Annotated in this window: 56 protein-coding genes (1 of these 56 running past the window's edge); 36 read left to right on the top strand and 20 right to left on the bottom strand. The window is 47.3% G+C overall.

The features are described from left to right. The 3 genes from HKN88_03545 to HKN88_03535 all read left to right on the top strand — a co-directional run. On the top strand, nucleotides 1-1,054 hold the 3' portion of the coding sequence (locus HKN88_03545) for a PDZ domain-containing protein (protein NNC97128.1). 1,763 nt of this gene lie to the left of the window's left edge; the window shows 1,054 of its 2,817 coding nt (coding positions 1,764-2,817); its start codon lies off the left edge, out of view; the stop codon is at nucleotides 1,052-1,054. Nucleotides 1,055-1,061: 7 nt separating this feature from the next. Next, complete coding sequence (locus HKN88_03540) at nucleotides 1,062-1,514, top strand: hypothetical protein (GenBank protein ID NNC97127.1); 453 nt, start codon at nucleotides 1,062-1,064, stop codon at nucleotides 1,512-1,514. Between the two features lie 222 nt (nucleotides 1,515-1,736). After that, entirely contained in the window at nucleotides 1,737-2,063 is a 327-nt protein-coding gene (locus HKN88_03535; GenBank protein ID NNC97126.1) for a hypothetical protein, read from the top strand. A gap of 148 nt (nucleotides 2,064-2,211) precedes the next feature. On the opposite strand, the gene HKN88_03530 is transcribed toward HKN88_03535, so the two are convergent. Next, nucleotides 2,212-2,835: a DUF805 domain-containing protein gene (locus HKN88_03530; GenBank protein NNC97125.1), complete on the bottom strand. Its 624-nt coding sequence runs from the start codon at nucleotides 2,833-2,835 to the stop codon at nucleotides 2,212-2,214. A gap of 15 nt (nucleotides 2,836-2,850) precedes the next feature. Continuing rightward, nucleotides 2,851-4,908, bottom strand: coding sequence for a thioredoxin domain-containing protein (locus HKN88_03525; GenBank protein ID NNC97124.1), 2,058 nt, complete (start codon nucleotides 4,906-4,908; stop codon nucleotides 2,851-2,853). A 64-nt stretch (nucleotides 4,909-4,972) separates the two neighbouring features. Between HKN88_03525 and HKN88_03520 the strand changes: the two genes are divergently transcribed. Genes HKN88_03520 through HKN88_03510 form a run of 3 tightly spaced genes read left to right on the top strand, consistent with a single transcriptional unit; the run spans nucleotide 4,973 to nucleotide 7,147 of the window. Beyond that, nucleotides 4,973-5,761, top strand: a complete 789-nt coding sequence (locus tag HKN88_03520; GenBank protein NNC97123.1) for a prolipoprotein diacylglyceryl transferase — start codon at nucleotides 4,973-4,975, stop codon at nucleotides 5,759-5,761. A gap of 32 nt (nucleotides 5,762-5,793) precedes the next feature. Next, nucleotides 5,794-6,588 carry a thymidylate synthase gene (gene thyA / locus HKN88_03515; GenBank protein ID NNC97122.1) on the top strand — a complete coding sequence of 265 codons (795 nt, stop codon included), beginning with the start codon at nucleotides 5,794-5,796 and terminating at the stop codon, nucleotides 6,586-6,588. Then, the gene (locus tag HKN88_03510; GenBank protein ID NNC97121.1) at nucleotides 6,548-7,147 is read left to right on the top strand and encodes a dihydrofolate reductase; all 600 of its coding nucleotides are present in this window, start codon (nucleotides 6,548-6,550) and stop codon (nucleotides 7,145-7,147) included. The genes thyA and HKN88_03510 overlap by 41 nt, the downstream gene beginning before the upstream one ends. 213 nt (nucleotides 7,148-7,360) lie before the next feature. Here the strand turns inward: HKN88_03510 and HKN88_03505 are convergent, their stop codons facing one another. After that, nucleotides 7,361-8,737, bottom strand: a complete 1,377-nt coding sequence (locus HKN88_03505) for an FAD-dependent monooxygenase (GenBank protein ID NNC97120.1) — start codon at nucleotides 8,735-8,737, stop codon at nucleotides 7,361-7,363. 129 nt (nucleotides 8,738-8,866) lie between these two features. Here HKN88_03505 and ggt point away from each other — a divergent pair, with 129 nt between their 5' ends. From ggt to HKN88_03485, 4 genes are all read left to right on the top strand, one after another. Continuing rightward, nucleotides 8,867-10,534, top strand: a complete 1,668-nt coding sequence (gene ggt / locus HKN88_03500) for a gamma-glutamyltransferase (protein NNC97119.1) — start codon at nucleotides 8,867-8,869, stop codon at nucleotides 10,532-10,534. A gap of 21 nt (nucleotides 10,535-10,555) precedes the next feature. Beyond that, nucleotides 10,556-10,864, top strand: a complete 309-nt coding sequence (locus HKN88_03495; GenBank protein ID NNC97118.1) for a hypothetical protein — start codon at nucleotides 10,556-10,558, stop codon at nucleotides 10,862-10,864. After that, nucleotides 10,861-11,421, top strand: coding sequence for a rhomboid family intramembrane serine protease (locus tag HKN88_03490; GenBank protein NNC97117.1), 561 nt, complete (start codon nucleotides 10,861-10,863; stop codon nucleotides 11,419-11,421). Before HKN88_03495 ends, HKN88_03490 begins: the two co-directional genes overlap by 4 nt. 88 nt (nucleotides 11,422-11,509) lie before the next feature. Beyond that, on the top strand, nucleotides 11,510-12,121 hold the full coding sequence (locus HKN88_03485) for a hypothetical protein (GenBank protein NNC97116.1): 612 nt from the start codon (nucleotides 11,510-11,512) through the stop codon (nucleotides 12,119-12,121). A gap of 33 nt (nucleotides 12,122-12,154) precedes the next feature. Here HKN88_03485 and HKN88_03480 read toward each other — a convergent pair whose 3' ends face one another. Both HKN88_03480 and rimO read right to left on the bottom strand, forming a co-directional pair. After that, nucleotides 12,155-12,691: a hypothetical protein gene (locus HKN88_03480; GenBank protein ID NNC97115.1), complete on the bottom strand. Its 537-nt coding sequence runs from the start codon at nucleotides 12,689-12,691 to the stop codon at nucleotides 12,155-12,157. A 65-nt stretch (nucleotides 12,692-12,756) separates the two neighbouring features. Further along, entirely contained in the window at nucleotides 12,757-14,088 is a 1,332-nt protein-coding gene (gene rimO, locus HKN88_03475; protein NNC97114.1) for a 30S ribosomal protein S12 methylthiotransferase RimO, read from the bottom strand. 86 nt (nucleotides 14,089-14,174) lie between these two features. Between rimO and cmoA the strand changes: the two genes are divergently transcribed. The 6 genes from cmoA to HKN88_03445 all read left to right on the top strand — a co-directional run bounded on the left by cmoA (nucleotide 14,175) and on the right by HKN88_03445 (nucleotide 18,628). Further along, the gene (gene cmoA / locus HKN88_03470; GenBank protein ID NNC97113.1) at nucleotides 14,175-14,921 is read left to right on the top strand and encodes a carboxy-S-adenosyl-L-methionine synthase CmoA; all 747 of its coding nucleotides are present in this window, start codon (nucleotides 14,175-14,177) and stop codon (nucleotides 14,919-14,921) included. A gap of 24 nt (nucleotides 14,922-14,945) precedes the next feature. Further along, the gene (cmoB, locus tag HKN88_03465) at nucleotides 14,946-15,914 is read left to right on the top strand and encodes a tRNA 5-methoxyuridine(34)/uridine 5-oxyacetic acid(34) synthase CmoB (GenBank protein NNC97112.1); all 969 of its coding nucleotides are present in this window, start codon (nucleotides 14,946-14,948) and stop codon (nucleotides 15,912-15,914) included. A gap of 81 nt (nucleotides 15,915-15,995) precedes the next feature. Then, nucleotides 15,996-16,352 carry a DUF1428 domain-containing protein gene (locus HKN88_03460; GenBank protein ID NNC97111.1) on the top strand — a complete coding sequence of 119 codons (357 nt, stop codon included), beginning with the start codon at nucleotides 15,996-15,998 and terminating at the stop codon, nucleotides 16,350-16,352. A gap of 142 nt (nucleotides 16,353-16,494) precedes the next feature. Beyond that, nucleotides 16,495-16,683, top strand: a complete 189-nt coding sequence (locus tag HKN88_03455; protein ID NNC97110.1) for a hypothetical protein — start codon at nucleotides 16,495-16,497, stop codon at nucleotides 16,681-16,683. Nucleotides 16,684-16,816: 133 nt separating this feature from the next. Next, nucleotides 16,817-17,449: a hypothetical protein gene (locus tag HKN88_03450; protein ID NNC97109.1), complete on the top strand. Its 633-nt coding sequence runs from the start codon at nucleotides 16,817-16,819 to the stop codon at nucleotides 17,447-17,449. 216 nt (nucleotides 17,450-17,665) lie between these two features. Next, nucleotides 17,666-18,628, top strand: coding sequence for a calcium/sodium antiporter (locus HKN88_03445; GenBank protein ID NNC97108.1), 963 nt, complete (start codon nucleotides 17,666-17,668; stop codon nucleotides 18,626-18,628). On the opposite strand, the gene HKN88_03440 is transcribed toward HKN88_03445, so the two are convergent. The 3 genes from HKN88_03440 to xseA all read right to left on the bottom strand — a co-directional run bounded on the left by HKN88_03440 (nucleotide 18,621) and on the right by xseA (nucleotide 21,739). Continuing rightward, nucleotides 18,621-19,334 carry a 2OG-Fe(II) oxygenase gene (locus tag HKN88_03440; protein ID NNC97107.1) on the bottom strand — a complete coding sequence of 238 codons (714 nt, stop codon included), beginning with the start codon at nucleotides 19,332-19,334 and terminating at the stop codon, nucleotides 18,621-18,623. The two genes, HKN88_03445 and HKN88_03440, sit on opposite strands and share 8 nt — an antisense overlap. Before the next feature lie 63 nt (nucleotides 19,335-19,397). After that, nucleotides 19,398-20,264 (bottom strand): peptidoglycan DD-metalloendopeptidase family protein, encoded by an 867-nt coding sequence (locus HKN88_03435; protein ID NNC97106.1) that lies wholly within the window; start codon nucleotides 20,262-20,264, stop codon nucleotides 19,398-19,400. Nucleotides 20,265-20,362: 98 nt separating this feature from the next. Continuing rightward, the gene (xseA, locus tag HKN88_03430) at nucleotides 20,363-21,739 is read right to left on the bottom strand and encodes an exodeoxyribonuclease VII large subunit (GenBank protein NNC97105.1); all 1,377 of its coding nucleotides are present in this window, start codon (nucleotides 21,737-21,739) and stop codon (nucleotides 20,363-20,365) included. Between the two features lie 196 nt (nucleotides 21,740-21,935). On the opposite strand from xseA, the gene guaB reads away from it, so the two are divergent. The 4 genes from guaB (at nucleotide 21,936) to HKN88_03410 (ending at nucleotide 26,397) form a co-directional block, all read left to right on the top strand. After that, complete coding sequence (gene guaB / locus HKN88_03425) at nucleotides 21,936-23,399, top strand: IMP dehydrogenase (protein ID NNC97104.1); 1,464 nt, start codon at nucleotides 21,936-21,938, stop codon at nucleotides 23,397-23,399. A 220-nt stretch (nucleotides 23,400-23,619) separates the two neighbouring features. Next, nucleotides 23,620-25,194 (top strand): glutamine-hydrolyzing GMP synthase, encoded by a 1,575-nt coding sequence (gene guaA / locus HKN88_03420; protein ID NNC97103.1) that lies wholly within the window; start codon nucleotides 23,620-23,622, stop codon nucleotides 25,192-25,194. Between the two features lie 136 nt (nucleotides 25,195-25,330). After that, nucleotides 25,331-25,801, top strand: a complete 471-nt coding sequence (gene tadA, locus HKN88_03415; protein ID NNC97102.1) for a tRNA adenosine(34) deaminase TadA — start codon at nucleotides 25,331-25,333, stop codon at nucleotides 25,799-25,801. After that, on the top strand, nucleotides 25,798-26,397 hold the full coding sequence (locus HKN88_03410) for a hypothetical protein (GenBank protein ID NNC97101.1): 600 nt from the start codon (nucleotides 25,798-25,800) through the stop codon (nucleotides 26,395-26,397). The genes tadA and HKN88_03410 overlap by 4 nt, the downstream gene beginning before the upstream one ends. Here the strand turns inward: HKN88_03410 and HKN88_03405 are convergent. Continuing rightward, nucleotides 26,377-27,507, bottom strand: coding sequence for a cupin domain-containing protein (locus HKN88_03405; protein ID NNC97100.1), 1,131 nt, complete (start codon nucleotides 27,505-27,507; stop codon nucleotides 26,377-26,379). The two genes, HKN88_03410 and HKN88_03405, sit on opposite strands and share 21 nt — an antisense overlap. A 291-nt stretch (nucleotides 27,508-27,798) precedes the next feature. Here HKN88_03405 and HKN88_03400 point away from each other — a divergent pair, with 291 nt between their 5' ends. Together HKN88_03400 and HKN88_03395 are read left to right on the top strand one after the other, a co-directional pair. Then, nucleotides 27,799-29,202, top strand: coding sequence for a sigma-54-dependent Fis family transcriptional regulator (locus tag HKN88_03400; GenBank protein ID NNC97099.1), 1,404 nt, complete (start codon nucleotides 27,799-27,801; stop codon nucleotides 29,200-29,202). 91 nt (nucleotides 29,203-29,293) lie between these two features. Next, nucleotides 29,294-29,575 (top strand): GIY-YIG nuclease family protein, encoded by a 282-nt coding sequence (locus HKN88_03395; protein NNC97098.1) that lies wholly within the window; start codon nucleotides 29,294-29,296, stop codon nucleotides 29,573-29,575. Here HKN88_03395 and HKN88_03390 read toward each other — a convergent pair. Both HKN88_03390 and mltF read right to left on the bottom strand, forming a co-directional pair. After that, a complete protein-coding gene (locus HKN88_03390; protein ID NNC97097.1) occupies nucleotides 29,572-30,159 on the bottom strand; it encodes a hypothetical protein in 588 nt (195 codons plus the stop codon). The genes HKN88_03395 and HKN88_03390 overlap by 4 nt on opposite strands. A 251-nt stretch (nucleotides 30,160-30,410) precedes the next feature. After that, nucleotides 30,411-31,937 carry a membrane-bound lytic murein transglycosylase MltF gene (gene mltF, locus HKN88_03385; GenBank protein NNC97096.1) on the bottom strand — a complete coding sequence of 509 codons (1,527 nt, stop codon included), beginning with the start codon at nucleotides 31,935-31,937 and terminating at the stop codon, nucleotides 30,411-30,413. Between the two features lie 92 nt (nucleotides 31,938-32,029). On the opposite strand from mltF, the gene HKN88_03380 reads away from it, so the two are divergent. From HKN88_03380 to HKN88_03370, 3 genes are all read left to right on the top strand, one after another. Continuing rightward, complete coding sequence (locus tag HKN88_03380) at nucleotides 32,030-32,368, top strand: DUF1820 family protein (protein NNC97095.1); 339 nt, start codon at nucleotides 32,030-32,032, stop codon at nucleotides 32,366-32,368. Between the two features lie 35 nt (nucleotides 32,369-32,403). Continuing rightward, nucleotides 32,404-36,303, top strand: a complete 3,900-nt coding sequence (gene purL, locus HKN88_03375; protein NNC97094.1) for a phosphoribosylformylglycinamidine synthase — start codon at nucleotides 32,404-32,406, stop codon at nucleotides 36,301-36,303. A 166-nt stretch (nucleotides 36,304-36,469) separates the two neighbouring features. After that, nucleotides 36,470-38,470, top strand: a complete 2,001-nt coding sequence (locus HKN88_03370; GenBank protein NNC97093.1) for a urocanate hydratase — start codon at nucleotides 36,470-36,472, stop codon at nucleotides 38,468-38,470. Here the strand turns inward: HKN88_03370 and HKN88_03365 are convergent. The 7 genes from HKN88_03365 to hutI all read right to left on the bottom strand — a co-directional run bounded on the left by HKN88_03365 (nucleotide 38,467) and on the right by hutI (nucleotide 45,500). Next, nucleotides 38,467-40,056 carry an ABC-F family ATPase gene (locus HKN88_03365; GenBank protein NNC97092.1) on the bottom strand — a complete coding sequence of 530 codons (1,590 nt, stop codon included), beginning with the start codon at nucleotides 40,054-40,056 and terminating at the stop codon, nucleotides 38,467-38,469. The two genes, HKN88_03370 and HKN88_03365, sit on opposite strands and share 4 nt — an antisense overlap. 96 nt (nucleotides 40,057-40,152) lie before the next feature. Next, a complete protein-coding gene (locus HKN88_03360) occupies nucleotides 40,153-40,635 on the bottom strand; it encodes a GNAT family N-acetyltransferase (protein NNC97091.1) in 483 nt (160 codons plus the stop codon). Further along, nucleotides 40,632-41,240 carry an FMN-binding negative transcriptional regulator gene (locus tag HKN88_03355; GenBank protein NNC97090.1) on the bottom strand — a complete coding sequence of 203 codons (609 nt, stop codon included), beginning with the start codon at nucleotides 41,238-41,240 and terminating at the stop codon, nucleotides 40,632-40,634. The genes HKN88_03360 and HKN88_03355 overlap by 4 nt, the downstream gene beginning before the upstream one ends. Then, nucleotides 41,237-41,692, bottom strand: coding sequence for a hypothetical protein (locus HKN88_03350; protein NNC97089.1), 456 nt, complete (start codon nucleotides 41,690-41,692; stop codon nucleotides 41,237-41,239). The genes HKN88_03355 and HKN88_03350 overlap by 4 nt, the downstream gene beginning before the upstream one ends. A 33-nt stretch (nucleotides 41,693-41,725) precedes the next feature. Further along, nucleotides 41,726-42,658, bottom strand: a complete 933-nt coding sequence (locus tag HKN88_03345; GenBank protein NNC97088.1) for a diguanylate cyclase — start codon at nucleotides 42,656-42,658, stop codon at nucleotides 41,726-41,728. A gap of 11 nt (nucleotides 42,659-42,669) precedes the next feature. Continuing rightward, a complete protein-coding gene (gene hutH / locus HKN88_03340; protein ID NNC97087.1) occupies nucleotides 42,670-44,193 on the bottom strand; it encodes a histidine ammonia-lyase in 1,524 nt (507 codons plus the stop codon). A gap of 50 nt (nucleotides 44,194-44,243) precedes the next feature. Further along, nucleotides 44,244-45,500: an imidazolonepropionase gene (gene hutI / locus HKN88_03335; GenBank protein NNC97086.1), complete on the bottom strand. Its 1,257-nt coding sequence runs from the start codon at nucleotides 45,498-45,500 to the stop codon at nucleotides 44,244-44,246. A 39-nt stretch (nucleotides 45,501-45,539) separates the two neighbouring features. Here hutI and hutF point away from each other — a divergent pair, with 39 nt between their 5' ends. From hutF to HKN88_03305, 6 genes are all read left to right on the top strand, one after another. Continuing rightward, nucleotides 45,540-46,886: a formimidoylglutamate deiminase gene (hutF, locus tag HKN88_03330; GenBank protein NNC97085.1), complete on the top strand. Its 1,347-nt coding sequence runs from the start codon at nucleotides 45,540-45,542 to the stop codon at nucleotides 46,884-46,886. Nucleotides 46,887-46,894: 8 nt separating this feature from the next. Then, the gene (locus HKN88_03325; GenBank protein ID NNC97084.1) at nucleotides 46,895-47,698 is read left to right on the top strand and encodes a hypothetical protein; all 804 of its coding nucleotides are present in this window, start codon (nucleotides 46,895-46,897) and stop codon (nucleotides 47,696-47,698) included. Next, nucleotides 47,699-49,042 carry a hypothetical protein gene (locus HKN88_03320; GenBank protein NNC97083.1) on the top strand — a complete coding sequence of 448 codons (1,344 nt, stop codon included), beginning with the start codon at nucleotides 47,699-47,701 and terminating at the stop codon, nucleotides 49,040-49,042. Between the two features lie 75 nt (nucleotides 49,043-49,117). After that, nucleotides 49,118-49,531, top strand: a complete 414-nt coding sequence (locus HKN88_03315; protein ID NNC97082.1) for a RidA family protein — start codon at nucleotides 49,118-49,120, stop codon at nucleotides 49,529-49,531. 82 nt (nucleotides 49,532-49,613) lie between these two features. Continuing rightward, nucleotides 49,614-51,353, top strand: coding sequence for an amidohydrolase (locus HKN88_03310; protein ID NNC97081.1), 1,740 nt, complete (start codon nucleotides 49,614-49,616; stop codon nucleotides 51,351-51,353). Nucleotides 51,354-51,359: 6 nt separating this feature from the next. Next, the gene (locus HKN88_03305) at nucleotides 51,360-52,142 is read left to right on the top strand and encodes a 2OG-Fe(II) oxygenase (protein NNC97080.1); all 783 of its coding nucleotides are present in this window, start codon (nucleotides 51,360-51,362) and stop codon (nucleotides 52,140-52,142) included. Nucleotides 52,143-52,163: 21 nt separating this feature from the next. On the opposite strand, the gene HKN88_03300 is transcribed toward HKN88_03305, so the two are convergent. Continuing rightward, nucleotides 52,164-53,024 (bottom strand): class I SAM-dependent methyltransferase, encoded by an 861-nt coding sequence (locus HKN88_03300; GenBank protein ID NNC97079.1) that lies wholly within the window; start codon nucleotides 53,022-53,024, stop codon nucleotides 52,164-52,166. A gap of 125 nt (nucleotides 53,025-53,149) precedes the next feature. Here HKN88_03300 and HKN88_03295 point away from each other — a divergent pair, with 125 nt between their 5' ends. From HKN88_03295 to HKN88_03280, 4 genes are read left to right on the top strand one after another with little or no spacing between them, the layout of a single operon-like run. Beyond that, the gene (locus HKN88_03295; protein ID NNC97078.1) at nucleotides 53,150-53,692 is read left to right on the top strand and encodes a zf-TFIIB domain-containing protein; all 543 of its coding nucleotides are present in this window, start codon (nucleotides 53,150-53,152) and stop codon (nucleotides 53,690-53,692) included. Beyond that, nucleotides 53,689-54,567, top strand: a complete 879-nt coding sequence (locus HKN88_03290) for an alpha/beta hydrolase (GenBank protein ID NNC97077.1) — start codon at nucleotides 53,689-53,691, stop codon at nucleotides 54,565-54,567. The genes HKN88_03295 and HKN88_03290 overlap by 4 nt, the downstream gene beginning before the upstream one ends. 52 nt (nucleotides 54,568-54,619) lie before the next feature. Further along, entirely contained in the window at nucleotides 54,620-54,994 is a 375-nt protein-coding gene (locus HKN88_03285) for an energy transducer TonB (protein ID NNC97076.1), read from the top strand. Nucleotides 54,995-55,009: 15 nt separating this feature from the next. Further along, nucleotides 55,010-56,011, top strand: a complete 1,002-nt coding sequence (locus HKN88_03280; GenBank protein NNC97075.1) for an NAD(P)-dependent alcohol dehydrogenase — start codon at nucleotides 55,010-55,012, stop codon at nucleotides 56,009-56,011. An 8-nt stretch (nucleotides 56,012-56,019) separates the two neighbouring features. Here HKN88_03280 and HKN88_03275 read toward each other — a convergent pair whose 3' ends face one another. After that, entirely contained in the window at nucleotides 56,020-56,988 is a 969-nt protein-coding gene (locus HKN88_03275) for an AEC family transporter (protein NNC97074.1), read from the bottom strand. Between the two features lie 286 nt (nucleotides 56,989-57,274). Here HKN88_03275 and HKN88_03270 point away from each other — a divergent pair. After that, on the top strand, nucleotides 57,275-57,671 hold a 397-nt coding region (locus HKN88_03270), incomplete at its 3' end, for a hypothetical protein (protein ID NNC97073.1).

Here is a 57,671-nt window from a genome sequence, read left to right as displayed (position 1 = left end):
ATTAATTGGAACTACACCAGTCAAGGCCGTGCAGTTTGACACCCGACCCTTGCAGTCTGGCGAGGAAGTGAGCGTGATCGGTTTGCAGCCGGATCAAAAGCTTCTCAGCCAGCGTACCCAGGTCTCATCCGTGGATGAATGGTACGCGCCATTGTCTTCTTACTTTGGTTACCGCGACACCAATATTGAAGTAGTCTCCCTGGTGAATGCGCCGGACAATATTGATGGCGTGATCGTGGATAGCAAAGGTCGGGTACGGGCCAAATGGGCGAGTTTTGCGTATTCGGCCGGACGCAGCGGAGGCCAGGTTGCCCGTGGCATTCCCAGTGTGTATCTGATCGATGCCGCCGAGCAAGTAGAAAAACGCAATTACCGTTCGGCCGAGATCGAGTTGTCGACGATCTCACTGGCCGGGGCGCGCAAACGTGGCTTGCCGAATGAGTGGGCCAAACGCCTGGAAAAACACAATCCGCAACGGCGCAAAGTTCTGGAAGTGGAGCGTACCGTGAGTGGTGCGCCTTCCGAAGATATGGTCAAACCCGGAGACTTGTTACTGGCGATTGATGATCGTGCGGTCAGCAGTTTCCGCGATGTGGAACTGGCCATGCAAAAAGACCGGATCAAACTCAGTTTGTGGCGCAATAATGAATTGATCACGCTCGAAATTCCGACTGTGGTCTTGAGTCACGAGAGCGTGGAACGTGTGGTGGTGTGGTCCGGGGCTTATTTACACAAACCGCATCGCGCTTTATTGGCACAACGCAAAATGGATACTGACGGGGTTTATGTCTCGTATTACGCCTTTGGTTCACCCGCCACACGCTACGGACTCTGGGCCGGGCAACGCATTGTCGAGATCGATGGTCAGGTAATAGCCGATCTCGACGACCTTATCAATGCGGTCAAGAACAAACAACATCGCGAGTCTTTACGCATTAAAACGTTGGCTTGGAATAATCAGGCTCGCGTTATCACCTTAAAACTAGATACCCAGTTCTGGCCGTTCTATCAATTGGTCAAAACCACTAAAGGCTGGGAACGGCAAGTATTGTAGTTTAAGCATGTCGTACATCCCGAACCAGGAAGAGTTGGATCTTGTTGAGCAAATATCACAAGGCACTTATCCGGGTGAGCAATTCACGCATCGCAAGCATTTGCATTTAGCCTGGTTGCACGCCCATAGTCATGAACCACACCAAGCTGTTCTACGTATGTGTGCGGATATTCAAAGCTATGTAAAGGTTTTAGGCGCGGCGGATAAATTTAATTTGACGGTTACAGCCGTGTTGGCGGCCGAGGTAGTAACGCGAGTAATTGCGCAAAAAAATCTGCAAAATTTTGCCGACTGGTTATCCCGACATCCGGATCTTGAATATCATGCTTTGGATTTGCTTAAGGGGCTTTATACGCCCGAGCAACTGCAATCGGCACAGGCCAAAGAAACAATGCTATGGCCAGACCTGGCCGGGTTTTCATATGAAGTGCAAGAAATACTTGAACAAGCATTTTCATAAAGACGGCCGTCCATCATAGCAAAGACTGGCGAAATCCCGAAATTTTAGACCTATTCCAATTATAAAAATTTGCCCAAGCTTGCTCATTGACCGTCTAAATCCTTTTTAAATCAATGAATTATGCTACATTACCGCTAATTGGGACAGTGCTTTTGGCGCTTAACCCAAGAACAAAAGCAAATAATATTTTCATAACGACACACATTCCTGGGGAGGAGTCAGATGTCAAATCTTGGTAAGTTAGGTGGTATAGCGGTCATTATTGGCCTTGGTCTTTCAGTAGTCGGTGCATTCGCCGCCATGCCCGAGTGGTTCACCTGGGTGCTGGTTGTAGCAGGTTTGCTCACAGGCTTTTTTAATGTCAGTGATGCCGAATCTAGAAGGTTCTTGTTGGCCGCGATTGGCTTGATCGTTGCAGCCGATGCTGTGGACTCGATTCCAATGGTCGGAGATGTTGTCACCACGATCATGAACAATCTGGTGGTGTTCTTGTCGCCTGCGGTTTTACTGGTTGCACTGAAGAGCTTATTCGCAACCGTAAAAGATTAAATCTCGGATAGATCAATCGGAAGAAATCAAATCTTCAGTAAAGAATTAAAGGTGTAAGTGAAGAATCTAAAACTATAAAAACCCACAAGCAAACCCTTCAAGCCCACTTCATGTGGGCTTTTTTATTTGTATGGCTAGTTCAAATTACTTACTGAACATTAAGTATGTTCTGAATTATCGGGTCAATGACCGGTTTGGCTTCCTGGAAGTGACTGCTGTACAACATGAAGGTAACGATCAGTACTGCGATAAATATCAGGAGCTTGTTTTTTTTGTGTCCGGCCGGAGGCGGCCCGTATTTATTGGGCTGAGCGACACCACGGGCAAACAACAGGATCAAACCAATGATCATGCTCACTGGTACCGCCAGTAAAGAAATAACCGGAATACCCAGAGCTGGAATAAAAAAGATAGTGGCGGTCCAGGCCGAGTAGCCCAGGTCATGCAATCGCTGAATGGCAAATGACAACACCGCAAGCATACCGATCAAGTTGATCCACAACCCCAGATTTGCGGATCTATCCATACTGTCGGGATCAAAAGCTGCCGTAAAAGCAATAATGATCGGATTTATTCCAAATAACTTGTGCGCCAGTAATTCAAACAAGTAAACCGTAAATATCAGAATAGCAAAATCCAGACGGTTCAAGCGTTTTCCAATGCCGGTCAGATTTTTCATGACATAGGGATGAGCGCTCAATTCAGGACTTGCATGATAATCGTTATTTGTTTCGATCTCGTTATCGTGCTGTTCGGGTTCCGGGTTTTGCATATACATTCCTGTGGGTTAATTGACAAGTTGAGCGATCAGGGATTCTAGATCATGAATAGCCGCACTGCACATTGTACCTTCACACACATACGCAACGGAAATTTCACGGAATACTTTACTGCTTAAGGCATCGGGTAAATTTTCAGCATGGTTTGGAATGGCAAAAACCAGGGTTTTGGGGCTATAGAGTTTTTGTAAACTGTTTTTCCAGTTGTCGATGTCGGCACTTTCGCCTCGAATAATGAACTGTTTTCCAGGTTCCAGATACTCATCCAGTACTGTGAGCAAACTGGCGTGCGCCTGGGGCGATTTATCCATTTCCAGGTAACTGCAATTCAAGGCTTTTTCAGCCGCTTGTAAATAATCCGGGTTACCGAGTAAATAACCCAGGCGTAACAAACACTTTATGGCAACTGCATTGCCCGATGGCAAGGCATCGTCACTGAAGGTCAGCGGGCGATAAAGTAAAGTCTCTTCATCACTGTGCGCGGTGTAATAAAAACCCCCATTCTCGGCCTGGTATTCCTTAATGATCACATCGGCCAGATCACACGCCCAAAGCAATAGATCTGTGTCCCAGTTATTTTGCAGTGCTTCGAGTATGGCGTCCAAGGTGAAAGCGTATTCATCAATAAAGGCGTGTTTGGGGTGGGAATGTTCGCCCATTTGTACGCGCAGATTGCCATGCTGGTCTAATTCCGACTTGATGGAGTGTAAGAGTGCGAAGGCTTGGTGTTTGATGTTTTCCGATTCCAGAATGCGTCCACTGATACTCAAGCCTCGGGCGAGTAGGGCATTCCAGGCGGTTAAGAGTTTATTATCTCGTTGTGGGCGAACACGCCGATTCCTGACCTCAAGTAATTGTTGCTTGCTGAGATTGATTCTGTTTTGAATTTGTTCGCGTGGCGTGTTGGTGTTTTCGGCGAGTGCCGCGACATCGGCGATCTGGTGTAAATGATAGTGGCCCTCAAAATTTGCTGAGCCAGCAATATTGTAATGTTGCTCAAGCAGGTGCAAGTCATCGAAATCCAGCACACTCTCCAGTTCCTCACGTGACCAGACATAGAATTTTCCTTCAACGCCCTCCGAATCCGCATCGAGGGTTGCATAAAAGGCCCGGTTTGGATGCTGCATATCGGCCACCAGCCATTCAATACTGTTACTGACGATCTCACGGTAAAAGGGTTCCCCGCTGATCTGGAAAAGTTGAGCGTACAAGGGAATCAGTTGGGCGTTGTCGTACAACATTTTTTCAAAATGCGGGATCATCCAGGCTTGATCCACACTGTAGCGATAAAAACCTCCGCGGATCTGGTCATACAGGCCACCACGCGCCATGTGTTGCAGGGTTTGACTGACCATAAACAGCAATTGCCGATCCGGTTCCTCGTCGTATGCGGTAAGTGCCCACTGCTGTAATAAGAATTCCAGACTGGAGGGGAAAGGAAATTTCGGAGCCCCGCCAAAACCACCAAACTGTTGATCAAATTGACCCCGCAACACCGTCAAGGCCTTAATGATCGGGGTCTTGTCGAGTTTGTTGCTCGGAGTCAGTTCGCGTTGGTCGAAGGAATTGAAAAAATTCTTGATCTGTTCGCCCTGGGTCTGAATGCTTTCGCCTTCGTTTTGAAAATATTGGGCAATTCGCTGGATCAATTCCGGAAAGCCCGGCATGCCATGGCGAGGTTCGGGCGGAAAGTAGGTGCCGGCAAAAAAGGGGATGTGTTGATCGGGGGTTAAAAACACCGTTAACGGCCAACCGCCAGGACGTTGTAACAAAAGTTGATGCGTGAGTTGATAGATCTTGTCGAGGTCGGGGCGTTCTTCACGATCAAGTTTAATGTTCACAAAATGTTCATTCATGATGGCCGCGGTGTTTTTGTCCGAAAACGATTCATGCGCCATCACATGACACCAGTGACAGGCCGAGTACCCGATGGACAACAAAATGGGTTTGTTTTGCGCACGCGCCTGAGCCAGTGCTTCAGTGTCCCACGGTTGCCAGTGCACAGGGTCATTGGCGTGTTGCAGGAGATAGGGGCTGGTGGAGTCTTGCAGGCGATTTATGGGCATATGCAGCGATCTTGTGTGCTTTTGAAACAACTGGTAACAAATGCTCATGCTACACTATTCCGCGATGTTCACCTATCCTGAAATCAATCCTTATATCTTCAAGCTCGGCCCCATTGGACCTACCTGGTACGGTTTGATGTATGTGCTCGGCTTTGTATTTGCGATCGTGTTTTTGAAACGCCGGGCAAAATTACAAGCCTGGCGTGGCTGGACCTCCGAACAAGCCGAGGACATGATCTTTTATGGCATCTGGGGTGTGATCCTGGGTGGACGCCTGGGTTATGTGCTGTTTTACAACACCAACATGTTATGGACCGATCCGATCGGTATTTTCAAGTTCTGGGAAGGCGGAATGTCATTTCACGGGGGCTTGTTGGGCGTTTTGGCTATGATGTGGTTGTACGCCAAACGCACGCAACGAACCTTTTTTCAGGTTACGGATTTTCTTGCACCTGGCGTTGCACCGGGTTTACTGTTTGGTCGAATGGGTAATTTTATTAATGGCGAACTCTGGGGCAAGCCGACCGATTCGGTTCTCGGGGTGAATTATCGTGGCCAAGTCCTGCATCCTTCGCAACTCTACGAAGCCTTGCTCGAAGGACTGGTCTTGTTCATCATCCTGTGGTGGGTTTCTAGAAAACCGACCAGAACCCGTTTAATATCGGGTCTGTTCCTGTTCTTTTACGGCCTGTTCCGTTTTATGATTGAATTCGTCAGAGTGCCTGACAGTCATTTGGGGTATCAAATGTTTGGCTGGGTTACTCGCGGACAACAATTGTGTTTTTTGATGGTCGTGTTTGGTTTGTATCTGATCTATACCTCTCGAAATCAGCCACTCAATCAAGTGACTTAAATTTTAACCTTTAGTAATACCTTCAATAAGCAATGAAACAATATCTCGACATGATGCGCCACGTTCTTGAGAACGGGGTGAAAAAAGAAGACCGCACCGGCACCGGCACGCTCAGTGTGTTTGCCCACCAAATGCGTTTTGATCTGCAACAGGGTTTTCCGCTGGTGACTACCAAGCGCCTGCATTTACGTTCAATCATTCATGAACTGTTGTGGTTTTTAAAAGGCGACACCAATATCGCTTATCTTAAAGACAACAAAGTCAGTATCTGGGACGAGTGGGCCGATGAGAATGGTGATCTTGGCCCGGTGTATGGCAAACAATGGCGGTCCTGGACCAGTCCGACGGGTGAGGTCATTGATCAGATCAGTCGGGCTGTTGAATTGATCAAAACCAATCCGGATTCACGCCGCATAATCGTAAACGCCTGGAACGTGGGTGAATTGTCACAAATGGCGCTAACCCCGTGTCATGCCTTGTTCCAGTTCTATGTGGCCGAAGGCAAACTGTCTTGCCAGCTCTACCAGCGCAGTGCCGATATTTTCCTGGGTGTACCGTTCAACATCGCTTCTTATGCCTTGCTCACCCATATGATGGCGCAGCAATGTGATCTGGACGTGGGCGATTTCATTTGGACTGGTGGTGATTGCCATTTATACTCCAATCATCTGGAGCAAACCCGTTTACAATTATCGCGCGAGCCATACGGACTGGCCAAACTAAATATCAAGCGCAAACCGGAAAGTATTTTCGATTACCAGTACACAGACTTCGAGATCACAGATTATGAGTATCATAAGTCGATTAAAGCGCCTATTGCCGTCTGATAAAAAAGCAGCATCTGACGACACGGCTGAAGAACAAAAACAAACCGAAGAAAAGTCCACCGGGCGGCCGGACTTGATCTGTCATGTGGTGGCCTTCTCCAATAATCGCGTGATCGGGGTGGATGGTGGCTTGCCGTGGCGCTTGCCCAATGACCTCAAACATTTCAAAAAACTCACCCTGAACAAACCCATTTTAATGGGGCGTAAAACCTACGATTCCATCGGTAAGCCCTTACCCAAAAGACGCAATATCGTTTTAAGCCGTAACCCGGATCTCAAACTTGATGGGTGTGAGGTCGTTACCTCAGTTGCACAGGCTTATGCCTTGTGTAAGGACGACCCCGAGTTAATGATCATCGGCGGCGGTAATTTGTATGAACAAACTTTGGAAGACGCCAAGCGCCTATTCGTCACTTTGGTTGATGTTGATCTGGACGGCGATGCTTTTTATCCCAAGATCGATCTCAAAAAATGGAAAATGGATCATCACCAGCAAAACCCGAAAGACGAAAAGCATAAGTATGCGTACAATTTTATGCAATTGGACCGGGTAGAGTAGTTTTTGAATTCGTAGGATGGGCAAAATGTAATGTGCCCATCAATTTGTTTCATTGGCGATGGGCACGCAAGCTTTGCCCATCCTACAACTGAGGTTCTTAAAAATCCCGTTTAACTTTGTGAGATCCCGGATCAGGTCCGGGAATTCGAGTTATGTTTGGTCATGACAAATATCCGTAGGATGGGCAAAACACCGTGTGCCCATCGTGATATCTCAGCTAGATAAATACGCTTTATCTATTTCACTCAAGCTGTTTTTAACCAGCTTTTCCGCTGTTCCAAGATCCAGTTCCGAAACATCATTTAATTCTTCACACAATACGTCCAGGATCTTGTTTTGTGTATCACCCCGGCGTAATGCTTCGGCGTACGGAATGTGATGAAACATGACCATGGAATAGCGGGGAATAAAATAATCCGGAAAATTCGATTCCAGCTCCCATTCAATTGCTTTGCGTAAATGAAATTTCGGATGCCGAACGCTGTCACGCATGGTGATGTAATTTTCCAGTGCCATTTGGGCAATGGCGTCGGCATTTTGTTTGCGGCGAATAGAAAATTGACTAAACACCGCGCCCCAATCCTGATTGAAAGTTTCGATTAATTCGTCAATCAAAATGCAATCCTCAAACCCGCTATTCATGCCCTGACCATGAAATGGAACAATCGCGTGGGATGAATCGCCAGCCAGCAATACCTTGTTTTGCCAATGTAAGGGGTTGCAATATACAGTTCCAAGCACGCCTTGCGGGTTGTTTTTAAAATCTTTCAAGAGGTCGGGAATCAGATCCAGGGTGTCGGGGAATTGTTGCCGGAAGAATTTTAAAATAGAGTCGTCATCTCTTAATTCAGAAAAACTATTCTCTCCGTGTTTTGGCATAAACAAGGTTAAAGTGAAGCTGCCGTCATCGTTAGGCAGGGCAATTAACATGTATTGACCACGCGGCCAAATGTGCAAGGCTTCGCGGATGATCTGGTATTCACCATTAACTCCAGCCGGAATAGTTAATTCCTTGTAAGCGTGGTCGAGTAACTCGTCGCGATTAGACAAGATGTTTGCCGCGACCAGATCACGACGAATGCGTGAGCCGGCGCCGTCACAGGCAAATACATGTTCAGCGGGAATATCAATGACCTCTTGATTAGCTTGATCGCGAATGTTTATACACAATGCTTCCAGATTCACACCCAGACATGCGTGTCTGAAATGAAATGTCACCTGACCGGTTTCTTCGGCCTCGGTCATCAAGGCTTTATTCAAACCGGCGCGCGACAATGAGTAATTCACTTCATGACGTTTGCTGCCATAGGCCTGAAACTGTTGCGTGCCATCCGCCGCATGCAGTTGTCTTCCGGCCATGGGCACCAGCATGGGTTTGATCTTGTCGAAAACCCCGGCTTTTTTTAATGCTCGAATCCCGCGGTGCGCCAGGGCGAGATTGATCGAGCGTCCGGCGTCAACTTCCTGTAAACGCATGTCCATGCTGCGTTCGTAGACATTGACGTGATAGCCACGGCGGGCGAGAAATATAGCCAGCAGTGAACCCGTAAGACCGGCACCGATGATGGTTAATGGCTGATGTTCTGACATGCAGTGATTATAAGCGAGAGATTAAAGTTTTATGCTATATTTAATTTTCAACTTGAACGGAGTTACACGGTGAAACATGTTTCCATTGGCCTTTTATTTTTCTCATTTGTTTTTACAACTACCGCGCTAATGGCCGGTCCCGACCGGGTCACCGGAATTCCCGGAACCACACGTTCTGAAGTGATCGCGCAAAACGGCATGGTGGCAACCAGCCAGCCGCTCGCTACCCAGGTTGGTCTGGATATTCTCAAAGCCGGGGGTAATGCCATTGATGCAGCCATTGCTGCGAATGCGGCTTTAGGTCTGATGGAGCCCACCGGCAACGGTATCGGGGGCGATCTGTTTGCGATCGTCTGGAGTGCCAAAGATAAAAAACTTTATGGCTTGAATGCATCCGGTCGTTCACCGCAAGGCATGAGTTACGTCGATCTTCAATCCGAACTGGAAAAACGCGGCACCCACAAGATTCCGGCTTATGGTGTGTTGCCGATCAGTGTGCCCGGTACGGTGGATGGCTGGTTTGAGTTGCATAATAAATTTGGCAGTATGCAAATGTCCGACATCCTCCAGCCAACAATTGACTATGCCAACAAGGGCTTTCCAGTCTCGGAGCTTATTGCTTTTTACTGGGAACGCAGCCAATCGCGTTTCAAGGATCAGCCGGGTGCCTGGCAAGAAACTTATTATCCGAGTGGTAAGGCACCTAAAAAAGGCGAGGTGTTTAAAAATCCGGACTTGGCCAAGACGTTAGCTTTATTGGCAAGCAAGGGTCGCGAGGCTTTTTACCAGGGCGAGATCGCCGACAAAATGGATGCGTTTATGCGAGCTAATGGTGGCTATATGCGTAAAGTAGATTTCACTTCGCACAAATCCGAATGGGTAGAGCCTTTGAGTGTGAATTACCGTGGATACGATGTGTGGGAGTTACCTCCGAACGGTCAGGGGATTGCGGCTTTGCAAATGCTATCGATCCTGAAAAATTTTGATATTAAGTCCATGGGGTATAACTCGGTCGAATCACTGCATCATTTGATCGAGGCCAAAAAACTGGCCTTTGAAGATCGGGCAAAATTTTATGCCGATCCGGATTTTAGCCAACAACCCATCGCTGCATTGTTATCCGACAAGTACGGAAAGCAACGCGCCAGCTTGATAGGTGAACGTTCAGCACGTACAGTTGACGCGGGTCATCCGGGCTTACGCAAGGGTGACACCATTTACATGACCACGGCGGATAAAGACGGCAACATGGTGTCGTTAATTCAAAGCAACTATCGAGGCATGGGGTCGGGTATTGTGATCCCGGATACCGGTTTTATGCTGCAAGACCGCGGTGAGTTATTCTCTATGGATCCGGGACACGCGAATGTGTATGCCCCGAATAAAAGACCTTTTCACACTATCATTCCTGCCTTTGTCACTAAAAATGACAAGCCTTACATCAGTTTTGGTTTAATGGGTGGCGGTATGCAACCGCAGGGACATGTGCAGATCATTGTGAATCACATCGATTTCGGCATGAATTTGCAGGAAGCCGGAGATGCCGCCCGTTGGCAACACTTTGGTTCCACCGAACCAACCGAGTCGAATTCCAAATATTTAAGCGATGGCGGTTATGTGGAAGTGGAATCCGGTGTTCCCTATGACATTGTGCGTGGACTGATGCTGAAGGGTCACAAAGTCCGTTTTGGGGTTGGTGGTTATGGCGGCTATCAGGCGATTTTATGGGATGAAAAGAATAAAGTGTTTTATGGCGCTTCCGAATCACGCAAAGATGGTCAGGCCGCAGGCTATTAAAATCTTGATCACAGGTTAATCATGTCTCTTATCGTTCTTGCCGTAGTTTCAGTTGTCGCTTTTGCTGCCATGCGTTTGAGCATGAATGTGATTTACCGTTCTTTGGACAAATTTAAAGGCAAACCCGAATCCAAAAAAACCATACGTAAAGCCATGCTGATCATTAGCCCGATTGTGTGGGTGTTGATCTTCATTATCCCCATGGATTATGGCGGCATTCCCCGCGACATGAATCTCTGGATCATGAATTGGTCAGTCAAAGTCATCGGCTATTTCGCCACACCGGCTTTGGTGGCGGTTTTTGCTGCCATCCTGCTGGAAAACAAGTGAAATACAATCTCGAACATATTAAAAACCGGGCAGTTGGAACCATCGGGTTTCTGGTTGCCATCTGGCTTATTTTTGTATTCGACAGATTTCTACCGCTGGAAAACTACGGTTTGATACCGCGCAGCGGGCAAGGGATGTACGGGATTGTGAGCATGCCTTTTTTGCATAGTGACTGGAAACACATCCTAAACAACACCTGGCCACTTCTGGTGTTGCTGAATATTCTCGCCAACACCACGCGCAATTTCTGGCAAGTCATTGCCAGCATTGTGATTGGCAGCGGAATCTTGTTGTGGATATTCGGGCGCACTGCCATTCACATTGGCGCCAGTGGTCTGGTATTTGGTTTGATCGGCTATCTGTTAGTCGCCGGACTGAGAACCAAAGAAAGTGTGCCCTTGATGGGCTCGGCGATCGTGTTCAGTTTGTACGGCGGGATAATTTTCTCGGGTATTTCACCATTACAAAGCCACGTGTCCTGGGAAGGACACTTGTTCGGATTATTGGTCGGCGCCGGTCTGGGCTGGCTTGAGCAAGGATCTGGCCGAAAAAGTTAAATAGTTCTTTAACTTATTGGTACATCGGCTAGAATCGATACAAACGTAACGCGACACTGACACACACCAACAGAGAACTCGAGCGAATATGATTCTATTTGGCAAAAAAGGTTTGAGTTCACCGATAAAAAAAGGCGATTTCCATTGCCCCAATTGCCGCTCGGTGCAAAATTTTGAATTAAAAAGAGTGCGTGATTTTGTCACCTTTTACCAGGTGCCTTTAATCCCTTTAAACCAGTTGGGTGATTATGTGGAGTGTCTGGCTTGTAAGGATACGTATAAGCCTTTAGTTCTGGATTCGGATAGAGATCTGAGTAAATCCGAGTTTGAAGCCGAGTACCATTCAGCGATTAAAACAGTGATGCTATTAATGCTGTTGATCGACAACAAACTGCGTCAGGCCGAATTCGACATGGTGCAGCAGGTTTATCAACGCCTCACGCGTAAATCCATCAGTATCGAACAGTTAAAACGTGAAGCAAGTTTGCTTAAGGGACAAGAATACGACTTGAAAAAAACGCTGCGACGCCTGCAAGGAAATCTCAATGATGAAGGCAAGGAACTGGTGCTCAAGGCCGCATTCTATGTAGCGATGGCCGATGGCGAATTTCAAGACGCCGAACAGGAATACCTGGCAAAAATAGCTTCCGACCTGGGTATGTCACCCGCACATTTTCAGGGCGTGATCAGTACCGCGTGACCGGGTTTAGACTGAAGTGCAAACACAGCGGTTTTAATTATTGCTCTTAAAAACGTATTCATTACGGTTGATGTATTTTTCAGATTCTGGTGTTTTAAAGTCATTCCGGATAACAAAGCGCGAATCTGATATCTCATAGGTCGTACGTATCATCGCAGCCTGGTTATTGTCTTTGCCCATCGCTTCAGTGACCAGGACCAGTGAATTTTCAGGAATCAATTCACGCCTGGATATAATATTTTTATCCAGTTTTGTTCCGTCCCTGGATAGCCGAATTTTGCCGGTCGAATTCATGTGCGGTTCATCCGGATATTCTATTTGATAAGCGACTTTATAATTCGATCTGATATCCACCTTTGCCTTGCTTGGAATTGTGTAGCGTTTATTCTTGCCGCTGTAATCCAGATAGGTTAGGGTTCCGGACCATTCTTTATTGATCAAGGGTGTGAAATCCTCAATGCTCGCTTTAGGACCGGTATATTCTGAATCTGGATCACTATGTGTTTTACTGCAGGCGGCCAACATAATGCCCGTCAGGATGAAAGTAAGAAGCAGTGCTGTTTTTTTCATGCTATTGATCCCGGGCATCTACAAGTTTTTTTCAGGTATAAATTTTAAATCCAATCTGCGTAAATTTAGGGTTTTATTTTCCCAAACAAGTCGTATTCGTCGGCGTCATCGATAAGCACCTCATAAAACTCACCCACTTTAACCTCAGGGTGTGGATCGATCTTGACCAGTCCATCGATCTCCGGGGCGTCGGCTTCGCTACGGGCAATGATCACATCCTCAAGTATCTCGTCTACCAGGACACGTTGGGTGCTGCCAATTTTGTTTTGTAGTTTAGCTGATGAGATTGCTTGTTGGGTTTGCATAAACTTATGCCAACGCGCTTCTTTGATAGCGTCCGGCACGTGGTTTTCCAGTGCATTTGCGCGAGCACCCTCTACCGGCGAATACTGAAAACAGCCAACCCGGTCGAGTTGGGCTTGTTTCAAGAATGCCAGCAATTCTTCAAACTCTTCATCGGTCTCACCCGGAAAGCCGACAATAAAGGTGCTGCGAATGGTGATCTCAGGACAGATCTCGCGCCATTTCTTGATGCGCTCCAGGGTATTGACCGCAGCAGCCGGGCGTTTCATTCTTTTGAGTACGGACGGACTGCCATGTTGTAAAGGAATGTCGAGATAGGGAAGAATCTTGCCTTCGGCCATCAAGTGTATGACCTTGTCCACATGCGGGTAAGGGTAGACATAATGCAAACGCGCCCAGATCCCTAAACGCCCAAGCGCCACACACAGGTCTTCAAAACGGGTGTCGTATTCGTTGCCTAGCCATGAACCTTTTTGGTATTTAATATCGACGCCATAGGCACTGGTGTCCTGAGCGATAACCAGGAGTTCTTTAACCCCGGCGGCTGCCAGGCGTTGGGCTTCACCCATCACATCGGAAATATTACGGCTTTGGAGTTTGCCGCGCATGCTCGGAATAATGCAAAAACTGCATTTGTGATTACAGCCTTCGGAAATTTTCAAATACGCGTAATGCCGGGGCGTGAGCTTGACGCCGGTATCGGTCAATTGTCTCGGGATCAGGTCCAGATGCGGATTCACTTCAGGAATCGGCACATGTTTATGCACTTCCGAGACCACCGATTCGTATTGCTGCGGTCCGGTTATGGCCAGCACATTCGGATGTTGTTCACGAATCACGTCGGGATGTACGCCCAGACAACCGGTCACAATGACCTTGCCATTCTCGTTCAGAGCCTCGCCAATGGTATCCAGACTTTCGGCCACTGCGGAGTCAATGAAGCCACAGGTATTCACCACCACCACATCGGCATCGTCATAATTACCGACAATGTCGTAACCATCCACCCGCAACTGGGTGAGTATTCTTTCGGAATCCACCAGGGCTTTAGGGCAGCCCAGGCTGACAAAGCCGACGGTGCCGTGGGCAGGGATTGTTGTAGAAGGGGAATCAGACACAGGAAATCTATCGAATCGTTTAAAATGCCATTTTACCAGTATTGCTCAATCCGAATATTCTAATGTCCGAATCCTTTTCAAATTTGACCGCCGACGCCATCTACGCCAAAAAGATCACTCAGGTGGAAGATTTTCGTTTTGATGATGCCGTGGCCTCGGTATTTACCGACATGGTCAATCGTTCCATTCCAGCGTATGCCGATCTGGTCAAGTACATTGGTTTGCTTGCACAGCGTTACGTTGAACCCGATTCCAGAGTTTATGATCTGGGTTGTTCATTGGGGGCGGTCAGTTTGAGTGTGGATCAGTCGGTACAGGATAAAAAATTCGAGATTATTGCGGTGGATAATTCACAAGCCATGTTAAATCGATTAACCGAGGTGACCAAAGATTATCAATGGCAACATCCATTCAAGACTGTAGTTGCCGACATTCGTGATATTGATCTGCAGTCGAATTCATTCACGGTGTTGAATTTCGTTTTACAGTTTCTGGAGCCTGCGGATCGGATCACGATGCTACAAAAGATTCATGCGTCGCTGAATGCGGGTGGTGCATTGATCTTGTCGGAAAAGATCAAGTTTGATGATCCAACTGATGACGCACTGGTTTTTGATCTGCACCACGATTTCAAACGCTCACAGGGATATTCCGAGCTTGAGATTGCCCAAAAACGTAATGCTCTGGAAGAGGTCATGCGCCTGGACACGGATTCGGTGCAAATACAGCGGCTTAAAGACCTTGGTTTCCAAAAAGTCATTAAATGGTTTCAGGCCTTTAATTTCGTGTCGTATCTCGCAATTAAATAGCCCGAACGCTTCGAATTCTTACCTATGCCAATTAAAGACTTTTATCCACTGGATGATCTCAAGTATTTACTCGGGACAACAGAATTGCAGGCTAAAGAGGCCTTATTCTCGCGTGTCGAATCGCTTATTCAGAATTGTCAGCATGGTGATATACCTCGCTGGATGGCGGCTTTAGAAGCGATTCAACAATTTGCCTCGCCCCTGTGTGAGGTCGGTGAAACTCTGAATTTGGGATATTCGGCATCGCACCCTGAAAAACTGATCCCACATTTGCAGCAACTCAAACCCTGGCGCAAGGGGCCATTCAATCTGGCTGATGTGTTTATTGATACCGAATGGCACTCGGACTGGAAATGGCAACGCGTGGCACCGCATTTGAGTGACATGACTTACAGAACGGTTCTGGATGTGGGTTGCGGTAACGGGTATTTCGGATACCAGATGTTAGGCGCTGGTGCCAAAGCGGTGTTGGGTATTGATCCGATGTGGCTATTCATTTCACAATTTCTGGTGTTGCGCGAGTTTGCCGGAAACGTTCCCAATTTTGTTTTGCCGCTTGGGGTAGACGATCTACCGGAAAATCTTACTGGTTTTGATACGGTGTTCTCGATGGGCGTTTTGTATCACCGTAAATCGCATTTAGAACATCTGGCCAAATTAAAAAGTTTGTTGCGCGAGGAGGGTGAACTGGTGTTGGAAACTTTGGTGCTTGATACAGATGAAGATAAAGTTTTGATCCCCGAAGGACGTTACGCGAAAATGCGAAACGTTTGGGCGGTGCCGTCTTTGTCCGTACTAAAACAATGGACTAAAGACGCCGGTTTTAACAATGTCCGCATTGTGGACGTGACTGAAACAACAATCGATGAACAACGCTGCACCGAGTGGATGAGTTTTGAATCATTACCCGATTTTCTGGATAAGGATGATAAGAGTAAAACCGTGGAAGGACACCCAAGACCGGTTAGGGCGGTAGTTATAGCGAACAAGTGACAAGGAATGTTAGATAACGAGTCATGATAAACTTAAGCGTACACTTGATGATTGCTGTTATCAAAAAAGGAGAAGTAATTTATGTCTTATGTAGATGGTTATGTGCTTGCGGTTCCGAAGAAGAACAAGTCCGATTACATTAAGCTTGCTCAAGAATCCGCTGTCGTGTTTAAAGATCATGGTGCCTTGTCAGTCGTCGAGAACTGGGCAGACGATGTGCCAGATGGAGAACTGACATCACTACCGATGGCGGTTAAGTGTGAGGAAGGCGAAGTTGTGGTTTTTTCCTGGATCACCTGGCCTTCCCGTGAAGCCCGTGATGCAGGCAATAAAGCCGCGATGGAGGATCCTCGCTTGCAGGGTTGGGATATGAGTAAAATGCCTTTTGATGGTAAACGGATGATATACGGTGGATTTGTTACCATTCTCGAGTGTTAGTCTTAAGGTCATAACCGGCATTTAATGCCGAATCTTGTAATAGGGCGCGCTTTTCAATACTGCCACCATGTTTTCTGAAACCATGTTCGGGCATTCGGTACAATCAAAGTTAAAACTTATTTGTTATTAGAGTTGAATCAAAATGAAATACCTAAAATACTTTGCAGGGTCACTGATCATCAGTTTCGGTATCTTGCTCGTGGTTGCAGTTGTGGTAGCTGCCGGTGAGATAAAAATGCCGGACAACACCGGAGATTACTTGCTCTACATCTGGATCGGCATTGCCATTGTGATCATGCCGTTTGCGAAAAAAATTATACGCGTGGAGTGATTCAATGTTGTATTTGAATCACCTGTTTAGTCTGGACGCTCATGTCTCTTTCAGGAGCCGGACATGAATTGCTGTAAAGGTTACGCTATGATGTCTACCTCAATAGTTTTAGTACCTGTATTTGGAGAGCACAATGAGTTTTGTAAATAATTTTAAACCGGTCAATATCATTCTCATCGGACTTGTGAATTGTGCAGTGTTTGCAGGTGAGAGTGTCATTGCTGACAATATGGCAATGGAAGATTCCAAAACAGAAGTTGCGGAAAGTGCGGTTATTGAAAAGTCAGATAGCGATGTTACTGACAATGCAGAAAGTCCTGTTATTGAAGAGGCAGAAAAGAATCCCTGCATCTCTACAAAGCCCGAGCTCGGTGATTCGGCATTTTGGGCGATCACGGCGATAGAACAATTTGCCGACAAGCAATACGAAAACGCAGTTAACACAGTAAATACCTGCTTCAGTCAGTGGGGCCCGGATGCGGGTCAACAGCAAAAAATGTATCACGATGAAGGCAAGAAATGCCCTCCGACCGGCAAGGTTGGCGCGAAAAGTAAAGGGAAAATTGAAAAAAATTACCTGATGAACGACGTCTCTACGGCACTATGGGCTAAAGCACGTTCATTGCACATGCTAGGCAAGACTGAACAAGCCAAGCAGGCCTATAGCCAGTGTATGTACATGACCTGTGGACGTACCTGGGATCCTAATGGCTGGTACTGGAGTCCGGCAAAAGATTGTGCGAAACAGGTACAATCTATAATGTGATCTGCAAGCTAAAGGCAAACCAACTTGAGTAAATTGGACGGCAATTTTCAATCGCCCCACTTTTAACAAGACTTGTAGATATATAAAAAATTAAGCTGTTTTAAAGTTCCGCCGCAAGAATTTTTCTAATTGTGTTGTGATGGGCACCATTTATTTAGTGCCTTCAGTATCACCGCCAAATTGAAAAATCTCACTATTTCAAAGAGCTGACAAAGCATGAATTTTCTACTTCTGGTTTTAGGCATGGCCTTGCTTGCGCTTGGTGGTGAAGCATTGATCAGAGGATCCTTGGCTGCAGCCAAGCGACTTGGTGTGTCTCCATTATTAAGCGGCCTGATCATTGTCGGTTTCGGCACCTCAGCACCAGAGTTAGTAGTCACGCTTGATGCAGCACTTAACCAACGACCGGATATTGCTATCGGCAATGTTGTTGGGAGTAATATCAGTAATGTATTGCTGATCTTGGGCATATGTGCCCTGATCACACCATTACAAGTCAGGCCATTGGTTCTTCGCCGGGATGCTGTCACAGTGGTAGTGGCAAGTATGTTATTTCTAATATTGGCTGGTGGAAAAGCGTTGCAGCGAACAGACGCCATGATCTTATTGCTGGCCTTGGCGGCTTATCTGGTATGGGCGTATAGGACTGAACGTTTTCATGCTGCACCTTCGGCGGAACTGCATAAAGCCGAATCCGAAGAAATAACAGCGTTGCCGAGATCGGCAATCTGGACAGTAACGATGGTGATTGTCGGGCTGCTGCTTTTAATAAGTGGCTCACAAGTGCTACTTAAGGGGGCGGTCGGGATTGCCGAGAACTTTGGCGTTTCCGAAGCGGTTATCGGTTTGACACTGGTTGCGGTAGGAACATCACTTCCAGAACTTTCTATTTCGGTGATTGCCGCTTTACGCGGGCATGCTGATGTGGCGGTTGGCAATGTACTCGGCAGCAATATTTTTAATTTGTTGGGAATTCTGGGTATATCCGCTTTACTGCAGCCACTCCCTGTGCATGCAAGAATTTTGCAATTCGATCAATGGGTGATGCTGGGTATATCGGTATTGCTTTTACTGTTTTTGTATACAGGTCGGCAATTAAACCGCTTGGAAGGTGGCGTACTTTTGGCGGGTTTTGGTGTTTATATAGGCCTGAGTTTTACTGTATTTGGCGTCACTTGATCTTATACAATTCCTCACGCGTCTTATACATTACCCAGGAAGTCAAAATGTATTTGTCATTCGACTCGGGAATCTCACCTTTGTGTGTATGCGTAAAACCCGCGGGCGCAATGACCAAAGTACCGGTCTTGGGTGAAATGGTCTGATTTTGGTAATAGAACGAAGTGCCTCCACCTTTCTCAACGTCATTCAAGTAATACATCCACAACAAGGTGCGATGCAATGACGCATTGCTCTCGTCATGCGGGTGCGGGTAATGCTCGGAATGCCAGTGGTGATAGCCGCCCGACCCCTTATTGTATTTTTGCAGATTGGTTTTACCCAAGCGAAATACCGAGGTAATGAAATTTGCCAACAAACTATCATCCATCGAAGTAATATCCTCGGCTCGAATTTCTTTGGCCTGATTTGAACCCGGGGGTGTCCAGTTCAGTGACAATGCACCGACCAGAAAATGTGGATATTCGCGGGCGTATCGAATTAGCCCATGCAGGGTTATCTGGTGAATAGCGCTGAGTTCCGCATGCCAGTCTTGATGTGGGTCGAGCATGAGATCCAGACTGTCTTTCTTGTTGGCGTCTACGCCTTGACCGGTTTGGCCTTGATAGGTGCGTGAGTCACTGTCGAATTTGTTGATCAGGGTTTGGCAAAATTCCGCGTTCAGACAATCGGGGTAAATGCCAATGAAATTATTTTTATCAGTCATGCTTGCATTCATCAACCGTCAGCAACATTCCTCACGGAATATTAGATAAGAGAAAAGGGCGTTTTATTTATTCGTTGATTGTGTACTGGCCACGTTTTTATCGGCCGCGGCTTCCTTGGGTAATAACAAGGCCGGGTCCACCCAGGTGCGGTTCATTTGCACTCCGAAATGCAAATGCGGCCCGGTCACTCTGCCAGTTGCGCCCACGTCACCGATCCTGTCGCCTTGCGCAACAATATCACCGGCTTTTACATCGATCTTGCTCATATGACAATACATCGTGATCAAGCCCTGGCCGTGATTCACAAACACCGTGTTGCCATTAAAGAAATAATCCCCGGTCTCAATGACGGTGCCGTCGGCAACGCTTAATATTGGCGTGCCAGTATCGGCGGCAATGTCCATCCCGCTGTGCGGGTTACGCGACTGACCATTGAACACGCGGCGTAAACCAAAAGAACTGCTGCGTGGACCCATGACCGGATAAATAAAATCAAACGGCACGTGGTCGGAATCGGTCCAGGTCGCTTTGGCATTATTGATGCGCACTTTTTCTTTTTGATAACGCGCCAGATTCTTTTCACTCAAGTTCACCTGGCCCGGCTTAACAGTTAATTCCTGGGTGCGGTACTTTTTGTCTTGAATTGTGACCGCTAAGGTCGGGTTTTTGAGTTTGTTGGTTTTGTTTAAGACACCATGCACGATCAATTCGGCTTTGCCCGGTTTTTGTTTTAAGGGAATGCCCGACACCGCCACCCATTCGTCATTTTTTGCGATCACCGCGACCTTTCTTTTGTACAAGGTCACTTTGGGTTTGGGGAATTTTGTGCTGATCCCGGTCGGGACTATGGCAATTCCGCCCGGCACCAGAGATTCTTCCGGCAAAGCTTGTGCGTTAACAGGCGGTTCGACTATGTCCGGATCCGACATGCTTTGTTCTGGAGCGGGATTCGCATTGGTTAAAAATGTGCCAAATAGCAATGTGGACAGAAAAAGGATCTTGAATAGTTTCATCGTATTTATAGTGCTCATTTTTTTGTGACTGAGGTGACTTGTGCCGAAAAATACCCATCGTGCAGTTCGGTGTTCAATTCTACACCGCTTTGAATTTGTTCTACCGACGAGACCACCGTTTTGCCCAGCTTAGCATCGTCAAGCTGAACCACGGCATAACCGCGTTGCAGGGTGGCTAATGGGCTGAGGGCATCGAGTTTGCCACTTTGCAGACCCAGACGATGCTTGTGCAAAGCAATCTTGTGCTGCACATTGTCCTGCAATCGCTTATACAAATAAGCCAGTTGTTTTTGGTTTTCTGTTAGTTTGTGCGCAGGCGTTTGGCGCCCCAACCGTTGTGAGATCCGTTCAAATCGTGTTCTTTTATCTCCTGTGATCCGTGTCATCAACTGCTGTAATCGTTTACTCAAGCCATCCAGACGTTGTTGTTGCTGATTCACCCACTGACCGGGATGCGCCAGGTGCAAGCGTTTGCGCAAATGCCCCAGCTGATTTTGCTCGCGCTGCAAACGATTACTCAGCATGCGAGCCATATGCTGCAACAAACTGCTCAAGCGGCCTAAAAGATCATCACTGCTGATCGGGGTGGCCAATTCGGCGGCGGCCGAGGGCGTTGGTGCGCGTAAGTCGGCAACAAAATCCAGAATGGTGAAATCGACTTCATGCCCAACCGCTGAAATGATCGGGGTTTTACACGCAAAGGCGGCACGCGCGACGCGCTCATCATTAAAGGCCCATAGATCTTCCAGTGAGCCGCCCCCGCGACCCACGATCAAGACATCGCATTTTCCTTCGTGGTCGGCTTGCATAATGGCATGACTGATCTCGGCCGGAGCCAGTTCGCCTTGTACCAAAACCGGGTAAAGCAACACCTCAACCAGCGGCATGCGTCGTTGCATGACCTGGGTGATGTCGTGCAAGGCAGCGCCGCTGCCTGAAGTGATGATGCCGATGCGATGCGGTAGGGTGGGCAAACTCTGTTTATGCTCGGCGGCAAACAGCCCTTCTTTGGATAACTGGTCGCGCAACTGCTCATAGGCACGTTGCAAAGCCCCGCTGCCGGCGTCTTCCATGTGTTCGGCGATGAGTTGATAGTCACCGCGTGCCTCGTACAAACTGATCTTGCCACGAACCATGACTTTGTCACCGTTTTCGGGTACAAAGCCGACCCTGGCGTTGGCACGCCGGAACATTGCGCAGCGGATTTGCGCATTTTCGTCTTTCAGACTGAAATACCAGTGCCCCGAAGACGGGCGCGCCAGGTTGGAGATCTCGCCTTCCAGCCACACCGCGGGCAACTCAATGTCCAGGATCTGCCGGACCGTGCGATTCAGTTCCGATACGCTATAAATATGTCGAGTGCTGTTTTCCAGACTGCTGTCCTGTTGAATGTTTGAGCGCTAAATATCAATCAGCTGACATCTTAGCGCCTTTGGATGCAAATGGTAATTTGAAATTTATCCACGTGGTCACATTTACCGCATGCTGCAGAGCAAGTATAATGAATTGTTAACTTCAGTCGTCATAGAGCTTTAGCGAGTTTACTTCAACTCCTCTTGACGCGATCAACACAGGATAGAGGTTAACATGCGCATAATTCAACAAGCTCTCACATTTGACGATGTACTTTTGCAGCCCGCTTATTCGGAAGTGCTACCACGCGATGTCGATCTCACTACCCGCTTAACCCGGGACATTCCACTCAATATTCCCTTGATCTCGGCGGCCATGGACACCGTGACCGAGGCCCGTTTGGCGATCTCACTGGCCCAGGAAGGTGGCATTGGCATAATCCACAAAAGCATGACTGCCGAAGAGCAAGCCGACCAGGTTCAGCAAGTTAAAAAATACGAAAGCGGAATCATTTCCGACCCAATCACGGTTACCCCAAAATCATCCATCCGTGATGTCCTGGAACTTAGCCGTCGTCACAAGATCAGTGGCATGCCGGTAGTTGACGGTAAAGACCTGGTCGGTATTGTGACCAACCGTGATTTACGTTTTGAGACCAAACTCGACGCGCCCGTGCATACGGTCATGACCCCCAAGGAAAAACTGGTCACGGTCAAAGAAGGCACTCAGCGCGATGAGGTATTGCATTTATTGCACAAGCACCGCATCGAGAAAATCCTGGTGGTGAATGACGCCTTTGAATTACGTGGCATGATCACGGTCAAGGATATTCAAAAATCCACCGATTTCCCCATCGCATGCAAAGACGAGCGCAGTCGTCTACGAGTTGGTGCTGCCGTGGGAACTGGTGCAGACACTCTGGAACGTGTCGCGGCTCTGGAAGCCGCCGGCGTAGATGTCATTGTGGTGGACACTTCACATGGGCATTCTAAAGGCGTGATCGACATGGTGCGATTGGTCAAACAACAGTATTCACATTTACAGGTGATCGGCGGTAACATCGTTACCGGTTCCGCGGCCGTAGCCCTGGTCGAAGCAGGCGCCGACGGGGTTAAGGTCGGCATCGGCCCGGGTTCTATTTGTACCACGCGTATTGTCGCGGGTGTAGGAGTTCCTCAGATCAGTGCGGTCGCGAATGTGGCTGAAGCGCTTAAAGATTCAGGCGTTCCACTGATCGCGGATGGTGGAATTCGCTACTCGGGCGACATTGCCAAGGCCTTGGTGGCCGGCGCCTACTCGATCATGGTTGGCAGCATGCTCGCCGGTACCGACGAAGCCCCGGGCGAAGTCGAGTTATATCAGGGACGTTCCTACAAATCGTATCGCGGCATGGGCTCGATCGGCGCTATGGCCAAAACCCACGGCTCCAGTGATCGTTATTTCCAGGATAAGACCGATGAAGTGGAAAAACTGGTGCCCGAAGGCATTGAAGGCCGCGTTCCCTACAAAGGCAGCATGGTATCCATTGTGCACCAGATGATGGGCGGTGTTCGTTCGGCCATGGGTTATACCGGTTGCCAGAATATGCTTGAAATGCGCACCAAGCCGGAATTTGTGCAGATCACCAATGCTGGGATGCAGGAGTCGCACGTACACGATGTGACGATTACTAAAGCGGCACCAAACTACAGACGATAATCCGTTTCATCTTTTGCTCGTATACTGCGTTAAAAAGAATTTAGAAAATACTCATTTACTCTACGTAAACTCCGTTTTTCAAAATCCTTTTTGCCTTGTCTACAAGCAAAATATTTCTCGGATGGTTCACAGCTTATAAAATATTAATAATTTTTGTCATTGCGAGGAGCTATTCAAATAGCGACGAAGCAATCTCAACTCAAAAAGTAAGAAGACTTAAATGCAAGACATTCACCAACAACGAATTCTAATTCTCGACTTCGGTGCTCAATACACCCAACTGATTGCACGTCGCGTGCGTGAATTGGGGGTGTATTCGGAAATACATCCGTGGGACATCAGTAACCAGGATGTGGAAGCTTTTAAACCCAGCGGCATTATTCTATCGGGTGGTCCGGAAAGTACGATCGGTGACGATGCACCCGTCGCTCCCGAAGTGGTCTATACCCTGGGCGTGCCGGTTTTGGGCATTTGTTATGGCATGCAAACCATGACCACCCAGCTTGGCGGGAAAACCAGTACCTCGGCGCATAAAGAGTTTGGTTATGCCGAAGTGCGTTCCAAAGAGCACGGGCAATTGTTCCAGGGCCTGGGCGATCGCATGGATGAAGACGGTACACGAATTTTTGATGTGTGGATGAGTCATGGTGATCGGGTCGAGTCATTACCGGAAGGCTTTGTGGCAATCGGAAGTTCCGACAATGCACCTTTTGCGGCTATGGAAGATCGGGCTCGCGGTTTTTACGGGGTGCAATTTCATCCGGAAGTCACGCATACCTCACAGGGTCATGAAATCTTGTTCCGTTTTGTACGCGAGTTTTGCGGTTGCGAGGGCTTGTGGAACCCGGAAAATATTATTGAAGACAGCATCGAACGCATCCGTAAACAGGTCGGGTCCGATCAGGTACTTTTAGGCTTGTCGGGTGGGGTTGATTCATCCGTGGTCGCGGCTTTATTGAATAAAGCCATTGGTGACCAGCTAACCTGTGTATTTGTGGACCACGGCTTGCTTAGGCTCAAGGAAGGCGACCAGGTCATGCAAACCTTCGCCGAGAACATGGGCGTCAAAGTCATTCGCGTGGATGCGGAAAAACGTTTTCTGGACGCCTTAAAAGGCGAAACCGATCCGGAGAAGAAGCGCAAGATCATTGGCCATCAGTTCATCGAGGTGTTTGATGAAGAGGCCTCCAAATTGCAGGGTATTAAATGGTTGGCACAAGGTACCATCTATCCGGACGTGATCGAGTCGGCCGGATCGAAAACCGGAAAAGCGCATGTGATCAAGTCACACCATAATGTTGGCGGATTGCCGGATGACATGAGTTTTGAATTGATCGAACCTTTGAGAGAGTTGTTTAAAGACGAAGTGCGCAAGATCGGTTTTACTCTCGGATTGCCCGAAAAAATGATCCAGCGCCATCCCTTCCCGGGACCCGGACTCGGGGTGCGTATCCTGGGCGAAGTGAAAAAAGAGTACGCCGACTTGTTGCGCCGTGCCGACGACATTTTTATCAAAGAGCTATGGAATCACGAGTTGTATCACAAGACCAGTCAGGCCTTTGCCGTATTCCTGCCGGTTAAATCCGTCGGGGTTATGGGCGATGGGCGTAAATACGATTATGTGGTCGCACTCAGGGCCGTTGAAACCATAGATTTCATGACCGCCCAATGGGCACACCTGCCGTATGATTTTCTGGATCATGTTTCACGTCGAATCATTAACGAAGTCGATGGCATATCCCGGGTTGTTTATGATATTTCCGGGAAACCGCCGGCGACTATTGAGTGGGAATAACTCTCGCTCGTTATTTTGTTTCATTACTGCGTTATAACTCGTGCTCACTCAGTCACTTACCTAAGTAAGCTCCTTCACTGCGCTCGATTTATGCCTTGTACTGAATCAAAATTCCTACGCGACAGGATTAAATTTTATGTTTGATGAAAATTCTCACGAACATTTCATGCGTCGCTGCATCGAGCTTGCTGCTCAAGCCGAAGCGGAGGGTGAGGTGCCGGTGGGTGCAGTGCTTGTGCATCAAGGGGAAGTCATCGCAGAAGGCTATAATCGACCGATCTCGTCGCATGATCCATCTGCGCATGCCGAAATGATCGCTTTACGTGAAGCGGCGAAAAATTTTCAGAATTATCGACTTGCCGATGTCACACTCTACGTTACTTTAGAACCGTGTTCGATGTGTGCCGGGGCGATGGTGCATGCACGGGTCGCTAAGTTGGTTTACGGAACCAAAGATCCGAGGACTGGTGCGGCGGGTAGTGTGTTCGACTTATTAAATGGTGAGTTTTTGAATCATCGGGTTGAATGCATTGAAGGTGTTTTGCAGGAAGAATGCAGTCAGCAACTTAAAACTTTCTTTCAACAAAAGCGACTCATAAAAACTTGAGTTTAGAACTTCGCATTGATGACTATGCATCCATCCAGTCTGCACTGGAATTGCTGGGAGTGGGTTTCCCGGAAGCCTATTTCACGTCAAGATCAATCGTTCAACCACCCGAGCCCTTGTGGGCAGTGTATTCCACTTTCGGTAAAGTAAAAATTGCTCCAGCAGAATGGGGCATGCTGCCGAACTGGGATAAAAAGCAACGAATTACTCGTCCATTAACCATCGCTAGAACTGAAACGATTCATGAACGGGTTTCATTTAAATCACTGATACGTCGCTATCGGGCAATCATTGCGGTTAATGGATTTACCATTAGAACGACTAAGCATGGCATGACACATGGTACGACATTACAACACCGGAATAATGAAGCATTTCTATTAGGGGCACTGTATCAGTTCAATGTGGATGGCAATATGCAAGTTGCTTTATTGACAAAATCACAAAGGCTTACAAATATCAAAAAAACCATCCGACTGCCTTTATTCATCGAACAAAAGCAGTGCAGAACCTGGCTGAAATGCGTAAAAATAAATACCATAGATTCCCTGATGCAGGATTGCGATACACATCAATTACGGTTTTTGCAGCAATAAAAACCCTTCATTGAGCAGCTCGGCGATCAATTCCAGGTCAACGTTTTGCAGTTTGGACACATCGTTATGACAACTAAACAGCGCGCTCTCCAGATTGGTCGAATAATCTATGCCATTTACGTATAAAGTTGTATTTTCGTTTTGTTGCAAATAGGCAAAACGCGCAGAAGGATGTTTGGATAGGTGCAAGCGGTCTGCATCAATAAGTTCCTTGATCTCTTCTACGCTGTAATTTTTGAATGAGAATAGATCCGGGTCACGCACTTCGGTCACCTGGCGTGAAAACTCTTTTTCCAGATTTTGTATCAATGCGTTTTTATCAATGTGCTGCCAAATGCTGTCCAATTCTTGGGATACAGAAGCACTAATTAAATAAGGGTCTTGGTTTGGCGTTAAGTCTCGATCGCGATAGCGTTGATCTTGCTTGAATTGTTCGGCGAGATTCTCCAGCGCACCAATGACCAGTTCCCGATAAGACGGCGCCCTGAATCCAATCGATGCAGTGATGCAATCATCACTCATGGCGGTACCCCAGTGCGCCAAACCGGCCGGAATATACAACAAGTCGCCCTGCTTGAGAATGTGTGTGTCTTGGGTATTGAAATTTTCGAGTAATTTAAGATCCGTATGTTCTCTCAATGTTGACCTTGAATTGCATGCTTGTCCGATCTTCCATTCGCGCGTGCCCGATAATTGCACCAGAAACACATCGTAGTAGTCAAAATGTGGCCCGACACCACCCCCGGTATTTGCGGCACTGACCATCACATCATCCAGTCGCCACTTGGGTATGAAGTCAAACGCGTCGCGTAGATCTTGCATTTCGGGAATATATTCATCCACCGCTTGAACCAGTAATGTCCATAGCGTGGCAGGTAAATTTGTTAAAGCTTGCTCATTAAAAGGACCGTAGTCGCAGGTCCAATTTGATTGCGCGGAATCCGTTAAGATCAGCCTGGATTGCATGTTTTCATCACAAGCCAGTCCGGCCAGCTCATCGGCTGTGATCAAATCTCGGTTTAGAGTGAAAGCATTTTTTACGACAAGGTGTTGTTTTTGCCAATAATCGGTCAGAAATTCACCCGGATTAAAATGTGAGTTTATTTGCATCAATCAAAGACCTTCGAGCTGCACAAATCTACGGAAATTGCGTAACCATGACACAAATTGTTACATTTTTTGCATTCGCAATAATTACATAAATGATTGTTTTTATTATTAAAAATGATTTCATGTCCTGCAAGTCAAAGGTCGGGCTTTAGAATTGTGTTAAATTTAGGCCACTGACAAACTTGCTCAGTAAAGATAAACTTACACTAAATATTATAGTTCGAACTTAGGCGCATTAGTTTACCGATTTTGTATTGCGTAAATACAGGCAATTATTAATGGAGAACGGGAATGGATGAAGTAGATAACACGGAAACGGAGGGTTCCGATTCAAAAAACAAAGAAGAGTATATTAAAGATAAAATACTCCTGGTGGGATCGGGCAAGCATCGCGACAAGCTTGCCGAGGTGCTTGAGAAGAATAATTGGCAATTTGATGTCTGTAGTACGGACACAGAATTTACCGGCTTTATTGAAAAAAACCACTATCCTGTGGTGATTACCATTTTTACTGAAGATGACAGTTTGCTGAGAAGTATCGAGCATCATGCATTGTCTAATTTCACCACCAAATGGATTGCCGTTGTTCCTGATGAGGAATGGTTGCAACGACATCTGAACATGCGCTTCAGCCAGCTATTCTATGATTATCATCGTTTGCCAATTCAGGAAAGTCGCTTTCTTGATACCGTTGGGCATGCTTATGGCATGGCCAAATTGTCACAGGTTGAACTCGAGAATACCTCACAACACCAGATCCTGATCTCGGATTCCAGTGTGGATGAGATCATTGGCCACAGTGATGTTATGCGCGAAATGCGTCGTATGATCAAGGTTATCGCAGAAGAAAGTTTGACCGTTCTGGTGATGGGTGAAAGTGGAACAGGCAAGGAACTCATTGCGCGCAACATACATTTGCAATCGGCGCGTCACCAGCACCCCTTTATTGCTATCAACTGTGCATCATTACCAGAGTCTCTGATCCACTCCGAGTTATTCGGTAATGAAAAAGGCGCGTTTACCGGTGCAGACAAGCGTTCGATTGGCAAGATCGAAGCGGCAGATCTGGGTACTTTATTCCTGGACGAGATTGGTGACATGCCCATGAATATCCAAGTAAGCCTTTTACGTTTTCTTGAAACCCGCAGAATACAGCGTCTGGGCGGGGTAACAGAGATCGATGTGGATTGTCGCATCATACTCGCGACCAATGTTAACCTGGAGCAGTCTGTTGCGGAGGGTCGCTTTCGCGAAGATCTTTATCATCGCATTAATGTTATTCCGGTGAATGTCCCCGCTTTGCGAGATCATCGAGCCGATATTCCTGATCTGGCCGAAGCATTTTTGGCACGCTTTAATCGCGGTAAAACCAAAAAATACTTTTCCAATGAGTGCATGCGCGCCATGCAATCCTATGACTGGCCGGGCAATGTACGTGAGTTGATGAACAAAATTCGACGCGCGATCGTGGTCTCTAGTGACAAAGCGATTACAGCTGATGATATCGGGTTGGATGGAGCACTCAAAGCCAATATCATTGATCTGAATACCGCACGCCAGGTGGCCGAGAAAAAAGCCATTTTGGAAGCGCTGGAGACCTGTGGCAATAACCACACCTTGGCAGCAGAGTCCCTCGGAATATCCAGAACCAGTCTGTATCGTTTATTGGGAAAATTTGACGATAGTCAGCATTGATCTTTACGCAATCAAATTAATATCGGGAGCATTGGCTCCCGTTTTTTTTTGCACCAAGATTTAGACACCACTATTAGGTTAAACTCTAACTATGATCTGGTCGGTGTACATAATTCGATGCGCGAATAATTCTTTGTATTGCGGTATTACTAATGACGTAAACAGACGTTTTTCAGAGCATCAGGCCATGGGGAAAAAAACCGCCAAAGCATTACGCGGCAAAGGTCCGCTTGAACTGATCTTGCACAGTGCGATCGGTGACCGTTCCGAGGCTTTAAAAAGGGAAGCCTGGTTTAAAAGTCTGAGTAAGATTGAAAAAGAAAACATCGTAGAAACCGGTGTTTTGCCGAACACTATTGACGAAAATGCCTAACGACCCATATACCAGTAAGAGACTCGCAGAATAAAGTACAAATAGGCCAGCATAATGATCCAGAGATACCAGGGCAAGGGGCCTAAATAGGTTGCAAACCAGGGTGCTTCTCCGGATTCAGCTTCGCTGATTGTAGGCGTCGGAGTAGTTGGTACCGGCGTAGCAGGAATAAATTCCGCACTGACCAATAGTGGTTGAGCCGAGGAAAAATCACCTTGTTCGCCATTCGCGTTCACAGCACGCACACGCCAAAAATATTGTTGCTCATTCAAACTGGGAAATTCTATTTCAGGATCTTTCAAATTATTGTAAAACAACATTACCGATTCACAAGCGCTATCGCTGCATAATTCAAAGCTGTAAGAATTGGCATCGTCGATTGAGTCCCAGGCCAGTTTGATCTCTTGCGGTGGAGTTTCAACCGGGTTGTCCACACTGATTGTGGGTGAAGGGAGTGTTTGTGAAACCGGTGTATCTTCTGCAGTTAGATCTGTATCTAATGCGTTTTCAATGGTTTCAGCAACGGCTTCCACACTCGCGTCAACAGGCTGGGCGATATTTACGGCTTCATCTTGAGCAATCATTGCGAGGCTAGTCAACAGCATCGCGAAAATGATCAGTCCTGATAATGAGGTTTTAATTTGTGATTTGGTGTTATGTGTACTTGAATGCAGCATCTATTTGCCCTGGATATGTGCTTAGCCCAAATTATAGTCTCAAAAAATGACTGGTATATCAAGCGCTTATTCGCTCTACGGCCAAGCAAGACTGCAATTGCAATAGCACTGTCAAGCCCGGCACGACCGTAAATATCAGATCGGTGTTCAATACACATCTAGATGACCTCATCGTTTATCAGGTTTTCGGACAAGTCTTTATTGTTCTCATCCGGAGCATCCTCCTGTGGAACGGTAACTTCCTCATCGCTTTGCTGGTCCTGTGTTTCGGGGGAATCGCTTTCTGCTTGTGGATCCGCTGTGACTTCATTTTCACGCGTTAACCAACGTAACAGGTCATAATAATCACGAATGTTTTCCACGTATTTAACCGGCTCGGAACCGCGTGCCTTGCCACGTTTCACGGTGCTGTAATATTTTTTTTCGGACAATAAAGGTAAATGTTCGCGTACATCACTCCAAAGGTCAGGATTATTTCCGGCACGCTCGGTAAGTATTCGCGCATCCTCGAGATGGCCAAATCCTACGTTATACCCGGCAAGGGCAAACCACAGGCGATCCGGGTATTTGATACGTTTCGGAATTTTATCCATAACTTTGAGTAAATATCGCGTGCCACCATCGATACTTTGTGCCGGGTCACGCCGATCAGCGATTCCCATTTCTGCAGCAGTGTGTTTTGTCAACATCATTAATCCACGCACCCCGGTAGGAGATATCGCATTTCTACGCCAATGCGATTCCTGATAAGAGATTGCCGCCAGTAGTTTCCAATCCAGGCCGTAGTTTTGTTCGGCTTGTTTAAACAGCCCGATATAGTCTTGCAAGCGAGTATCAATATCACGCGTAAAACTGGTGACTTCCACATAATCGAAACTTTTTATGTAACCAAAGTGATATTCCTTCAGTTGGTCGAGGTCACCCGAGGTCTCCAGTAAATTAAAAAACTCTGCAACTTTTAACTGCAGTTGTGGAGAATTCTCCGGTAAGGCCCAGGCAAGTTCCTGAGGTTCAGTTAGATCAAACAAAGGGATTAATTTAGGAAAATAGCGTTGCGTCACGGCAAACTCCACCGAGTCTACAATGGTCAGATCGAATTCTCTGGCTTCAAGCAGGCGCATCAAGTCAAGTGAGCTTTGAGCGATCTTTTCATCCCAACTTAAATACGGAAAATTGGCTTTTAACTGGATCAGTCGTTCCTGATGACTACTGTCCTTTAACACGGCAATATTAAAGTTGGGTAATTCGCTCAGATCTTTGGGTCGACGGCTTTGTTGACGTCCCAGTAAAATTTGGGTGACTTCCTGATAAGCCGGTCCAAAGTTCACGTTCAACTTACGCGCCTCGGTCACACTTAAACCAGCCGCGGCTATATGCGCCCGACCATTTTCAACATCGGCCAAGGCCTGAGAGACTGAGGCCGGATATATTTTCAGCTCAACGCCAAGAAAATCGGCAAATCCCTGGGCCAGATCATACTCAAACCCGTTGGCTTCGCCATTTTCAATAAAATACGTCGACGGGTTCTCGCGCGTGACAACGCGCAATTCTCCGGTTTCGATAATTTCTTGGTACGGACTAACCCCGGGTGAACAGGTAACCAGAAGCAGGGACAATATCACCAGAATAGCGAGTACACTCAGCCACTTGAGGTTTTCCGGATTGCGTGCCCAATTTATTGTCATTTGTAGGGAATGTAGCACATGCGACTGAGGCCTGCAGGAGGCATCTGCATCGGGTAAAATACCCACTCTTTTTTGTGCCTTTTGTCGAAAATATGAACACCAAAACCCAGTCATTATTCAAAGTGATCTTCATGAACCAGGGCCAGGTTTACGAGATCTACGCGCGTGAGATCAGTGAAGGCGGCTTGTTCGGATTTTTGGAAGTTGAAGAAATGGTTTTTGGCGAAAAAACCACCCTGGTGGTCGACCCGTCAGAAGAAAAACTCAAAAGTGAATTTGCCGGTGTCACGCGTAGTTACATTCCCTTGCATCACATAATACGAATTGATGAAGTTGAAAAAAAAGGCGTAAGTAAAATATCCAAAGTAGATGGTGACAATGTTACGCGTTTCCCGTCACCAATTTACACCCCGACCAGCAGTCAAAGCTGAATTGATTTTTAAATTACCAACAAACTAGGGTAAGCATGCTAACTTTACATGGCACCGCGGCGCATTCGTCTTTTCGTTTAAAAAAAATACTTACCCAATTACAAGATCAATTACCGTCGATCAGTTCGATCCAGTCGCAGTTTGTACACATTGCCGAGCTCAATGCCGAACTGGATTCTAAAGAGCACGACATACTTGTGGCTCTATTAAGCTACGGTGAAACCGGCTCAAAACAATCACTGAAACCTAACGTGTGGGTCTTTCCGCGTTTGGGCACCATTTCACCCTGGTCATCCAAAGCAAGCGATATTGTGCACAATGCAGGCCTGGAAAAGGTCAAACGCGTGGAACGCGGCATTGCCTTCGAAATTTCCGCTGCAAAGGATTTGAACGAATCTGAACTGCTTAGCATATCCAATATATTGCGCGATCGAATGATCGAAATGCTGGTGTTTGATCTGGCCGATGCCAAACAGCTTTTTTCAAGTGCCGAAGCAAAGCCTTTAGTGCGCATCGATATTTTGCAACATGGCAAACAAGCCTTGCAAACCGCCAATGCCGAATTGGGTTTGGCTTTGTCCGAGGACGAAGTGGACTATTTATTCGAAAATTTTTCCAAGTCGGGCCGTAATCCAAGCGATGCCGAATTGATGATGTTTGCACAGGCCAACTCGGAGCACTGCCGCCACAAGATCTTTAACGCCGACTGGGTCATTGACGGTGTTGAGCAGCCAAAATCGCTGTTTTCCATGATTCGTAATACCCATGAACATTATTCTGAAGGCGTGCTGTCTGCCTATTCGGATAATGCGGCCGTCATTGCCGGGGCTGAGACCAGACGTTTTTATGCCGAGCAAGTTGCCGGTGATTATGCCTGGCATACGGAACCCGCGCACATCATGATCAAGGTAGAAACGCATAATCATCCAACCGCTATCTCACCTTATCCCGGCGCATCAACCGGTAATGGTGGTGAAATACGCGATGAAGCGGCCACTGGTCTGGGGGCGAAAACCAAAGCCGGACTGTGTGGATTTTCAGTGTCCAATTTACATTTGCCCGATGCCTCCAAACCCTGGGAAGGTGAGCTACACAAACCCGATCGTATTGCTTCGGCACTCGATATTATGCTGGAAGGGCCGATTGGGGGTGCCGCATTCAATAACGAATTCGGCCGCCCGAATCTAACCGGTTATTTCCGTAGTTACGAACAAACGGCAGCAAAACCCGGGTCTGACTCATCCATGCGTCGTGGTTATCACAAGCCGATCATGATCGCCGGCGGCATGGGAAACATCAAAGCGGAACACGCTGTCAAACCCGATGTACATCCAGGGCTTAAGCTGGTTGTGCTCGGTGGGCCGGCGATGTTGATCGGTCTGGGTGGCGGTGCAGCCTCGTCGGTCTCATCGGGGACGTCTTCCGAAGATCTGGACTTTGCCTCGGTGCAACGCGGCAATCCCGAAATGCAACGACGCGCTCAGGAAGTTATCGACCGTTGTTGGCAAATGGGCGAGAACAACCCGATCGCACTGATCCATGATGTGGGCGCGGGAGGAATTTCCAATGCCTTGCCGGAACTCATTGATCACTCCAAACATGGCGGCGTGATCGAACTGCGGAATGTGCTGAATGACGAACCGGGCATGTCGCCGATGGAGATCTGGTGTAACGAAGCCCAGGAGCGTTTTGTGTTGTGCATCACTCCCGAACGAATTGACGAATTCAAAGCGATCTGTGAACGCGAACGCGCTTTATATTGTGTGGTCGGTGAATTAACTGAAGCAAAGCAACTCATCATCAGCGATGAAAAATTTGGTAATAATCCGGTCGATATGCCGATGGAAGTGTTGCTCGGCAAAGCACCGAAAATGTTGCGCGATGTTGAGTCACGCTCGCTTACCGGGGATGATTTTGATACCAGCTCACTGGACCTTCAAGACGCCGTTTCACGCGTTCTGCGTCACCCGACTGTGGGCGATAAAACTTTTCTGGTGACCATAGGTGACCGGGCGGTAATGGGGCATACCGCGCGCGACCAAATGGTCGGGCCCTGGCAAGTTCCGGTGGCCGATGTGGCGGTAACGACCGGTTCCTTGTCAGGCTTTACCGGTGAAGCCATGGCCATGGGTGAACGCGCCCCGGTCGCCAGTTTGAACGCACCGGCATCAGGGCGCTTGGCGATCGGAGAGTGTTTGCTCAATATGGCTGCCTCCAATATTGGCGACATCGGAAATATTAAACTGTCGGCCAACTGGATGGCGGCCTGCGGGTACGACGGTGAAGACGCGGCTTTGTATGCCACAGTCAAAGCGGTTGGCGAAGAGCTCTGTCCAGACTTGGGGATTGCGGTTCCGGTGGGTAAGGATTCCTTGTCCATGCGCACCAAGTGGAATGAGGGCGAGAATGAACACGAAGTGGTTGCGCCATTGTCATTAATAATTTCCGGTTTTTCGCCAGTTAAAGACGCGCGCAAAACCTTAACCCCGTTATTGGATTTGGAAACGCAATCCGTATTGATATTACTGGATCTTGGAGCTGGTAAAGATCGCCTGGGCGGTTCCATCCTGACCCAGGTATATCAACAAACCGGATCTGAAACACCGGATGTGGATGATGCCGAGATCCTGAAATCGGCATTCCAGTTGATTCAAAGTCTCAATCAGAATGATTTATTGCTGGCCTATCATGATCGTTCCGATGGCGGTCTTTTTGCAACTCTGACAGAAATGGCGTTTGCGAGTCGTTGTGGTCTGGATATTAATTTGGATCAATTAAATACCGATAACGTATCCGCACTGTTCAGTGAAGAACTGGGCGCTGTGTTACAAGTCAGTCAAAACGATCTGGCAGCGGTTACCAAGATAATTGCACAGTATGGTTTGAGTGAATTCTGTGTCGAGATCGGTCGGCCGCTCAAGTCGAACCACATCGACTTCAAACGAAATGATAATTCAGTTTTTTCTGCCGCACGCGAGGAACTGCATCGTTTATGGTCGGAAACGTCTTACCACATGCAAAGTCTGCGAGACAATCCGCATTGTGCCCAGGAAGAGTATGACCGTATCCTGGATTTGAATGATCCAGGCGTTCAGCCCAAATTGACTTTTGAAGTGGCAGAAGATATTGCTGCGCCGTTTTTGAATATGAACAGTCGTCCTAAAGTTGCCGTGATCCGTGAGCAAGGCGTAAACAGTCATGTGGAAATGGCCGCCGCGTTCGATCTGGCCGGCTTTGAGACTTACGATGTGCACATGACTGACATTTTGCAAGGACGCCACAAATTGTCTGAATTCAAAGGTCTGGTTGCTTGTGGCGGTTTTTCTTATGGTGATGTACTGGGTGCCGGTGAAGGATGGGCAAAAACGATTTTGTTCAACCACAAGGCGCGTGATGAATTCAGTCAGTTCTTCGAAAGGACAGACAGTTTCTCACTCGGAGTGTGTAACGGTTGCCAGATGATGTCCACACTTAAAGACATTATTCCAGGTGCCGAGCACTGGCCGAAGTTTTTACGCAATCGTTCCGAGCAATACGAAGCACGTTTTTCCAATGTTCGGATTGAAGAGTCTCCGTCCATTCTGCTGCAAGGCATGGCCGGGTCAGTTGTGCCAGTGGTCACTTCGCATGGGGAAGGTCGCGCCGGATTTGTCGATGCTGCTCACCTGGCATCGGCCTCTGAGATTATTTCCATGCGTTATGTGGATAATCGTCATCAACTTAACGATGCCTATCCGCATAATCCCAACGGTTCTCCTGAAGGCATTACTTCATTGACAAGCTTGGATGGTCGCGTCACCATCATGATGCCGCATCCGGAGCGCGTGTTCCGTACCATCCAGATGTCGTATGTGTCCAAGCAGCACGAACAGGAATGGGGTGAGTTCAGTCCGTGGATGCGGATATTTCGAAATGCCAGGGTTTGGGTAGACTAGTAAGAATTTTTCACATCCTGAGTTTATTTCAGGATGGCTACAAAAGCAGACATTGATTATTAACTTACTTTCCAGCGGCTTGAGCGCCGGAACCCTTAAAAATGTAGATACCGTGGTCAAGCCGCGGTAAAGTATGTTTTTAAATTAAACGAATAAACGTCAAAACATGACTTTTCAATCCCAAATACTCCAGGGCATCCCTACCGAACTTCCTCCGAAAAGAGAATATACATCAAGCGTGAACCACGCACCCAAGCGCAAAGACATTCTTACTCTCGAAGAAAAAAAGCTCGCCATTCGTAATGCCCTGCGTTATTTCCCACAAGACTGGCATCAAGAACTTGCTCTCGAGTTTACGCATGAATTGAAAAACTACGGTCGCATATACATGTACCGGTTTAAACCGCAATACAAGATGTATGCACGTCCAATAGATCAATATCCCGCCAAATGCCAACAGGCTGCTGCGATCATGTTAATGATCCAGAACAATCTGGATCCGGCCGTGGCCCAACACCCGGAAGAATTGATTACTTATGGCGGAAACGGTGCGGTATTCCAGAACTGGGCACAGTATCTGCTCAGCATGCAGTATCTGGCCAGCATGACCAGCAAACAGACTTTGCACATGTATTCCGGTCATCCGATGGGACTGTTTCCGTCCTCAAAGAATGCTCCGCGTGTGGTCGTGACCAATGGCATGATGATACCGAACTATTCCAGTCCGGACGATTGGGAAAAATATAATGCTTTGGGGGTTACCCAATACGGGCAAATGACCGCCGGTTCCTACATGTACATCGGGCCACAAGGCATTGTGCACGGCACGACCATTACCGTGATGAATGCGTTTCGTAAAATATTAAATAAAGACGATACCTCTGCCGGAAAAATATTCTTAACCTCGGGTCTCGGTGGCATGAGCGGGGCACAACCCAAAGCCGGGAATATTGCCGGATGTATTACGGTATGTGCTGAAATTAACCCGGACGCTGCAAAAAAACGTCATGCCCAGGGCTGGGTCGATGTGCTCATTGATGATATGGATGACTTGATCCTTCGTGTAAAACAGGCCCAAGACAATAAAGAAGTGGTTTCCATTGCCTACATCGGAAACATCGTGGACGTCTGGGAAGACTTTGATCGTGAAAATATATTCGTGCACGTTGGTTCAGATCAAACTTCATTGCACAACCCCTGGTCGGGGGGATATTATCCGGTGGATGTGACTTATGCGGAATCGAATCGATTGATCCGTGAACAGCCGGAAGAGTTTAAACAAAAAGTCCAGGAATCCTTACGCCGTCAGGCAAATGCCATCAACAGGCATGCGGCGAAAGGCACCTACTTTTTCGATTACGGCAATGCCTTTTTACTTGAGGCCTCACGCGCCGGTGGGGATGTGATGGCCGACAATAATATCGATTTTAAATACTCGTCTTATGTGCAAGATATTCTGGGTCCGATGTGTTTTGATTACGGTTTTGGCCCTTTCCGCTGGGTGTGTACGTCGGGAAAACCGCAAGATCTGGATAAGACGGATGACATCGCCATGCAGGTACTTAAAGAGATCATGCAAGACGCGCCACCCGAGATCCAGTTACAAATGCAAGACAATATTAGCTGGATCGCGGATGCGAAAAAGAACAAACTGGTTGTTGGGTCACAGGCGAGAATACTTTATGCAGATGCAGAAGGGCGTATCAAGATCGCCAAAGCCTTTAATGACGCCGTTAAAGCTGGCGAGATCGGTCCAGTGGTTCTCGGACGCGATCATCACGATGTGAGTGGAACCGATTCACCGTTTCGCGAGACCTCCAATATTTATGATGGCAGTCAATTCACCGCCGATATGGCCATCCATAATGCCATCGGTGACAGTTTCCGGGGTGCGACCTGGGTGTCTATCCACAACGGCGGCGGTGTAGGCTGGGGTGAAGTGATAAATGGCGGCTTCGGGATGTTACTGGATGGCAGCAAAAAAGCCGCTAAACGCCTCAAGGCTATGTTGTTTTACGATGTCAATAATGGCATTGCCAGGCGTAGCTGGGCAAGAAATAAAGAAGCGATGTTTGCCCTGAATAGAGAAATGGCACGGACACCTGAGTTAAAAGTAACGGTCCCCAATTTAGTCGATGAAGACGTGTTTGAAATAGTTGATCTTTAATTTAGCCCTTGTTTGGCTAAATACTCTTCGTAAGTTCCGTGATAATCATTGATGCCGGTTGGGGTCAGTTCTATTATTCGCGTCGCGATCGAGGAGACAAATTCTCGGTCATGGCTGATGAAGAGCAGGGTGCCCTCGTAATTTTCCAAGGCCAGGTTCAAGGACTCGATCGATTCCATGTCGAGGTGATTGGTTGGTTCATCGAGTAACAGGATATTAGGGGTTTGCAGCATTAATTTACCAAAGATCATGCGGCCTTGTTCACCACCCGAAAGTACTTTCACATTTTTACTGATATCGTCTTGTGAAAACAGCAGTCTACCCAATACCGATCGGATACTTTGTTCATCGTCTTCAGGTTTTCCAAATGCGTCCATCCAGTCAAATACAATTTTGTTGTGTTCAAATTCATGCGCATGGTCCTGGGCGTAGTAACCGATATTGGCATTCTCGGACCATTTGATCTCGCCCGAATTGGCATCCAGGTCACCAAACAAACAGCGCATCAGGGTGGTTTTACCAATGCCATTCTCTCCGATGATCGCAACCCGTTCTCCGACTTCGATGGATAAGTCGAGATTCTTAAACAGGTTTTCTTCAAAACTTTTTGCCAGGCCTTCAACTTCCAAAGCCATGCGATAGAGTTTTTTCTCTTGCTCAAAGCGGATATAGGGATTTCTTCGGCTCGACGGTTTGATATCGGCCAGTTTGATTTTGTCGATCTGTTTGGCGCGTGAGGTGGCTTGTTTGGATTTGGAGGCATTGGCCGAAAAGCGACTCACAAAGGCCTTGAGCTCGGCAATTTGGGCTTTCTTTTTCGCGTTATCGGCCTGCATTTGCTCACGCGCCTGAGTGGAGGCAGTCATGTACTCATCATAGTTCCCAGGATATAAGCTGATCGAGCCATAATCCAGATCAGCCATGTGAGTGCACACACTGTTTAGAAAGTGACGGTCATGCGAAATAATGACCATGGTGCAACTACGCTCTTTCAAAACACCTTCTAGCCAACGAATGGCATTGATATCCAGGTTGTTGGTCGGTTCATCCAGCAACATGATGTCAGGCTCGGAAAATAGAACTTGAGTCAACAGTACACGCAATTTCCAGCCTGGGGCCACTTCACTCATCGGGCCAAAATGTTGCTCTTCAGGTATGCCTACGGCTAGTAGTAATTCGCCTGCGCGGGCTTCAGCTGTGTAGCCGTCCATTTCTGCAAACTGGGTTTCCAGATCGGCCGCTCGCATGCCATCTGCTTCGGTCATGTTCGGGTTGTCATAGATCGCATCGCGTTCTGATTTCACTGCCCAGAGTTCGTTGTGCCCCATAATGACCGTATCCAGAACACTGTATTCTTCATAGGCAAACTGGTCCTGTTTCAAAGTGGCTATTCGTTCATGTGGGTCTTTGGATACATTGCCGGAAGTGGGTTCCAACTCACCACCGAGAATTTTCATGAAGGTCGATTTCCCACAACCATTCGCGCCGATCAGTCCATAGCGATTGCCGGTGCCAAATTTGACCGAAACATTTTCAAACAGGGGTTTTTCACCAAATTGCATGGTGATATTGGAAGTTGTTAACACGATTAAGCCTTAATTGAGCGATTGCGACAGTTTGAGGGTGCGCACTATGCCACAATTTGACTCTAAAAACACATATTTATAGCTTTATTTAAGCTGTTAAAGCTCTTTTTCCAAAAATTCAGCCACACCCGCTATCGGATCCAGCTCATAAGCCTTAAAACCAAATTTTTGATATGACTTCTTGGCAGGAATGTTTTTACCCAGCACTTCCAGGGTCAGTTTGCAGCAATCACGCTCTCTGGCAACTTCTTCAACTTTCTCCAACATACGGGTACTGAGTCCCATGCCGCGAAATTCTTTGACCACAGCCAGGTCATGAATGTTGATCAGGGGTTTGCATTTGAATGTTGAGAAACTTTGCAAACAGTTGGTTAAGGCAGCGGGTTTGCCATCGACATAAGCGAGCACGCTGAATGCGCCGGCTTGTTTGGCGAGTTCGCTGGCGACTTTTTCCTGGATGCCAGTATCCAGTGGTTTGCCCGCACCCATAGGGTCCTTGGCGTATTCATTCAATAAAAACCCCACATCTTTGGCGTGTTGTGGATTGGAGTAGTCGGCAACCAGTATGTCTATTGTCATTGGGTATCCAGTAGATAATCAAGCAAGGCCGTGTGGTCGTGTTTGTTGGCGTTAATCAGATGTTGTCTGGCGAGACCGGTATCCTGTGCGGACTTATCCTGCGACAATTTATAACGGCCGATCATCTCATCAATTTCAATTTCAAATCCGGTCACATAGGGAACCAGGGCTTTCAACTTTTCGTCACCTTTAGCAAGTTGATAATTACTATCTTCTGTTTCAAGAAATTCTGCCATGGCAATTATTGAATCACTGACTTTATCGAAGTCGTGAATGGTTGTCACAGTTCCGCTTGCGTGCACACTGATATAATTCCAGGTGGGTAATTCACTTACAGCATATGTGGTTGGTGAAATGTAGGCATTTGGCCCATTGAACACAAGCGAGACTTTTCTGTTATCGAGAAGTTTGCCATGTGGGTTGTTTTTATCTATGTGCCCCAGAAGGGTTTTCGATCCCCGGTCAAGAACAAGAGGAATTTGGGTGGTTTGTATTTCATCGTTGCTGCTGGAGATCAGGATCGCCAAGGGGAAGCGCTCGATCACATGAAAAATCTTTTCCTCATCCGTTTCCAGGTGATATTTGGGCGGATAAACAGTATTCATTGACTTTCAGTAAGGCCATGTTGTTCCAGGTGGTTACGAATTTTCAACATTATTTCCTGGTCCGTATCTGCATCAAATGCTCTGGCATTTTCCCAATCATAGAACCATACGGGTTTGGTTTTTAGTTCGGGGTCTTCATCCGAGAATCGCGGGAAAATATGGCCATGCAATGCTGGTTCCAGATTACCAAGGATCTCGTAATTGATTCGTATTGCAGCGGTGACATCAAGTAAGGCATCTCCGACCAGACTCATGTCTTGCAAAAATTCGTTACGCTTTTTCAACGACATCGCATTCAGATCCGGTACGACCGGGTCTGGCATTAGCAAACAATAGCCGTGTAAGAACTGCACATCGCCCAGAATTAACCAGCCCGATGGCATACGGGTGATGAGTTGTGGATTGGTTCCGGCTTTACACGCGGCGACTTTTTTATGAATGGCCGTTGACACAATTTTCCCTTTATTTGATAAACCGCAAATTAATTACTGCGGGGTGTACTCATAAAATTGACGGGCGTTGCTGTTTACGTCTTGAGAGTTGTGCAGCGTGACCAGTTTATTAAGTAGCTCACCCGGGTTTTTATCATGGTCCGGCTGGGCCGAAACGGCGGTCAAACTCACAGTGAGATACTGTTCATCCGGTGAATGCGGGTGATGGACACACAGATCATGGATCTTGTCGGCAATCTGGTCTAGAAAATAGCGTTTATCTTCGGTGAAGTCACCTTGCATCAAAGCAACAATACTGTTTTCTTTATAGCGGGCAACGGTATCACTGGCACGTTGCAAATTGGTATTGATCAGATAGGCGATCTTACGCAAGGCTGACTCAGCCGCGGCTAATCCAAAGGTTTTTTTGTAGATCTCGAAATGGTCCGGGGTGAACATAACCAATGTGATGTCTTTTTTCTCGCGCAACCACAAGTGCCAGTCACGCACAAAATGCGATTCAAAATATTCCTGATTGAATAAACCGGTTTGCTGGTCACGGAAGGCCGTTACATGGTTGGCTTTACGCCGAGCTCTTTCGAGTTCATCGCTGGTGATCTTGCCCAGGTTTTTCATGCTGCCGACATAGTGCGTGATGATGCCTTCTTTGGACAATAATGGTCGGATGGTCAATCGATTCCAGAAAGCATCACCGTCTTTGGTGTAATTTCGCAAGGTCACGGTGCAAGAAGTGTTTTGATTCAAGGCGGTATGCAAGTCGTACAATGCGGCTTGTTGTTCGTCGTCATTCTGTAGAAATCGTGGGTTTTTTCCCAGCACATCTTCTTCGGTGTATCCGGTCATTTCGGTGAAGGTCGAATTCACATAACAGACCGACCAGTCCGAGGTGTGATTCTCGGTCACTATAATTCCGGTATCAAAATGGTCGATTACCTGTCGAAATAATTCTTGGCTCAGATCACTCATAATTTAAACCTTTAGGCCTTGCGACCCTGGATAATTATATTTGTAATTAATGCTTGCGACATAATCGCATTAGACAGGGCCTGAATACAAGTAGCAAATGGCTGATCCTGCAAGCTGTCTTCACTCAATAACTGAATTGTAGCAAGCAGGGGTTTTAATTCGACTGTGGTTTCCAGCGGTAGCAGCGCGTGCAAGCCACGGCTGGCGCATAGTAGCTCAATGGCCAGAATATTAACAACATTCTCACAAATATTCAGACACTTACGTCCAGCCCAGGGTGCCATACTGACATGGTCTTCCTGGCCTGCCGAGGTCGGAATGGTGTCCACAGAAGCCGGGTGCGCCAATGTTTTGTTTTCCGACGCCAATGCGGCGGCGGTGACATGCGCCATCATTAATCCGGACTCAAGCCCGGGCGAGCTGGTTAAAAACATATTCAAGGCCGGATTGACCTGCCGCAACAAACAATCTGTGCGGCGTTCTGACATATTTCCCAATTCAGTCAATGCGATGGCCAGAAAATCACTCACAAAGCCCAATGGAGCCGCATGAAAATTACCGCCTGATAAGACCTCGTCGTCAAAGATCAAGGGATTGTCCGACACAGAGTTGCATTCCTTTTGCAGAATTTCTTCGGCGTGTTCGAGTGTGGCCAAAACCGCACCATAAACTTGCGGCATGCAACGCAGGGCGTAAGGATCTTGTACCCGGTCACAGGCGGTGTGACTCTGGTTCACGCTGCTGCCACTTAACAGACTCCGAAAAGCCGCGGCAATGCGCGCCTGGGTGTCGAGGTTTCTGACCTGATGAATGCGCGCATCAAAAGGAGCATAACTTCCGCACAAGGCTTCCACCGATAAGGCTCCCGCCAGGATCGAGGTTTTGAGTAATACACGGGTTTGTCTGGCCGCTTGCATTGCTAAGGCGGCACTGACCTGGGTTCCGTTGAGTAAAGCCAGTCCTTCCTTGGCTTGTAAAACTTCAGGCTTGCATCCGACCGCATGCAAAACTTTTTCAGCCTGCAAAGTTTGCCCGGCATGTTGCGCCTTGCCTTCGCCGATCAAACACAAGGCAAGATGTGCGAGTGGTGCAAGATCACCCGAGGCGCCAACCGAACCTTGAGCGGGAATTCGTGGAATCACATCCTTATTAAGCAAGGCCAATAAGGTTTCAAGCACTTGTGGGCGGATCCCGGACACCCCTTGTGCCAGACTATTGGCTTTTAATAACATTATTGCGCGCACCAGTCCGGGTTCCAGTTCATTGCCCACACCACAGGCGTGACTGCGCACCAGGTTTAACTGTAGTTGTTGCACTTGTTTTGATGAAATACTCTGTTTCGCGAATGCGCCAAAGCCGGTGTTGATGCCATAACAGGTTTTATTATCGGTAACGACACGAACAACTGTATCAACACTTTGTTGCATTCGGGTTTTGGCGCTATCACACAGTTGGGCCTTTACTGGTCCTGCAAAACACGCATGGATGTGTTCCAGCTTGAGGTCATTGCCAGTCAGTGTAATGATATTACTCATGTTGTATTCTCAATGATCAGTCTAAAAAATTTAAATTCAAATTCTAAGTACTAACGGCACATTACTCCCTTGTGCCAAACCTGGTCGGGACCCAAACCACCCAGTTGATAACATAAAAACTCCGGGCCTGGGATGTCCCATAAAGCCAAGTCTGCTTGTTTGCCGACTTCGAGGCTGCCAAGCTTTTGTTGCAAGCCCAGGGCTTTTGCTGCATTCAAGCTGATTCCCAATAAGGCTTCCTGGCAATCAAGACCGAACAAATGCACCGAAAAATGCAATGCGGTTAACAAACTTGGAATGGGTGAAGTGCCGGGATTGGTGTCACTGGCTACAGCAATCGATACCTTATGTTTGCGTAACGAGGCGACGGGTGGCTTGCGGGTTTCTTGCAGAAAGTAAAAGGCGTTGGGTAGCAAAACGGCAACACAGCCGTGTTCGCCCATAACCCGCGCTCCACCTTTATCCAGATACTCCAAATGGTCCGCACTCAAGGCGCCCAGCGAGGCCGCCGTTTCGGCAGCGCGCATATGACTCAATTGTTCGGCGTGCACCCGGGTATTCAGCTTGAGGTCTTGGGCGGCTTTAAATAACTGTGTCATGGCTGCGTTATCAAAAGCGATGTTCTCAACATACATGTCTACAGCGTCGGCCAGATCGTGTTTGGCAATAAGCGGCAACATCTCGGAAATGATCAAATCAAGATATTCATTCTGGGTGGTGTTTTTGGGAATGGTGTGGGCGCCTAGGAAAGTGCTCACGATATTCATCGGCAGGTTTTGCTTGAGGGTGCGGATCGCACCCAGCATTTTTAATTCATTATCAGTATCCAGACCGTAACCACTTTTGATCTCAAGCGTGGTCACACCTTCGCTTTGTAAGGCTTGGATGCGTTGCATGCTTTGCTGGATCAATTCAGCCTCATCGGCCTTGCGAACCGCGTTCACTGTGGCGTAGATGCCACCGCCACTGGCGTGAATCTCGGCATAATCCACCCCGCGTAAGCGCTGGTTATGTTCTGCGCTGCGATCTCCCGCGTACACAATGTGGGTGTGACAATCGATAAAAGACGGTAATAATACGCGCTGTTGTGCATCGATGCTTGTGCGGGCGGCTAAAACACCCTCTGACTGACTTTTGCTGATCGAACTGATCAGGCCATTATCAATCGCAATCTGATCACACTCGGAACACTCAATATTCCCCGACATCGGGTACAATCGTGCATTATGGATAACCAGATCATGCACGCTTTGTTGATCGCTATGTTGCTTCACAGGCCGGTTGATCCAGGTAAATAAAAAAGTCATTATAAGCTGCTAACAGGAATAGGACACAAGATAAGCCGTATGCCCGAATCATTGAGTTTTCAATATGTGCTGACTCCGGATGGATTGCGTGAAAACCAGACCATAACCATCGGAAATGAAGGCCGTATTAGCCGTATCGCGGACGCCAATGCGGCAATTTGCCGACCCGGTCTGGCCCTGCCAGGCATTCCCAATGCGCACAGTCACAGTTTCCAGCGTGCCTTGATCGGCTATGGCGAGATCCCGAATTTCAAAAAAGGCGATGAGAATTTCTGGAGTTGGCGGCAAAGCATGTATGCCCTGGCCAATCAACTCGATGAAAAACAGCTATACGGCATTGCACGCCAGGCCTTTATGGAAATGTTGCAAGCCGGTTTTACCTCGGTGGCAGAATTTCATTATTTGCATCACGATAAGGAGGGCACTGCCACCCTTGCGATGTTGGATGCCATCATTCTGGCTGCTCGCGACACCGGGATCCGATTGCGCCTGTTGCCGGTCTTGTACATGCGCGGCGGTTTTACCTTGCCCGCACAACCCGAACATTACCGTTTTGTGATCGCATCCTTGTCGCAATACTGCAAATTGCTTGAACATTGCAATAAACATGTGGCAACCGGGGTTGCGCCGCATTCATTACGCGCCGTCCCGATTGAAAATATTCCCAAGCTCTTACATTACGCCGAAGCCATTTTGGGTAAAAATTTCCCGGTGCACATCCACATCGCCGAACAAAAAAAAGAAGTGCAAGATTGTCTCAGCGCACATCACGCCTCACCCGTGCAATTACTGGCCGATAGCGTGCCCTTGACCTCGCAATGGAATCTGATCCATGCGACCCACATTAATGGTCGCGAGATGGATCTTCTGGCGCGCGCGCATGCGCAAGTTGTTTTGTGTCCGTATACCGAGGCGTATTTGGGCGACGGGGTGTTTCCCGCTGCCCAGTTTTTCCAGTCGGGTGGCCGTTTTGCGCTAGGTACCGACAGTAACACGCGTATTGATGCGCTGGGTGAAATGCGTTTTCTGGAATACAACCAGCGCTTGATCAGTCGCAAGCGTTCACGTCTGGCTTCCAGTCAGGGTATCGGCCACAGCCTCTGGGATATGACTGCCAAGGCTGGAGCCAAAGCAGTGCAATTTACTGTAGGCGAACTGCAAACCGGGCATTTTGCCGACATCGTGGTGCTGGATACAAAGCGAGCCCCGCTCAACGGTTTACCGGTTGAACGCATGCTGGACGCGGCCGTTATTGGTGGGGCAAGAGACCTGGTGAAAGAGGTGTATGTCGGTGGTAAACAAGTGGTCAATGGGCAGCAACATGTGTTTGCAGATGAGATAGAAAAAGACTTCGCTACCACGATGCGATCTTTGAAAATGGTCTAGGGAAAACTGTGCAAGCTTTTACCTTGACCCAGCCAGTCGGACCCGCACTTCCCGTGCTTGCGAGTATTCCGCATTCCGGCACCTATGTACCAGATGACATCCGGGTCTTGTTTGCGAATAAAAGCGTGGCGCATTTGCCCATGACCGATTGGTTTTTGTATCATCTATACGACTTTTTACCAGGTCTAGGGGTAAGTGTGGTCGCCGCGAATGTCAGTCGCTATGTTATTGATATGAATCGCTCACCCCTCCCATTGGAATTGTACCCGGGTCGGTTCGAGACCAAATTGGTCGCCGATTCAGATTTTCAGGGGCGATCCATCTTTTCCAGTTATCCGTCACAACAACAAATAGATCTGTATACGCAACAAGTGCATGTGCCTTACCACCGTGCCTTGCAGCAATGCCTGACAAGTCTTCAGCAAGCGCATGGGAAAGTGTATTTGTTCGATCTGCACAGTATTGCCAAGTCGGCAACCCTAATCCACGCCGAACTGGATAAAGATATTTATCTGGGCGATCGCGATGGAAACAGTTGTTCCGGGCAATGGACCCAAATGATTGCGGATGAATTTATGCAGCACAAATTCAGTGTGCAAAAGAACCAACCATACAAAGGCGGTTACATTACCCATCACTATGGGCAGGACGCAAACGTTGAAGCGCTACAAATAGAAATGAATCAGGAAGTGTATATGCAGTCCGAACACGCAGGTGATGCACAGCTAGCTGTTCAGTCACAACGCTTCATTCAAGCCAAGACACGTCTTGAGGCTCTGTTTGTTGCGCTGCTGGAATCATTGGAGCACTGAGTGGATCCGGCACGTATAGCGCAATTGTCACGCACTCTGGCATCCCTGATCGAGCTGGTGCCCGAAGTTGAGCAAGATGCCATTGCGCCACAGGAGTTGCAGCTGATCATTGAGGCCAAATATTTTCGGCCTGAACAAGACGAACGCATAACAGAATGGTTTGCCAAGTTTCTGACCATCCGTGGCAATCTGTGGGACATTATTGATACCGCACACGAAGAAGTCACCGTGGGCCTGAAAAATCTGTCTACCTACGAAGAGTATCAAATGTTTGTGATCGGCTATGTCACGGCATGTCATGTGGTACGGCTGGATCGTTTTTTACTCGAACAATTCGCTACCCACACGTTTATCCAGCGCAAACTTAACGAGGGCATTCCACATTTGAATGTGGCGCGAAAACAATACACCCACATATTCGAGTCCTTTATTGATATCGATAATGCGCAGCGCATGTTGATGGTGATGAATTTTGCCGCCAAGGAGCGCAGTAAGATCAAGCGTCTGGCTCAGGATAAGGACGTTGGACAATTTGTGGATAATATCTGGCGTTATCGCGGCTATCTTGATCCAAGCAAACAACAGTATTTAAAACGCGCCCATCATTTTTTACGACACGCGGTCAAACGACGTGGCGCGACCATTAGACAACACACCCAGTTCAAGATCCTGGAAGCCTCGGGTCGGGTTTTTTCCGAGATCAATAATCCTAAACTTAATCGCGTGGATGAGCGAATTCGTGCCCAGGCGCGTGAAATCTTGCTGCCGGGTGACGTGTTGGTTACCCGGCATCGCATGGCATTAACCAATTTTCTGTTACCCGGTTATTGGCCGCACGCCGCCTTGTTCGTCGGTTCGGATAAAGAGCGCGAGGCCTATAAGATTGAACTGGATGCTCGCGTGCAAAAGCGCTGGAACGGCAATAAATGCACCTTTGAAGCCTTAAAAGACGGGGTGTTGTTTCGGCCATTGGAAAATACTCTGGCCGTAGATGGTTTTGTGATCTTGCGTCCGACTATTTCGCAAAATGGCATCAAACAGGCGATCGAGCGGATCGTGGTGCATGAAGGCAAACAATATAACTTTGATTTTGACTTTTTCCGTTCCGACCGTCTGGTGTGTACTGAGCTTATGTATCGCGCTTTTGACGGCATCGAACACATGGACATCGAACTCCGAGAGCGGGCCGGGCGACCAACCTTATCGGCAGAGGATCTGTGCGATCTGGCTTTGGAAACAGCGATGTTCCAGCCAGTTGCTATCTTTGGCGTAAAAGGCGCTAATGGCTTTGAGACCGATGCAAGTAATGTTCCGGAATTGTTACGAGAAAGTTATCGTAAATAAAACCGGTTTAAGCATTTAAGAGATCATGCTACTGTTTGACCAGCTTAGATTAAATGAACAACAGGAGAATTACTTATGCAACGCACATCTATCAATCCGGTCGATTGGGGTCTTCAATTCAGTATGGATCAAGGCGAAATTGTGGAAGGCACAAGCAAACATCTCAGATGCTCAGGTCAGGTCTCGGTCGATCCAGCTCCCGATACCGAGCTGGGTTTTGCTGTCGTATCGCCAAATGATATTCGTGGTCAAATGCAACACAGCTTGCGGAATGTGGATGCCATATTGGAAAAAGCTGGAATGGAAAAAGCCAATATAGTCGCACTCAGATTCTATACAACGGATATCGATGGATTCCTGGCTAATTACGATGTGTATGCTGAATGGATAGCCCCGGCAGGAACTCGTCCACCCCAAAGTTTGTTGGGTGTTAATCGCCTGGTGCTTCCAGAGTTGATGGTGGAAATAGAGATTGAAGCAGCCGCATAAGCAATGAGTGCAAGTGGTTGACCAACGTTTTCGGTGACGTTTTTGTATAAATTTATTATCAAGATTTTATGAAATTACAACGATGAAAAAAATCCTGCTTCTATTACTTGTACTAATCGCCGCTTATTTTTGGCTTGCACAAGACTTTAACAAAGCAGCACTCACTTATTACTACAATGGAAACATCATAACCCTGAATGATGAAATGCCGCGTGCTGAATCAATGGTGGTAGAAAATGGACTGATTATAGAAATTGGTGATTCGATACCGTCCGAACATTTTAAAAATCGCGTTGACCTGGAGGGTGCGACAGTTCTTCCCGGGTTTATTGATAGTCATTCCCATGTCGCCTTGTCTTCATTCCTGGAATCCATGGTAGATTTGTCCGGTTTCACACATTCCAGTGATCGGGCAGTATGGGCATATTTAAAACAAGAAGTCGCAAACTATGAACCCGGTGAATGGATAATCTGTAAAGGCCTGGATCCCATTTTAGTTGCTGATCTGCAAACGCCCGATATTCAGTTCCTGGATGCACTTGCGCCAGATAATCCGGTAATGATCCTGTCGCAAAGTTTGCATACCTATTGGGCTAATTCGCTGGCCTTTGAGAAAGCAGAAATTAGCCGTGATACCGTCAGTCCCAGTGAGTCCAGTTATTACGAAAAAGACTCGCAGGGGAATTTGACCGGTTTGATCGTTGAGCAAGAAGCCTTATTACCTTTTTACGAGATCATGCTGAAGGAAGCCCTTACTTCAAGTGTGTTACTGGATTCCACGGTAAAAGTCATGCAAGGCTACGCCCAAAACGGTAACACCACCGTGGTCTCCGCCGGTATCAGTATTACCAATGCCAAGCCTTTGCGTTTGTATCAGCATCTCTCTGACCAAAAACCGGTTTTTTTGAATCAACTCCTAAGCAAGTTGGGTTTTTTACCCGAACGAGAAGCCAATCCACGACATTTTCTTTATATGCGGCACGACCGGGTTGAATTATTGCCCGAGAATAAAACCGAGAATGATTTTTACAATATTCTCGGGGTAAAACATTGGTACGACGGTTCACCGTATACCGGTTCCATGTATTTGCAAAAACCGTATTTGGACTCAGACTTAACCCGAAACGGCTTGCATATAGCACCAGGTTACGCGGGTAAGGCATTGCTTGCCCCTGGTGAGTTACAGAACTTCATAAAACAATATCATCAACAAGGCTGGCAAATTGCCGTACACGCCCAGGGTGATCAGGCCAATCACGAGGTAGTACAGGCTTTTGCAGATGTGAATCAAACTATGGATGTCACCAGTGGCAGACATCGGATTGAACACGCTTTAATGATCTCGACTGACAGTCTGAATGAATTACACAATATGGGCATGAGCGCGAATTTTCACACCAATCATTTGTATTATTACGGCCAAGCCTTGCAACAAGATATTCTCGGTACAAGGCGTGCTGGAGCAATGTTACCAATCGCATTTGCACAGGGTATTGGTATGCAGTATTCCATGCACGCCGATCAACCCATGTTTGAAAGTAAGCCCTTTCATTTAATGCAAACCGCAATAGAACGCAAAACCAAAGAGGGCACAACTATTGGTATTGAGCATTCAATTCAGGTCGATTCGGCATTAAAAGCCATGACCATTCAAGCAGCCTGGCAAATTGGCATGGAAAATAAGATCGGTTCATTGGAGCAAGGAAAGTACGCTGATTTTATTGTAGTGGACGCTGATCCTTACGCAGTTCCCTTGGAAAAAATAAAGGATATAAAAGTGCAAAAAACCTTTGTGCATGGGAACGAGATAATTACACCTTAAACTTACATGACCAATTCCTTACAAAATGTTGTAAATGTTATAAAACACCCACTGAGTGATGCGGATTTTCAGGTGGAGTGTAAAAATATTCTCGATAAAAATGGTGTATTGTTGTTACCTGATTTTCTGACCAGGAATTCGATCGAATCAATTCGACGTGAAGGCTTGCAACAACAGCATTTAGCGTACTTTTCAGAACGCACGCATAATATTTATTTATCCGAGCCAGATTCAAACTTTCCAGACCGGCATCCTCGAAACCGGCAAATAACTTCCACCAAAGGGTGTATTACCACCGACCAGATCCCGCAAGACTCGTGCTTGCATTTATTGTATAACTCCAATGAATTCAAGAGCTTTCTGTGTTCGGTTTTGAATGAAAAGGCTTTGCATCCTTATGCCGATTCGATGTCATCCATCAACTTGCATTATGCGGATAAAGGACAGCAATTGGGATGGCATTTTGATAATTCATCATTCGCGATTACTTTATTAATTCAGGAACCGCAAAGTGGCGGTGAGTTTGAGTATGTTAAAGATGTACGTGATGCAGATGCGGGAGATGTGAATTATGCAATCGCTACCAGGGTTTTGGATGGTGAAATTACTGCGAAAAAATTAAGCTTGAAAGCAGGTACTTTATTATTGTTTCGAGGTCGCAATGCAATGCATCGTGTAACCCCGGTTATAGGCGAAACAACACGAATGTTGGTTGTGCTAGCCTATAACTCGGAGCCAGGAATTGCCTTATCCAAATCAGCAAGAATGACTTTTTATGGAAGAGTATGAAGAAACAAAGGCATCAAGCAATTACATCTTCGCCGGTTTCACAAACTTCAAGGTCATGCGATCACTTTCACCAATCGCCAGATACTTGTCTCGATCCACATCCTTCAAACGTAAACTTGGTGGCAGTGTCCAGACACCTTTTTCATGCTCGGCAGTATCTTTTGGATTGGCGTTCACTTCAGACTTACCCGCGAGTTTAAATCCAACACTTTCAGCCAGTTCGATCACGTAGGATTCGGTCATGTAACCCGAGGTCATCATATCTTCAACCGCACGACCTTCGGGGGCACGATGTTCGACCACGCCGAATACGCCACCGGGTTTAAGAGCCTGATAAGCAGCCTGGAAAACTTTTTTATCCACTTCGCCTTTGGTCCAGTTATGTACATTGCGGAATGTCAGAACAAAGTCGGCTGTATTGGATGGTGCCAACAAGGTTTGTAATGGTGGATTAAGCGTGGTGACATTGGGTTTGCCATAAACTTCGGTAGCTGTGGCGAATTTGTTCAGTAGACTATTGTGTAAACGCCCGCGATACTCCGGTTCTTTGACATTGCCAAAACTTGCGGCATAAAAGGTTCCTTTGTCGCGTAAATACGGCCCCAAGATCTCCGAATACCAGCCACTGCCGGGCCATAGCTCAACCACCGTGGATTCGGGTTTAACCCCGAAAAATTCCAGGGTTGCGGCAGGATGTCGATACTGGTCACGTGCACGATTTTTGTCGGAGCGATGCTCACCATCAATAGCCATTTGCAATGACTCGCGAATGGTGATGACTTTCGGGGTGCTTTCAATGTACTCGGTTTTTGCCGGCTCGTTTTTACCACAAGCGCTCAACAGCAGAGTAAGAATTAGAATGGAATATAGCCATGGTCGCATGTGATTAACTCCTGAATGTTCCGTTTTTTTTAGTCAAGTAAAAATGATTTGGAAATTATACGGATTTTTGCTTATAGTGAGTGAATATTGATACTCAAAAATACCGTGAATAAGGGAGAGTAAACGTGAAATGTCCTGCATGCATACAGCAAAAAATGGTCCCAGTGCGTTTGGAGTACGGATTACCCGCCATGTCGTGCGTGGATTGCCGCGGGGTTTTGGTTAGTATATTGTCCTATCGCGACTGGCTGGATCGTCAGCCGGAGTTCACTAAAACCGATACTCAGCACGAATTACAAGAAGTTAAAAACACCAAACAGGTCATCACATGCCCGAAATGCTACAAATTGATGACCAAATACCGTTTTTCTTCCAAGGTGGATAATCAGATCGACTTGTGCAAGGACTGCGGCGATGTGTGGTTTGATAATGGTGAATGGAAAATGCTTGAGGATCTGGGCATCAAGGATCATTTCACGGTAATTTTTAACACGCCCTGGCAAGTGCGTATTCGTGAACAAGAATTCCAACAAGATTATTTGGTAAAGCTGGAAGATCAATTAGGCGAGCAAGATTTTAAAACCATCACCAAGCTCAAGGCCTGGATTGACAAGCACAATAAAAAACATGACATTATTCATTATCTGAAAAAAGACCTTTTGTTATGAGCGCAGCTGCGCCATCTATGCAGGACTGGCAAGCCATGGGTGAATATCATCGGCTTTCCTTACCCGGTCTTGGTAGGCATGAGTTGTTTGTTATTGATACTGGCGAGACCGACAAACCGGTCTTGTGTATTTTGCACGGCTACCCCACGTCCAGTTACGACTACTGGAAAGCTTTGCCAATTCTCAGGCAACACTATCGCGTGATCATGCACGACCACCTCGGTTTTGGTTTATCCGACAAACCTGTCGCATACGGGTACCAATTGATCGATCAAGCCTCTTTTGCCTTAGAGCTCTGGAAGCAATTGGGGGTGCAAAGCATGCACCTCTTGGCGCACGACTACGGCACCAGCGTGGCCACAGAGATTATCCATCGCCACAATCATAAGGAACTGGATATTTCTATCGAAAATGTCACCTTATGCAATGGCAGTATGCATATTGAGTTATCGCAACTACGCCCGATCCAAAAATTGCTCAAAAGTCGTTTTGTGGGCCCGTTGATTGCACGATTGGCCAGCAAGCGCACGCTTAAACGCAATTTTCAGCGCATCTATTCCGATGCCAGCAAAGTGGATGACCAAGAACTCGATGCCATCTGGGCCATGATGTTGCATAATAACGGCCGGCGAGTGTTGGCCAGGGTGACCCGATACATTGATCAACGCTATACCCACTGGGATCGCTGGATAGGAGCTTTGCGCGAGACTCAATTGCCAATGCATATTTTATGGGCTGAAGATGATCCGGTGGCGGTGGTGGAAATGGCGCAGGTTATTTCCGACGAGACCAGGAACAGTCGCAAAACCATATTGTCAGGCCTGGGACACTTTCCGATGTTGGAAAATGCTCAAGTCTGGACAAGTCATATTTGATTATCTTCGAATAGTTTTTGGAACAAATAGCTAAATGTTAAAAGTCATATCTATGTCTAAGCGAATATTATTACTTTTTTGTGTTGTTGTATTAACGGCTTGCGAAACTCCGCAAGAGAACATGAACATTGAACCGGCGGTGATGGTTAAAAAAGCGAAACCCGTTTACCCGCCTAAAGCATTGGCGGAAGGCATTGAAGGCTGGGCCTGGGTTCGCTATACCGTCACTGATAAAGGCACGGTTATAAATCCGGTGATAACAAGCAGCAGTCAGCCGGATGTGTTCGACGCTTCCGCTTTATTAGCCATTTATCAGTTTCAATACACGCCCAGGCATGTCAATGGCAAGCCGACCTCGATTACCGGTATGAGTTACCGGTTTGAATACGACCTGGATAAATATCCGGAAAATTACCATCAAGAATAAATACAGGAAAATCTCATGATCAAAGCCTATGCTGCAAACCAAGCCGGTGGAAAACTGGAGCCATTCGAGTACGATCCAGGTGAGCTGGGTCAAGACGATGTTGAAGTGAAGGTCGAATACTGTGGAATTTGCCACAGTGATCTGAGCATGCTGAATAACGACTGGGGCATTACCCAGTTTCCATTTGTGCCCGGACACGAAGTGGTTGGAACCATCAGCCAGGTCGGCAGCAATGTCTCGTCACGTAAGGTTGGGCAACGCGTTGGTATAGGTTGGCACGCAGGATATTGCTTAAGCTGTAAACAATGCATGCAGGGCGACCACAATCTCTGCCGCCAGGCGCAAGGCATCATCATCGGTCGGCATGGAGGTTTTGCTGACAAGGTTCGCGTTCAAGCAGCCAGCGCCATTGTGTTACCCGATGATCTGGATGTGGAAAGTGCCGGTCCATTATTTTGCGGCGGCATCACAGTGTTCACTCCGATCCATGATTACGAATTAAAGCCGACCGGTAAGGTCGGGGTCATCGGCATTGGTGGTTTGGGGCATATGGCGCTCGGATTTTTGAACAAATGGGGCTGTGAAGTAACGGCCTTTACGTCTTCAGAAGACAAAATGCAACAGGCTTTGGAACTCGGCGCGCATAAAACCATTAACTCGCGCGACCCGGAAGCGATCAAAGCCGCGCGTGGTCAATTCGACCTGATCATCTCAACGGTGAATGTGACACTGGACTGGAATTTATACATCAGCACCCTGACGACCAAAGGCCGCTTGCACTTTGTTGGTGCCGTGCAAGAGCCGCTCGCAATCACAGCCGGTTCCTTGATGAATGCACAAAAGTCGGTTTCTTCTTCACCGGTTGGTAGTCCCGCCACCATTGCCACCATGATCGAGTTTGCCGCACGACACGATATCCGGCCCACGGTTGAAGTTTATCCAATGGAAAAAGTCAATGAAGCCATGCAACATCTGGCCGATGGCAAGGCGCGTTACCGGGTGGTATTGAAAATGTGATCAATGAATCACTGCATGATCCAGTAAATGATCGCCGGCAAACTCAGCATCGACATGATCGTGGACAGCATCACCGTGGTCGTGGATAAAGGAACACCGGTTTTGTATTGCTCGGCAAACACATAGGCACTGACCCCGGTGGGTTGGGCTGCAAAAATAACTAAAGCAATTAGCCAGCTGTGCGGCAATGCAAAAACGTAAGTGCCAAACACCCAGGCGAGCAAAGGCAGCACCAACACCTTGGTCACAGCAATGAAGGTCGCGGCACCCAATTGACCGGACAAGCGATAATGACTCATGGTGGCACCCAATGCGAACAGCGACGCTCCGGTTACCGTATCACCCATGATCTCGGCGATCTTGTCCAGGGTGTAGGGCAGTTTCAGCTCGAAAGAATTCATCACTAAACCCAAAACAATGGCAACCAGAATGGGATTGCGACCCACTGAGTTGAGTAATTGAAAAATGCTTCTCAGGTATGAGGGTTTTTGATCCGGAAAGCCTTCAAACTCTTCCAGGTTCTTGCGTTTGGCGCGTTCCAACAGAATTGTGGTAACCGTGAACAAACTGAGTCCATGAAACGCCAAAATAATAAAAAACGGTACGACGCCGTCTTCACCATAAGTGCTTAACAGCACTGGCAAGCCCAGCAAAACCGTATTCCCAAAAGTTGAACTCATGGCCGTGATTGCGGATTTGGAACGGTCATGCCGGAATAATTTTGCGGTTACAAACAAACTAAATATATACAAAATACCAACCGGAATATAAAAACTTGCCAACAAGTCCAGTGGCAACACATCGGGCAGATCCGAATCGACAAATTTTCGCAGCAGGAACAGTGGAACCGCAAAATAAAACACAAAACGGGTTAATACTTTACTGTTGTTTCCCGATACCCAGTGCAGGCGGGCGGCGGCAAAGCCGAAAATGGCTATGCCGAAAATGGGCGAGGCGATGAGTATGGTTTCTAGCATGAGTTGGGTCCTGACGCGACGCGGCATTATAAACGACTGATCTTCTTTTTGCTGCGATGCGCAATGAAATTGCCGTGTACACAAGTCCGGAAAAGACGAAATACCGGCTGGAACAAACAAGTTTGAGTTACTGAAATTCGTTGGCAGTTTGGTGTGTGCCGAAAAAAATCCATACAGAACAGGTGTTTACCGGATGCGATGCATGTCTACGTAGTTGCACTGATTTTCAAAAGTCAATAATCATGCTATATACAAGCATCAAGTAAAGCGAAGCCGGAGAAGCGACATGGAATTAACGAAGCCACTAAAAGGTATGGGCATTCTATTATTTTTACTGGTCTTTATATTTACCAGTGCAGAGGTTATGGCAAACAAGGTAAAAAAGCTCGAGCTTTCATCACCTCAGGGTTTTGATAAAGCTCCGGTTATCAAGGTGTATTCCACCGATGGTGAAAAGTGGGGGGCAATTGATACCAATCACATCACCAAAGTGACGGCAAATCTATACGCACGCTGTAAATGGGAAGGCAAGGGCAATAAAGCCTATAAGGGAAAATTTTATGTAACTGGTTTTACATTAGATGGCAGCGTCGATCCGGCAAATTTTTTAATTCCGCATCGTAAAACAGTATCCGGTAATTACGCTTATCACGGCAATGATGAAAATTTTAATCCGGTCAAAG

The organism is Gammaproteobacteria bacterium (assembly GCA_013001575.1).
Lineage (GTDB): Bacteria > Pseudomonadota > Gammaproteobacteria > Steroidobacterales > JABDMI01 > JABDMI01.
The sequence above is the reverse complement of the archived record's forward strand: the minus strand, read 5'-3'. Positions and strand labels throughout refer to the sequence as shown.

What these genes read in the sequence shown, in the direction of transcription:
- HKN88_03540 (NNC97127.1), top strand. Translation starts at nt 1,062, where the DNA reads ATGTCGTACATCCCGAACCAGGAAGAGTTGGATCTTGTTGAGCAAATA.
- HKN88_03535 (NNC97126.1), top strand. Translation starts at nt 1,737, where the DNA reads ATGTCAAATCTTGGTAAGTTAGGTGGTATAGCGGTCATTATTGGCCTT.
- HKN88_03530 (NNC97125.1), bottom strand. Translation starts at nt 2,835, where the DNA reads ATGCAAAACCCGGAACCCGAACAGCACGATAACGAGATCGAAACAAAT.
- HKN88_03525 (NNC97124.1), bottom strand. Translation starts at nt 4,908, where the DNA reads ATGCCCATAAATCGCCTGCAAGACTCCACCAGCCCCTATCTCCTGCAA.
- HKN88_03520 (NNC97123.1), top strand. Translation starts at nt 4,973, where the DNA reads ATGTTCACCTATCCTGAAATCAATCCTTATATCTTCAAGCTCGGCCCC.
- thyA (NNC97122.1), top strand. Translation starts at nt 5,794, where the DNA reads ATGAAACAATATCTCGACATGATGCGCCACGTTCTTGAGAACGGGGTG.
- HKN88_03510 (NNC97121.1), top strand. Translation starts at nt 6,548, where the DNA reads ATGAGTATCATAAGTCGATTAAAGCGCCTATTGCCGTCTGATAAAAAA.
- HKN88_03505 (NNC97120.1), bottom strand. Translation starts at nt 8,737, where the DNA reads ATGTCAGAACATCAGCCATTAACCATCATCGGTGCCGGTCTTACGGGT.
- ggt (NNC97119.1), top strand. Translation starts at nt 8,867, where the DNA reads ATGGCCGGTCCCGACCGGGTCACCGGAATTCCCGGAACCACACGTTCT.
- HKN88_03495 (NNC97118.1), top strand. Translation starts at nt 10,556, where the DNA reads ATGTCTCTTATCGTTCTTGCCGTAGTTTCAGTTGTCGCTTTTGCTGCC.
- HKN88_03485 (NNC97116.1), top strand. Translation starts at nt 11,510, where the DNA reads ATGATTCTATTTGGCAAAAAAGGTTTGAGTTCACCGATAAAAAAAGGC.
- HKN88_03480 (NNC97115.1), bottom strand. Translation starts at nt 12,691, where the DNA reads ATGAAAAAAACAGCACTGCTTCTTACTTTCATCCTGACGGGCATTATG.
- cmoA (NNC97113.1), top strand. Translation starts at nt 14,175, where the DNA reads ATGTCCGAATCCTTTTCAAATTTGACCGCCGACGCCATCTACGCCAAA.
- cmoB (NNC97112.1), top strand. Translation starts at nt 14,946, where the DNA reads ATGCCAATTAAAGACTTTTATCCACTGGATGATCTCAAGTATTTACTC.
- HKN88_03460 (NNC97111.1), top strand. Translation starts at nt 15,996, where the DNA reads ATGTCTTATGTAGATGGTTATGTGCTTGCGGTTCCGAAGAAGAACAAG.
- HKN88_03455 (NNC97110.1), top strand. Translation starts at nt 16,495, where the DNA reads ATGAAATACCTAAAATACTTTGCAGGGTCACTGATCATCAGTTTCGGT.
- HKN88_03450 (NNC97109.1), top strand. Translation starts at nt 16,817, where the DNA reads ATGAGTTTTGTAAATAATTTTAAACCGGTCAATATCATTCTCATCGGA.
- HKN88_03445 (NNC97108.1), top strand. Translation starts at nt 17,666, where the DNA reads ATGAATTTTCTACTTCTGGTTTTAGGCATGGCCTTGCTTGCGCTTGGT.
- HKN88_03440 (NNC97107.1), bottom strand. Translation starts at nt 19,334, where the DNA reads ATGACTGATAAAAATAATTTCATTGGCATTTACCCCGATTGTCTGAAC.
- HKN88_03435 (NNC97106.1), bottom strand. Translation starts at nt 20,264, where the DNA reads ATGTCGGATCCGGACATAGTCGAACCGCCTGTTAACGCACAAGCTTTG.
- guaB (NNC97104.1), top strand. Translation starts at nt 21,936, where the DNA reads ATGCGCATAATTCAACAAGCTCTCACATTTGACGATGTACTTTTGCAG.
- guaA (NNC97103.1), top strand. Translation starts at nt 23,620, where the DNA reads ATGCAAGACATTCACCAACAACGAATTCTAATTCTCGACTTCGGTGCT.
- tadA (NNC97102.1), top strand. Translation starts at nt 25,331, where the DNA reads ATGTTTGATGAAAATTCTCACGAACATTTCATGCGTCGCTGCATCGAG.
- HKN88_03405 (NNC97100.1), bottom strand. Translation starts at nt 27,507, where the DNA reads ATGCAAATAAACTCACATTTTAATCCGGGTGAATTTCTGACCGATTAT.
- HKN88_03400 (NNC97099.1), top strand. Translation starts at nt 27,799, where the DNA reads ATGGATGAAGTAGATAACACGGAAACGGAGGGTTCCGATTCAAAAAAC.
- HKN88_03395 (NNC97098.1), top strand. Translation starts at nt 29,294, where the DNA reads ATGATCTGGTCGGTGTACATAATTCGATGCGCGAATAATTCTTTGTAT.
- HKN88_03390 (NNC97097.1), bottom strand. Translation starts at nt 30,159, where the DNA reads ATGATTGCTCAAGATGAAGCCGTAAATATCGCCCAGCCTGTTGACGCG.
- mltF (NNC97096.1), bottom strand. Translation starts at nt 31,937, where the DNA reads ATGACAATAAATTGGGCACGCAATCCGGAAAACCTCAAGTGGCTGAGT.
- HKN88_03380 (NNC97095.1), top strand. Translation starts at nt 32,030, where the DNA reads ATGAACACCAAAACCCAGTCATTATTCAAAGTGATCTTCATGAACCAG.
- purL (NNC97094.1), top strand. Translation starts at nt 32,404, where the DNA reads ATGCTAACTTTACATGGCACCGCGGCGCATTCGTCTTTTCGTTTAAAA.
- HKN88_03370 (NNC97093.1), top strand. Translation starts at nt 36,470, where the DNA reads ATGACTTTTCAATCCCAAATACTCCAGGGCATCCCTACCGAACTTCCT.
- HKN88_03360 (NNC97091.1), bottom strand. Translation starts at nt 40,635, where the DNA reads ATGACAATAGACATACTGGTTGCCGACTACTCCAATCCACAACACGCC.
- HKN88_03355 (NNC97090.1), bottom strand. Translation starts at nt 41,240, where the DNA reads ATGAATACTGTTTATCCGCCCAAATATCACCTGGAAACGGATGAGGAA.
- HKN88_03345 (NNC97088.1), bottom strand. Translation starts at nt 42,658, where the DNA reads ATGAGTGATCTGAGCCAAGAATTATTTCGACAGGTAATCGACCATTTT.
- hutH (NNC97087.1), bottom strand. Translation starts at nt 44,193, where the DNA reads ATGAGTAATATCATTACACTGACTGGCAATGACCTCAAGCTGGAACAC.
- hutI (NNC97086.1), bottom strand. Translation starts at nt 45,500, where the DNA reads ATGACTTTTTTATTTACCTGGATCAACCGGCCTGTGAAGCAACATAGC.
- hutF (NNC97085.1), top strand. Translation starts at nt 45,540, where the DNA reads ATGCCCGAATCATTGAGTTTTCAATATGTGCTGACTCCGGATGGATTG.
- HKN88_03315 (NNC97082.1), top strand. Translation starts at nt 49,118, where the DNA reads ATGCAACGCACATCTATCAATCCGGTCGATTGGGGTCTTCAATTCAGT.
- HKN88_03310 (NNC97081.1), top strand. Translation starts at nt 49,614, where the DNA reads ATGAAAAAAATCCTGCTTCTATTACTTGTACTAATCGCCGCTTATTTT.
- HKN88_03305 (NNC97080.1), top strand. Translation starts at nt 51,360, where the DNA reads ATGACCAATTCCTTACAAAATGTTGTAAATGTTATAAAACACCCACTG.
- HKN88_03300 (NNC97079.1), bottom strand. Translation starts at nt 53,024, where the DNA reads ATGCGACCATGGCTATATTCCATTCTAATTCTTACTCTGCTGTTGAGC.
- HKN88_03290 (NNC97077.1), top strand. Translation starts at nt 53,689, where the DNA reads ATGAGCGCAGCTGCGCCATCTATGCAGGACTGGCAAGCCATGGGTGAA.
- HKN88_03285 (NNC97076.1), top strand. Translation starts at nt 54,620, where the DNA reads ATGTCTAAGCGAATATTATTACTTTTTTGTGTTGTTGTATTAACGGCT.
- HKN88_03280 (NNC97075.1), top strand. Translation starts at nt 55,010, where the DNA reads ATGATCAAAGCCTATGCTGCAAACCAAGCCGGTGGAAAACTGGAGCCA.
- HKN88_03275 (NNC97074.1), bottom strand. Translation starts at nt 56,988, where the DNA reads ATGCTAGAAACCATACTCATCGCCTCGCCCATTTTCGGCATAGCCATT.